The 57,671-nt window shown below is 39.0% G+C and carries 27 protein-coding genes (1 of these 27 running past the window's edge); 10 read left to right on the top strand and 17 right to left on the bottom strand.

Annotated features, from left to right (window positions below; genetic code table 11):
- The 3 genes from M595_RS07840 to M595_RS07830 form a co-directional block, all read right to left on the bottom strand.
- Positions 1-473, bottom strand: partial view of a folate/biopterin family MFS transporter gene (locus M595_RS07840; protein WP_040483765.1) — the 5' end (the start) only. Its footprint begins 940 nt before the window's first position; the window shows 473 of its 1,413 coding nt (coding positions 1-473); its start codon is at positions 471-473; its stop codon lies off the left edge, out of view.
- Positions 474-774: 301 nt separating this feature from the next.
- Positions 775-1,347 (bottom strand): transposase, encoded by a 573-nt coding sequence (locus M595_RS07835; RefSeq protein WP_023065657.1) that lies wholly within the window; start codon positions 1,345-1,347, stop codon positions 775-777.
- A 453-nt stretch (positions 1,348-1,800) separates the two neighbouring features.
- Positions 1,801-3,309 carry a UbiD family decarboxylase gene (locus M595_RS07830; protein WP_023065610.1) on the bottom strand — a complete coding sequence of 503 codons (1,509 nt, stop codon included), beginning with the start codon at positions 3,307-3,309 and terminating at the stop codon, positions 1,801-1,803.
- 294 nt (positions 3,310-3,603) lie between these two features.
- On the opposite strand from M595_RS07830, the gene M595_RS07825 reads away from it, so the two are divergent.
- The gene (locus tag M595_RS07825; RefSeq protein WP_023065626.1) at positions 3,604-4,893 is read left to right on the top strand and encodes an APC family permease; all 1,290 of its coding nucleotides are present in this window, start codon (positions 3,604-3,606) and stop codon (positions 4,891-4,893) included.
- 105 nt (positions 4,894-4,998) lie between these two features.
- The gene (locus M595_RS07820; protein ID WP_023065580.1) at positions 4,999-6,423 is read left to right on the top strand and encodes an NYN domain-containing protein; all 1,425 of its coding nucleotides are present in this window, start codon (positions 4,999-5,001) and stop codon (positions 6,421-6,423) included.
- A 29-nt stretch (positions 6,424-6,452) separates the two neighbouring features.
- Here M595_RS07820 and M595_RS07815 read toward each other — a convergent pair whose 3' ends face one another.
- Both M595_RS07815 and M595_RS07810 read right to left on the bottom strand, forming a co-directional pair.
- Positions 6,453-6,947, bottom strand: coding sequence for a peptidoglycan-binding domain-containing protein (locus M595_RS07815; protein WP_023065614.1), 495 nt, complete (start codon positions 6,945-6,947; stop codon positions 6,453-6,455).
- Between the two features lie 209 nt (positions 6,948-7,156).
- Positions 7,157-7,636, bottom strand: coding sequence for a peptidoglycan-binding domain-containing protein (locus M595_RS07810; protein WP_023065648.1), 480 nt, complete (start codon positions 7,634-7,636; stop codon positions 7,157-7,159).
- A gap of 226 nt (positions 7,637-7,862) precedes the next feature.
- Between M595_RS07810 and M595_RS07805 the strand changes: the two genes are divergently transcribed.
- Together M595_RS07805 and hppD are read left to right on the top strand one after the other, a co-directional pair.
- Positions 7,863-8,570: an SDR family oxidoreductase gene (locus M595_RS07805; protein WP_023065645.1), complete on the top strand. Its 708-nt coding sequence runs from the start codon at positions 7,863-7,865 to the stop codon at positions 8,568-8,570.
- 61 nt (positions 8,571-8,631) lie between these two features.
- Positions 8,632-9,756: a 4-hydroxyphenylpyruvate dioxygenase gene (gene hppD, locus M595_RS07800; protein ID WP_338041644.1), complete on the top strand. Its 1,125-nt coding sequence runs from the start codon at positions 8,632-8,634 to the stop codon at positions 9,754-9,756.
- A gap of 1 nt (position 9,757) precedes the next feature.
- On the opposite strand, the gene M595_RS07795 is transcribed toward hppD, so the two are convergent.
- The 7 genes from M595_RS07795 to sufB form a co-directional block, all read right to left on the bottom strand.
- The gene (locus tag M595_RS07795; protein WP_023065639.1) at positions 9,758-20,467 is read right to left on the bottom strand and encodes a CHAT domain-containing protein; all 10,710 of its coding nucleotides are present in this window, start codon (positions 20,465-20,467) and stop codon (positions 9,758-9,760) included.
- 364 nt (positions 20,468-20,831) lie between these two features.
- Complete coding sequence (locus M595_RS07790; RefSeq protein ID WP_023065624.1) at positions 20,832-25,802, bottom strand: PAS domain S-box protein; 4,971 nt, start codon at positions 25,800-25,802, stop codon at positions 20,832-20,834.
- 458 nt (positions 25,803-26,260) lie between these two features.
- The gene (locus M595_RS07785) at positions 26,261-29,551 is read right to left on the bottom strand and encodes an EAL domain-containing protein (RefSeq protein ID WP_023065586.1); all 3,291 of its coding nucleotides are present in this window, start codon (positions 29,549-29,551) and stop codon (positions 26,261-26,263) included.
- Between the two features lie 441 nt (positions 29,552-29,992).
- On the bottom strand, positions 29,993-31,255 hold the full coding sequence (locus M595_RS07780) for a SufS family cysteine desulfurase (protein ID WP_023065630.1): 1,263 nt from the start codon (positions 31,253-31,255) through the stop codon (positions 29,993-29,995).
- A gap of 153 nt (positions 31,256-31,408) precedes the next feature.
- Complete coding sequence (sufD, locus tag M595_RS07775) at positions 31,409-32,749, bottom strand: Fe-S cluster assembly protein SufD (protein WP_023065615.1); 1,341 nt, start codon at positions 32,747-32,749, stop codon at positions 31,409-31,411.
- Positions 32,749-33,531: a Fe-S cluster assembly ATPase SufC gene (sufC, locus tag M595_RS07770; RefSeq protein ID WP_023065599.1), complete on the bottom strand. Its 783-nt coding sequence runs from the start codon at positions 33,529-33,531 to the stop codon at positions 32,749-32,751. Before sufC ends, sufD begins: the two co-directional genes overlap by 1 nt.
- A 133-nt stretch (positions 33,532-33,664) precedes the next feature.
- The gene (sufB, locus tag M595_RS07765; protein ID WP_023065591.1) at positions 33,665-35,101 is read right to left on the bottom strand and encodes a Fe-S cluster assembly protein SufB; all 1,437 of its coding nucleotides are present in this window, start codon (positions 35,099-35,101) and stop codon (positions 33,665-33,667) included.
- 229 nt (positions 35,102-35,330) lie between these two features.
- Between sufB and sufR the strand changes: the two genes are divergently transcribed.
- Positions 35,331-35,978, top strand: coding sequence for an iron-sulfur cluster biosynthesis transcriptional regulator SufR (gene sufR, locus M595_RS07760; protein WP_040483764.1), 648 nt, complete (start codon positions 35,331-35,333; stop codon positions 35,976-35,978).
- Between the two features lie 72 nt (positions 35,979-36,050).
- The gene (locus M595_RS07755) at positions 36,051-36,428 is read left to right on the top strand and encodes an NDH complex assembly factor CRR9 (RefSeq protein ID WP_023065621.1); all 378 of its coding nucleotides are present in this window, start codon (positions 36,051-36,053) and stop codon (positions 36,426-36,428) included.
- Positions 36,429-36,609: 181 nt separating this feature from the next.
- On the opposite strand, the gene M595_RS07750 is transcribed toward M595_RS07755, so the two are convergent.
- Entirely contained in the window at positions 36,610-39,582 is a 2,973-nt protein-coding gene (locus tag M595_RS07750; RefSeq protein WP_023065644.1) for an EAL domain-containing protein, read from the bottom strand.
- 331 nt (positions 39,583-39,913) lie between these two features.
- Here M595_RS07750 and M595_RS07745 point away from each other — a divergent pair, with 331 nt between their 5' ends.
- The 4 genes from M595_RS07745 (at position 39,914) to M595_RS07730 (ending at position 50,839) form a co-directional block, all read left to right on the top strand.
- Positions 39,914-42,646 carry a tetratricopeptide repeat protein gene (locus tag M595_RS07745; protein WP_023065589.1) on the top strand — a complete coding sequence of 911 codons (2,733 nt, stop codon included), beginning with the start codon at positions 39,914-39,916 and terminating at the stop codon, positions 42,644-42,646.
- Positions 42,647-42,741: 95 nt separating this feature from the next.
- On the top strand, positions 42,742-49,113 hold the full coding sequence (locus tag M595_RS07740) for a tetratricopeptide repeat protein (RefSeq protein WP_023065652.1): 6,372 nt from the start codon (positions 42,742-42,744) through the stop codon (positions 49,111-49,113).
- A 30-nt stretch (positions 49,114-49,143) separates the two neighbouring features.
- The gene (locus M595_RS07735) at positions 49,144-49,779 is read left to right on the top strand and encodes a class I SAM-dependent methyltransferase (RefSeq protein ID WP_052001723.1); all 636 of its coding nucleotides are present in this window, start codon (positions 49,144-49,146) and stop codon (positions 49,777-49,779) included.
- A 70-nt stretch (positions 49,780-49,849) separates the two neighbouring features.
- Entirely contained in the window at positions 49,850-50,839 is a 990-nt protein-coding gene (locus tag M595_RS07730; protein ID WP_023065619.1) for a glycosyltransferase family 2 protein, read from the top strand.
- A gap of 50 nt (positions 50,840-50,889) precedes the next feature.
- Here the strand turns inward: M595_RS07730 and M595_RS07725 are convergent, their stop codons facing one another.
- The 4 genes from M595_RS07725 to M595_RS07710 form a co-directional block, all read right to left on the bottom strand.
- A complete protein-coding gene (locus M595_RS07725) occupies positions 50,890-52,395 on the bottom strand; it encodes a sulfotransferase (protein ID WP_023065625.1) in 1,506 nt (501 codons plus the stop codon).
- Positions 52,396-52,621: 226 nt separating this feature from the next.
- Positions 52,622-53,734 (bottom strand): protein arginine N-methyltransferase, encoded by a 1,113-nt coding sequence (locus M595_RS07720; RefSeq protein ID WP_023065607.1) that lies wholly within the window; start codon positions 53,732-53,734, stop codon positions 52,622-52,624.
- A gap of 65 nt (positions 53,735-53,799) precedes the next feature.
- Positions 53,800-56,229 carry a class I SAM-dependent methyltransferase gene (locus M595_RS30080; RefSeq protein WP_023065656.1) on the bottom strand — a complete coding sequence of 810 codons (2,430 nt, stop codon included), beginning with the start codon at positions 56,227-56,229 and terminating at the stop codon, positions 53,800-53,802.
- Between the two features lie 158 nt (positions 56,230-56,387).
- Positions 56,388-57,671 (bottom strand): alginate lyase family protein (locus M595_RS07710; RefSeq protein WP_023065600.1); only part of this gene is annotated, 1,284 nt, incomplete at its 5' end.

Here is a 57,671-nt window from a genome sequence, read left to right as displayed (position 1 = left end):
CCGACATCACTCAGGGATTCTTTTCGCGCCCGTTCAACCACTAATGAGTCTACAATCACATCGCTGATGGCGACAGACAACGAACTCAGGGTGATGACGAGAGTGGCGGTTAGGGGACTATCTACGACTGTGGCCATCCCAATCCAGGCGATCGCACCCAAAAAACCTGATAAAATCAGATAAGGTCGGCGACGATAGCCAAATAGGGGTAAACCGTCGGAAAGAAAGCCAAATAAAGGTTTGATTACCCAAGGTAAGACGACGATTCCCAACATTGCTGAGACTTCTGCGGGCGTCATTCCCAAGTCGTCTTTGAGAAAGAAGCTTACAGCAAGTCGCGCCAGTCCTAAGATGCCCTGAACGAAGTATACAAGTAAAATTGCAATCAGTTCTGGGGTGGGCTTCTTACCGAAAAATATATTCTTCTTGATATTGGCTTTGATATTGGCTAGCCTCGTCGAAGATATAAGCATTTGGTAAAAAAAGGTTAAGAAATATAAATACTTATAACACAGGTCTAGTGGGTATTGTTATCTGCCGATTGGGTTAATCTCCTCTCTCCAATGGCTGAATGAGAGCGTATTTTAGTCGTTTTCTCAGAAATGGGGAGCAAAATCAAGGCGTTTGCAGTCTAAGAATGCGGGATTCTACAAATAATCTGGAGTAATCCGGAGCTGCCGATCATTTTTGGTTGGCAGTTTTCCTGTGAAGCAACTCAGAGGGCGCAGGATGAAGCACCCCTACAATTTTTGAAAAACGTTAAATAGATAGCGATCAAAAGGGTAAATCTAATTCAATCGTTTGATAATGGGAATATTTTTGAGGGTTTTCTGGATCTTCCGACCAAGATAATGGATTTTCGAGGATATATTTTCGGATATTATACAATGATAATTCATCTCGAATAATATGTTCATAATAGTTGCGCTGCCAAATCGAAACGCCTGAAACTTGACGAATTTCACTAATTCGTTTTGTTACTCCGGCTTTAAACCCTGAAATTAATGTAGATAAAGATCGGGGTTTTCTGGTGCCGGGATTGTTTTCTAACTGTTCGCCAAAACCGTTTTTAATTTCTGTTTTAATAATCACCATCGCGTGAAAATGATTCGGCATAATAATCCATTCATCTAATTCAATTTCTGATCGGATTTCGGCAGATTTTAACCATTCTTCAGCGACAATAGAACCAATAGAATTGAGGTGCATTTTTCCGTTTTTTATTTCGCCGAACCAACATTGGCGATCGCGAGTACATAAGGTGATAAAATAAAAACCAGCTTGAGAATAATCATACCCCTGAAGACGAATAGAACGGCGATGATATTGGGAATGATATTGATTCATATTTGGTATTGGGGATAGTCCAACAGCGCCCAATCTAACATTTTTCCGAGAGATTAGGAATAATATTAAGCAGGAGGGCGCAAGCCTTGCGCCCCTACATCGCCCAGACAACGCCCAGACAACGCCCAGACAACGCCCAATCTAACATTTTTCCAAGAGATTAGGAATGACATTGATTCATATTTGCTATTGGATAATCCAACCGTAGGGGCGCAAGGTTTGCGCCCAGAGAATGCCCAGAGAATGCCAATAGAACGCCCATACAACGCCCAGACAACGCCCAGACAGCGCCCAATCTAACATTTTTCCAAGAGATTAGGAATAATATTAATTGATATTTGGTATTGGATAATCCAACCGTAGGGGCGCAAGGTTTGCGCCCAGATAACGCCCAGATAACGCCCAGACAACGCCCAACAGTATGGGATAATAGTTGAACGATAGGAAATTGAATTATTGAATGTCGTAACCGAATTTATTGGCGTCAACTTCGGTTAAATTCAAATCTCCTAACCCATATTCCGCCCAACGTCGAGAAACCATCGCCGCGACATCAACATCAGACTCCAATGCTTCGCCCCATTCATGGTCGGTTTCGGGAGGAATTTTGGTGGTTGCATCTATTCCCATCCGTCCACCTAAACCAATTTTTTCGCTAGCAAAATCTAAGGTATCAAAGGGCGTATTGGGAAGAATAAACACATCCCGAGAGGGGTCAACTTTAGACGAAATTGCCCAGACGACTTGACGCGGATCACGAATATTAATCGTTTTATCCACAACAATTACAAATTTGGTATAAGTAAACTGGGGTAATGCACTCCAAAATGCCAACGCTGCCCGCCTAGCTTGACCGGGATATGCTTTATCAATGGAGATAATTGCTGCTTTATAACTTAACGCTTCCATGGGTAAGAAAAAGTCAACAATTTCAGAAACTTGTTGTCGTAAAATTGGGGTATAAATGCGGTTTAAAGCAATCGCCATCATCGCTTCTTCTTTGGGGGGACGACCGCTAAATGTGGTTAAATAAATCGGGTCTTTGCGGTGGGTCATGCAGTGAAATCGAATTAACGGCGAATCTTCAACGCCCCCGTAATATCCCATGTGATCTCCAAACGGCCCGTCGGGTAACATTTCGCCGGGAGTCATGGTTCCTTCGAGTACAAATTCCGAGTCGGCGGGAACTTCTAAATCAACGGTTTTACACTTAGCAAGTTGTACACCTGAATCGCCATATAATCCGGCAAATAACCATTCAGATAAATCAACGGGAATGGGTGTAGCGGCCGCCATTATGATTAACGGATCAACGCCTAATGCGATCGCAATTTCTAGTTTTTTGCCGTTTTCTGCGGCTTTTCGCAGGTGTCTTGCCCCTCCCCGAACCGATAACCAATGCACAGTCATGGTGTTTTTTGACTGCAATTGTAAGCGATAAACGCCCACATTTGGAGTTCCAGTTTCACAGTCTTTTGTAATCACTAATCCCAAGGTAATAATCTTACCCGCATCTTTGGGATAGGGGCGAATCATCGGAATTTTGTTTAAATCTAGGTCTTCTCCTTCGAGGATGACTTGTTGACAAGGGGGAAAGAAATTTCGGCTGGGTTTGGCTTTAACGACATCAAATAATACTTTACCAAAATCTACGGCTTGCGAGATTTTTTTCGGGGGTTTGGGTTGTTGTAGCATTCCGAGTTTTTTTCCCAATTCTTCTAATTCTTGGGGGTTTGACCTGTTCATCGCTAAACAGACTCGTTGTTCGGTTCCGAGTAAGTTGATAGCGACAGGATGAGGCGACCCTTTGACGTTCTCAAACAATAAACCGGGGCCACCGGATTGTAACATTCGGTTGGAAATTTCTGCAATTTCTAAGTCGGGGTCAACTAAAGCATTAATGCGTCGTAATTGCCCCCGTTCTTCTAGCCGTTTGAGGAATCCCCGTAAATCTCTCGCCATTATTTTTCTAGAGTGATGGTCGTCTGTTTAATCTATTATAATGAATAAACGGATAAAATTGGTTACGAAAGAGGTTAAATTCTCCGTTAACTGTTTCTTTTTCCCTATAATTGTTACAGAATTTAGCTTATTAATTATAGTTTTTTATCTTAAAATAAATTTTTAAAATTATATAATCAAAATTATTAAATTATAATTAGACTCCTCTCGACTCCCTCAAAAATTGTCAGTGTTAACCTGCTGTTAATGAAATGAGATTATAATCAATTAATGATTTTTGGGAGAGGTTGCTAAATGTCAGGTCAAATGCCATCCCTACAACGAGAACTTGGGGTTTTTGGTGCCACTTTAATGGGGTTAGGTTCAATTATTGGAACGGGGGTATTTGTCAGTATTGGAATTGCAACGGGAATTGCCGGGCCGTCTGTTATTTTAGCAGTAGCAATTGGGGCAATGGTTGCTTTATGTAATGGGTTAAGCAGCGCCCAACTTGCGGCTAATCATTCCGTGAGTGGCGGAACTTATGAATATGGTTACAAATATCTCAATCCTATTTTTGGTTTTACCGCAGGTTGGATGTTTTTGCTGGCAAAAAGTGCCTCGGCGGCGACGGCGGCGTTAGGATTTGCAGGGTATTTTCTCAACGCTTTGGGTTTGGATAATAGGTTATTGATACCGACGGCTTTAATTGCAGTTTTGGCGATTACCATCATTGTTTTAAATGGTATTCGTCGTTCTAATCTAGCCAATTTAGGGATTGTTTCGTTGACATTATTTTCCTTATTGGTGTTTGTTTTTACGGGTTTACCAACGGCATTATCTCCAACGGCAGCTAATAATTTAATGCCTTTTTTTACGGCGGAAAATCCCATCGCCGCTTTATTACAAGCCACTGCATTAATGTTTGTTGCCTACACCGGATATGGACGTATTGCTACTTTAGGAGAAGAAGTGCGTGAACCCCGAGTGACTATTCCCAAAGCGATGATCACCACGATGATTGTCACGATGTTGTTGTATTTGACGGTGGCTGTCGTGGGAGTCGCCGCAGTTGGGGTTGAAGGCTTGAGTGATGCGACGCAAAAGGTGGCGCCGTTGGAAGTGGCGGCGAGTCAGTTTGGAATACCGGGAATTCCTCAAGTTGTCGCAGTTGGGGCGATAACGGCGATGTTGGGGGTGTTGCTGAATTTGATTTTGGGGTTATCGCGGGTGTTGTTGGCGATGGGGAGACGGGGGGATATGCCTCGTCAAGTAGCCCGACTCAACCCTTCTCAAACGACTCCGACGATTGCGGTGATTGTTGTTGCGGTGATTATTGGGGTGTTGGTGTTGATTGGGAATGTGAAAACAACATGGTCATTTAGTGCGTTTAATGTTTTGATTTACTATGCCATTACGAATTTTGCCGCGTTAAAAATTCCGCCGGAAGGACGTCTTTATCCGAAGCCGATAGCAGTGATTGGGCTAGTGTCGTGCTTTTTTCTGGCATTTTGGGTAGAGTGGCAAATTTGGTTAGTCGGGTTAGGATTAGTTGCGGTTGGCTGGTTGTGGCGCATTATTTTTCAGGGGTTTCAGCCTCAATAAGCCCGAAAGTGGGGTGAGTTTTTTGGACATGATCGCATTCCCGTCGCCCAACGTGCTACTCTTAAAGAATAGAGCATCAGATATCTTGATCGGACTTGCAGGGTCATGCCCCATCCAAATCACCAACTTGGGACTAATGATTCTACTGTAGTCGATACAGTTTGCCATTTCCTTTATCAAACTCTGGTTTCACTCCAGAAGCAGCATCCTCAATGGCTGAATCCTCGCTACCAAAATATTCCCTGGCATCAACCGCGCTATGAGTCTATCTTTTTCCAGAAGATTTCTCAAGGGTTGAGTCAGGTCAAGCCGCCTGAGAAATTACGGGCTAAAGTTCAAAATTTTCTCAAGGTTTTGCTGAGTTCGGAATTTATTCAGTCCTCGGAATATCAGGTTGTCATTGCCCAACTCGAACAACTGATTTATCCAAACCCTAAACTGACTCCTTATCCACATCCTGGGGAAATTAACCCTCAACAACTCTATTTCAATGGGCGCAGTTTTTCAACCAGTGGAATTAGTATTCTGTTGTTGGATGTGGAAAATCTCCAATTGGATATCGAAACCGAGAAATTTTTAGAAAGTGTTTGTACTTGTCCGTTGCAAATTAAAGTGGCTTTTGCCAATTGGCGTAGCATGGGAAAAAAAGATGTTGAGTTGCATCAGCGAGGGTATCAACTCATTCATGTTCCGCCTGGAAAAGATAGTGCTGATTTAAAAATGGCGACAGTTGGTTCTTCTATTTTCGTCTATTATCCCACAGCTCAAGAAGTTTTAGTTTGTTCGTCTGATCGGGCGTTAACTCATCTGTGCAATACGCTACAAGCTCATGGGTTAACAGTTTATCAAGTCAAGAAGAAAAAAGATAAAATTTTGGTGTTTGACAATCGAACCGGGGAAACTCAACAATTTGATTTAACATCCTCTAGCGATATTCCCTCGTTAGATAAATTTTTGGTGCAATTACAGGACTTAACCCGCTCTGAACAAAAGCGCATTCATTGCCAATGGATTAAACTCTCGCGTCTTTCTTCCCTCTATAAAGATACCTACAAAATGACAATTAGTCAAGTTGTTTCTGCCCATTTTCCCGAATCCAAAGCCAGAGACATCTTTATTAATAACCCGCAGATTTTTGCCATTCATCAGCCTTCCGAAAAGTCCCAAACCTATGTCACCTTATTTGAACTCGCATATCCGAAAGATGAGTTAACACCTGCGGACGAAAATTCAACCAATGGTTTAGTTACCATTCAATCAATTGAACAGTTAGAAATTGCTCTCGTTGAGATTGTTAAAGAACTCACAGCTAAAACCACCAGTCGTTGCATTTCGTTATCAATCTTAGGAAGTTATTTTAATAAAAAGTACGGTCAAGCCATTACCCAAGTGATTAAACAACTTCAGCCGGGAGGTAAGTTCCCCAAATTTATTGATATGTGTAGTTCTTTTGAGTTAGAACAAACAGAAAGAGGCTGGACTGTGTGTTTACTAACGCCAAATTTTCCCTCATCTTCAGAAGAAGAATAAAGGAAAAAATCGGTAAAAAATCTGTTGACTTAATCCATATATAAAAACTCTTGATTCAGAATTTCTTTCCAAGTATTAGACTCAACAATTCCATCTGCTACTAATCCATATTTACGTTGAAATTGCTGAACAGCTTCTAATGTTTTCAGCCCGAAAACCCCATCAACAACTAAATTAGCCTCAATATTATTCAGACGAGTTTGCAACTCAAAAACACTTTTTCCAGTATTTCCTACTTTTAAAATAGGGAAATCATCATCAGGATTATCTAACGGGGCGGTTGTAATTTCTAATAAAGTTCTCCAAGTTTGCGACCCTACAATTCCATCAATGATTAACTCATTATCTCTTTGAAACCGCTTCACTGCTATTTCAGTATCAGAACCAAAAATTCCATCCATTCTGAGATTTGAACCCACAATATTAAGGCGATTTTGTAGATAGGTGACATCATCTCCCGTTTGACCTAACCGTAAAATAGGTAAAGACTTAACGGTTGCAGAAGAAATACTGAATGTTTGCATGATTAATCTTTCCTGAAATTATTTGTATAGTTTTAATATAGTTAATCTTAAAAGGATTGGGTAGTCACTCATTTATGTAATTGTTTTTTGAGTTCACTCTGAACTCCTCTCTAAAAACAAAAATCTTCCTTCATCTCTACCAGATAAGATAGATAAAAGGAAGAAAAAAGCTATTTTAGAGGATTACTTTAAGCGAAATTAATTCATAACTAAAAGAATTCATGCAGTAAAGCATTCCATGTCAAAGGCCCAACAATTCCATCAGCAGCCAACCCAAAACGGCGTTGAAATTGTTTAACAGCTCCTTCTGTTTTTGAGGCAAAAATACCATTAACCAGCAAATTAATCTCAAAATCATTCAGACGATTTTGTAAGCGAATGACATCATTTCCGACACTTCCAAAATTGAGAATCGGTAAAGATTGTAGAGCCTCAAAAGGAACGCGAGTCGCTTTCAATAAAGTATTCCAAGTTTCCGCCCCAACAATACCATCTACTAGTAATCGATTTTCTGTTTGAAATTTTTTGACAGTTGCTTCAGTCCTCAAACCAAAAACTCCGTCAATCAAGATTTGATATCCCAAAATACTGAGGCGTTCTTGCAAGTTTTTAATCGTTTTTCCTTGACTCCCCCGACGCAAAATCGGTAGAGATTGAATCGTTTTCGGATAAAAAGCTGTGGTTTGCATCTTTAACCTTCCTATGGATTTATATTCATAGTTCTAATCTAATCATTGGCTTATCCATTGCACAGTCACTTTTTTGAGTGAATCTTTGCAAAATCAGAATATTGTCATTAATTTGAGGGACAGATGGGGTTTATTTTTCAGAAGTTGAAGAAATTTATCTTTTGTCTTTCCCCGACTCGGGCGGTTGTGACTATACTAAGAAAAGAGTTTTAAGAAATGTAACGAAATGCAAGACAAAGTAGCGGTAATCGTTGGGGGAACAGGTGGAATCGGTTCAGCCGTCGCCCGAAAGTTAGTCCAGTCCGGGGTCAAACTGGTGTTGGCCGCCAGAGACAGCCATAAATTGGAAACCTTAGCTTCAGAATTGGGAACACCAGACGTGTTGACGGTTTCGACTGATATCACTGACCCGCAGCAAGTTGAAGGATTGATGCAAAAAGCCGAAAGTCACTTCGGCCAGATTGATATTTTGGTCAATGCAGCCGGCGCCGGAATTCTCAAACAGTGGAATAAAATCGAACCCTCTGACCTTGATAGAATGTTGGACTTGAATCTCAAGGGGAGTTTTTATACGACTCAAGCTGCCGCTCATATCATGAAACAGCAAAAATCCGGTCATATTTGTAATGTAATTGGGATTTTAGGAAAACATTCGATGGCAATGGGAAGTGCTTATTGTGCTTCTAAATTTGGAGTGGTTGGCTTTAGTAAGTGTATGGCTGATGAAATGCGCCGATATGGAATTAAATTTACATTATTCTATCTTGGGGGGGTTGATACTCCTTTTTGGGATAGTGTTAGTTTAAAGGTTGATCGTTCAAAAATGCTCAGTTCTGAAACGGCAGCCGATGCAATTTTATTTGCACTCTCAGCCGAACCTCAGGCTGTTCCAATGGAGATTAATATTCAACCCGATAGTCATTTATTCTTTTAGTGATAAAGAATAGGGAATGAGGAATTGAACGTTAATTCCAAATACCAAATAGTGGGAGTTTATGATGCAGTTTGATCATCTACATTTTTATGTCACCAATGCTAAGGCATCACGGGATTGGTTTATTCAGAAATTAGGGTTTCAAGCTCAGGGATGCGTGACAAATTCTGATACTCATACAGAAATTATACAACAGGGATCGGTGTATTTTCTGTTATCTTCTCCGGTCACAGATGCGAGTCCGGTGGCTCAATATTTGCATCAACATCCATCTGGTATTGTCGATGTAGGGTTTCAAGTTGAAGATATAGACTCTGTGGCTCAACGAATGAAAGTTGAAGGGGTTAAAATGATGCAACCGATTCAACAATATTCTGTTGATAATAGTGTCCTCAAATGGTTTACTATTGTGGGCTGGGGTGGGTTACATCATACTTTAGTAGAACGACCAAATCATCCTCACTGGAAATTGCTTCCTTCTGTTCCTTTTCCTATTCCCTATTCTCAAGTTTATTCTCACATTGTCGGTATTGATCATGTAGTTTTAAATGTCAATTCAGGAGATTTACAAGCGGCTGTGAACTGGTATAAACAGGTTCTTGGATTTAAATCTCAACAGACATTTGATATTCAAACAAAGCGTTCTGGTTTGCATAGTCAAGTCTTAGTCGATGAACATAAAAATGTGCAGTTTCCCATTAATGAACCCACATCAGAAAAATCACAGATTCAGGAATTTATAGATGTTAATCGCGGTGCCGGAATTCAACATATTGCGTTGAAAACTAAAAATATTATTCAAGTCGTTGGTCAGTTGAGACAGCAGGGATTACCGTTTATTTCCGTGTCTCCTTTCTATTATAGTCAGTTACAAAAACAGTTAAATAAAAATGAGTTATCACCCGCCGATTGGAAAACTATTCAAGAGTATGAAATCCTGATTGATATGTCAGATTCAGACGCAATGTTATTACAAATTTTCACACAGCCTATTTTTGATGAACCCACATTCTTTTTTGAGTTTATAGAACGTAGAACCAGTTGGGTGAATGGAAATTTTGTTGAAGCCGAAGGATTTGGAGAAGGTAATTTTCAAGCCTTATTTGAAGCAATGGAACAGGAACAAATTAAAAGAAGTCAGTCTTCAAATCAACAGCCTAATTCTGAGTGTATGAAAGGCTTATAAACTACCAAGGGCTACCGATAATTGTAAATGCAGCCCAGTATTGAGGGTCAGAAAATATTTCAATTCCAGAGTTAGCAAATTTTGGAGGTAAAGTTATTTCTCGATCCGGTAAAATTAGACGTGAACCTTCGATCCGAACTTCTCCTCTTAATAAAGCAATTTGAGTTTGTCTTAAGGCTTCGGCTTTAATTGGCGCTTGGGTTAATTGTTGATAAAAATCAACCATGAGTGCAAATGTGGCTTGATCATTGACTTTCCATAAACTTGCGATCACAGATTCTACTCCTGCTTGCGCCGCAAAACCTGCAAAACCTAACTCTGCTTCACGATCTCCTAAAGCCGTTTGACAAGCGCTTAAGACTAATAATTTCACGGGAGGTTGATTCCATCCTAAATCTCGGACTTGATCAAGTCTTAGTTTATTATCCCAAAATTGAATGTAAGAATTATTCGGTTGTCCCGCCCTAAATTCTGCATGAGTTGCTAAGTGAACAATACCAAAAGGTGTCGCCTCTCGTTCTTGTTTTAAATTTTCAATTGTAAAGTTTTCATTTAAAAATGATTCTCCATTCCATAAATTATCCGTAATAATATTGACTTCTGCTGATACCGCAGGTAAGTCATTTAATCTAGAATCTGCGGGAAACTCAGTTGAACCCATCGCCAAAACACGAGCTTGTTTAACATCACTATAACGAGTTTCAGTTAATGTCAAACTCGGTGCAAGTCCCACACTATATTTTTCAATTAAAAATTGTTCACCATCATGTAAAGCGGCTAAAGGTAAAGAACGTAATCCTTCGTCCATAATAAAGACTAGATTATTAATTTCTTGTGCCTCTAACTCAGCTTGTAATGGAGCAATCAACCATTGATAAAATTGTTGAGCATAGGGTAAAAAACTACCTCTACGACTCGTTGGAAAAATTTCTCTAAAGAAAAAGTTTCGTTGTTTTAAAACTTGATCGCGAGTGATCCCCGCAATTCGTTTCCGAATCGGTTGACCTTCGGCAGTAATCATTACTAATTCGAGCTGATAACGACCATTTTGAGCGGGTTTTTCTGAGGGAGAATCAATCACATTGACCTGATTTTCTTGAGCTTCTATGTCATATTCAACCGGAACAAAGTTAACATAAATAACAGCAGGTTTAATCCCTGTAATTCCGGCAATTTGACTCAAAGCATCACAAGTTTCTAGTAAACCTTTTGCCGATTTACTCGCAGATATTCCCCAATATTCTTCAAAATCTTGAGTATATCCCTGTTCAACTGCTAAAACTCCTGCATCCACCGGACTACAAGGAAGACTAGCAGAAATGGGTAGAGGGTTAACAGGGTCTTGACGCGGTAAAATATCGCCAGGAAATTCGGGTTGAGTGGGTTCAATTGGGGTTGGTGTTGGGGTTGGTGTTGGGGTTGGTGTTGGGGTTGGTGTTGGGGTTGGTGTTGGGGTTGGTGTTGGGGTTGGTGTTACATCTATATCATCAGTTTGAATTGCGATATTTCCCACTGTAAAAGATTCAGGAAAAGAGTTGTCAGAATTAATCGTAAATTCACCTGTTGTAATAGCTGCGGCTGTACCATTATCATTCTCAGTTAGGTTGGTATTTCCCACTTCAAAGCTAGCAATTGGTTCATTTGCTAACCCCCCTTGATGTCGAATTGTAATCGAACCTCCTCCCTGTCCACCTGCTGTAGAAATACTGGCATTGATGTTATTTTGATCGATAAAAGATCGAGTTACTCGAACAAATCCACCTGTTGATTCAAGAAGTACATCTCCCCCTTGACCATTCGGCCCACCTTGAGCGTTAATCAACTCAACTTCAACATCACCAACCGGGTCAATAATTACGTTTCCACCATCATCAATACTACCACTACTATTGATTTCTCCGGTAATAATTGCAGTCGGAGCGACAACCGTAATATCACCTCCTGTTAAGCCAGAACTATTCAAATTTGCTGTAGAAATTGTTCCCTCTGTTGCAGTTAAATTAATGTTACCGCCTTGACCTTGATAATTATTAGAATTAAAATCAATTTCACTATTAATATTAGTTGCCGATAGGGTAATATTTCCTCCTGTTGTTTGAATATTTCCACTTCCTAACAGTTGAATTAAAGCCGGACTATTAATACTAAAATTCCCCCCATTGGTCTGAACGTTGGGATTATTTAAAGAAAAATTTTGATTCAAATTGAGAGTAATATTACCTCCTCCTGTGGTTAAATTAACCGAACGACCCAATAAATTATTAGCATTGATTGAACCATTATTTGTCGTGAAGTTAATATTACCGTTAGGATTAATAATATTACTGACATTAATATTTTGATTGGCGTTGAGAGTAATGGCTGCGTTATCCGTTCCTGTAATTGTAAATCCGGTTGTTTCAATAAAACTTGTTCCCGACTGCAAGATAACGGGGTCGCGGAATGATACATTTCCAGCAGCAGTAATTGTTCCGGTGTTATTGCTCCCAACTGTGATTAAGTTGAAGCCATTTTGTAAAAAGTTTAGTTCAGTATTTGTTAAATTTAAAACACTCAAGTTGTTATTGCTATTTCCTCCAATTTCAACAGGAAAACTTGAACTAAAAGGCTGTAACGTTAAGCTGGTATTCTCACCGGAGACATTATTATTAAAGTTAATTTCGTCACCTGTTAAAGTAATATTATTTAAGATGTTCACTGCATCACCGTAGTTTTGACCATTCTCTCCTGTTGTCGTTATATCAGCGTTGAGTTCAGTTATTCCTGCTGTATCGGTGGTTAAGCTACTGGCGTTTACCGTGGCGTTAAATTGAGTAATTCCACTGCTATTAACTGTAATTTCACCTAACCCATTCCCTGAACTTCCGACTGCATCTAAAATAATATTTCCGTTGGGTGCATTCAGGATTAAATTATTACCTGTTCCTGAGATTGGACTATTATTAAAATCAATATTGCCATTATTACTATTAATGATAACATCAGTATTAAGTTCAGTTCCACCCGTTGCTTGAGTAAAGTTAATACTCTCGTTTGTTGTGAGATTACCGTTAAGGGTTGTTATTCCTGTGGTTTGAATATCGAGTAAATTCAGACTCTCATTGTCTCCGAATGTACTCAAGATAATATTACCATTACCCGCACTCAGTTGTAAATTAAAATTACCATCAACTGTTCCATTTCCAAAATTAATAATTCCATTTCCAAAACTTGTATCAATCTGAACGTCATTGGTTAAAACCACATTTGTTGCATTTTCAAAGGTAATTCCATCAGTTCCACTGATTGTAATATTACCGCCTAAATTCGTTAATCCACTGGTGTTAATGGATAAAAGATTTAAAGGAATATTATTTCCGACTGTTCCCAATGTAATATTACCCGTTCCCGCATTGAGTTCCAAGTTATAATTACCATTAATGGTAGCATTATTAAAGTTTATGCTTCCATTTCCTAAAGTTGTATTGATAATTACATCATTAATTAAAACAATATTGGTCGCATTTTCAAAGGTAATCCCATCAACGCCACTGAGATTAATATTTCCGCCTAAATTCGTTTGACCGTCGGTGTTAATCAATAAAGAATTTAGAGGAATATTAGTTCCTACTCTGTTGAAAGTAATGTTACCACTTCCGGCGTTAAGAATGAGTTGGTTTTCAGGTTCGGTGGCTTCAATTGGAACACCTGAAAAGTTAATATTTCCATTTCCGCTATTGGTTTGCAGTGTTACTGAACTCTCCGCAATATTAACAGTTGATGCACCCGTAAAATCTAGATTATTAATCGTAAAAATATCGCCAAATAAATCAACGATATTGGCGTTACTAATCGTTAATTCTCCTAATTCATTACCTGTTTGACCAACATTATCAAGTGAAATATTCCCTGATGTATCTAGAGTTAAGTTATTTCCGGTGCCAGTGATTGGACTGTTTTCAAACAAAATATTTCCGGTGTTGCTATTAATTAGCACATCAGCATTAAGTTGTGTTCCACCTGTAGCTTGAGTGAAATCAATATTATTATTAATTGTGAGATTACCATTGAGAGTGGTTAAGCCAGATGTATTAATAGTTAAACTTTCAGGGGGAATACTATTACCAAAAGTACCTAAATTAACTTGACCATTTCCTGCATTAATAATTAATCCGCCACTTCCTTCAACAGAAGCATCCGAAAGGTTAATATTTCCATTATCGCTATCGGTTTCGAGAGTAACTGTATCACTATTGAGGTTAATTGTTGTTACACTGGGAAAGTTAATACCGCCATCTGTATAGATATTACCGAATAGATTAACAATGTTCGCATTGGTGATGGTAATTCCTCTTATTTCATTATTATTTTCGCCAACATTATCCATAAAAATTTCTCCGGTTGTATCCAGAGTTAAGCGATTTCCTATTCCGGTTATCGGACTATTTTCAAATGAGATATTCCCGTTATTGCTGGTAATAATAACATCAGCATTGAGTTGAGTTCCCCCTGTTGCTTGAGTGAAGTCAATATTATTGTTTGTTGTTAGATTATTATTTAAAGTCGTTAAACCAGTGGTTGTAAGAGTCAAAGAATTAAGCGGGGTATTATTTCCGACTGTTCCTAAGTTTATCTCACCGCTACCTGCATTAAGTTCTAGGTCAAAATTTCCATTAATGCTTGCTTGACTAAAGTTAATTATTCCATTTCCTGAACTTGTATCAATAGTAATATTATCACTTAATTGAACAGTTGCAGCGTTTTCAAAGTCAACACCATCGGAACCATTTGTGGTAATATTTCCACCTAAATTAGTTTCACCTTGACTATTAACGGTTAGAGAAGATAAAGCTTGATTCTCTCCGATAGTTCCGAGCGTGATATTACCTGTACCAGAGTTGAGTTGTAAGTTAAAATTTCCGTCAATTGTTGATGTAAAGTTTAGATTTCCATTCCCATTACTACTATCTAATGTCACATCACCCAACAAGTTCACCGCATCGTTATAAGTTTGGTTATTTGTTGTAGTTACATTTCCGTTAAGTTGAGTAGAACCGCCTGTATTTGTTGTCAAACTATTGGCGTTAACTGTTCCGCTAAAGTCAGTAATTCCGCTACTATTCGCGGTAATATTTCCAACGGGTTGAGTTTCCCCTATTGTCCCTAAAAAACTAATATTTCCGGTTCCAGTTGTTAGGCTAATATCTGAATTTCCGTTAACATTTCCGTTAATTGAAATATCGCCGCCACCTGTATTATCAGTATCCAGTGTTGTGTTTCCACTGAGGTTAATTTCATTACCTTGAATGGTAATATTTTGGTTATTCGTTGTAATCGCTTCGCTGAGATTAATTAAGTTAGCATTGAGAGTAATAGAAGCGTCATCAATTCCGGTGATTATCCCGCCAATATCAATAGAACCGTTGGGAGACTGTAAGGTTATCGGGTCATTAAATGTCACGCTATTTGCAACCGTAATTGTACCCGATGAGTCGATTCTTCCGATGGTAATTGAACTCAAACCATTTTCAAGTAATGCAAGTTCATTTGAGGTTAAATCTAGGGTTGTAGACGCTTCGCTGTCTGTTCCATCAATCACAATATTTTGATTAACGGTAAAGGGTTGTAGAATTAAATTTCCGCTTCCCGAAATGGTGCGATTATTGCCACTAATGTCAAAATTAATTTCATCTGCGGTGAGAGTTAAATTATTGTTTCCGGCGACCCCACCCACATTATTAAAGGTAATGGTTTCGGTTCCGGCGTTAATAGTTTGGTTGCTATTTAAAGTTAAATTTGCACCATCTAAACTCAACTCTTGCTGTTCACGTCCGATAAAGCTACTGAAAGTAATATTTCCGCCGAGACCGTTATTAACCGATGAATTAATATTTCCGACGGTGATGTTACTCACTCCCGTATTTGTACCCGCATTCAGATTAACAACTCCTCCACTTCCACTAATAGAATTTGAGTTAATTTCACCTGTTTCTAGAGTCGCTGTTCCACTTCCTGACTGAACATCTAGATTAATATTTCCGCCATTTTCAGTATTAGAAGATGTATTAATTGTTCCGGTTGTAATCGAATTTGGGGTTAAATTTTCTGTAGAGTTGTTCCCCGCTAAAATATTAAGATTACCGCCATTTGTGGTAATATTTCCTGTGGAGACTTGTCCAGTTTCTCCAATAGAAGTTAAGTTAATTGCTTCGCCTTCAGTTGAGAGTTGACCGACATTAATTTCACTATCTGCATTTAGGGTAATTGAAGCATCATCTGTTCCAATAATTCCCCCATTATTAATTGAACTAATGATACCTGTTCCCGCTTCAAGAGTAATTGGGTCAGAAAATTCTACATTGTTTTCAATTGTAATATTTCCACTAAAATCAAACCGTCCAATAAAGATAGAATCGAAATTATTTAACGCGGCTAAGTCAGTAGTTGTCAGATTGAGTGTTGCTGTTTCGGTATCGGTTGAACCTGCAATGGCAATATTATTAACAGTATTCGGTTGTAGAGTGATAGAGTTTCCGGTAACTGAATTTTCTCCTCCCAAGAAGTTGATTTCATCGCTCGTTAAAGTAATATTATCTGTGGTTAACGCATTGCTAAATGTCACATTAGCTGCACTATTAATTTGCAGTTGAGAGAGGAGAACTAAATTACCAATTGAATTATTAAAGTTAACATCTCCAACCCCTGCGGTGAGATTTAATGTTTCTGTATTGGGATTGCTTCCGTTAACGGTTCCAAGAATGGTAATATTAGCACCCGGTTGATTCAAATTAGTCGTATCAAGATTAACAGTATTTGCTCCAACAACAACGCTATCATTAATTGTAATGGGATTTCCAGCCGTAATAATATCAGCATTGAGTGTGGTGGTTTCGCCTAAACCGATTAAAGTTATCGAAGCATTATCAAGTCCGGTTAACGTTCCATCAACGGTAATATCACCCAGTGGGGTTTGTAGGGTTAAAGGGTCATTAAAAGTAACGGGATTAACAACCGTAATGGTTCCGCTACTGTTATCACGTCCAATAATAATCGAGTTAAACCCATTTTGAATTAAGTTAATTTCAGCTTGTTGAATTAAGTTAATTTCAGCTTGAGTTATATTCAGGGTTGTAGTATCGCTATTGTCAGAATTGGCGACATTAATTCCTCGTTCTTCGGTAAAGGGTTGTAGGGTTAAATTTCCTGTTCCTGAAATTGTGCGATTATTATCAACATCAAAGTTAATTTCATCTGCGGTGAGATTTAGGCTATTATTTCCCGTAGCAATACCAACATTATCAAGGGTAATGTTTCCGGTTCCAGCGTTAAAAGTTTGATTGTTATTTAACGTAATTGTTGAACCATTCGCAGTCTGAGTTATAGTACCATCATTTGCAGTAATACTGGTGAAAGAAATATCAGCATCCTGACCTGTTTGAATTGAAGGATTAATATTACCAATTGTAATTGTACTACTTCCAGGATTAGAACCTGCATTAATATTAATTGTTCCTGTCTGGCTATTCGTAGAAGTCGAGATTAAATTACCTGTTTCTAGGGTGGCTGTTCCACTCCCCGACTGAACATCTAGGGTAATATTTCCACCGTTTGTTGTTGTTGATGAAGTGTTAATATTCCCGGTTTGAACTAGAGTTGATTCAGTTGTAAACCCATCACCAACTGAGAGAGTAAAGTCTTGACCATTGGTTAAAATATTTCCTGTTATAATTGCACCATTATTGACATTTAACTCAATAATTTCTCCATCTGTTTGAAGGTTTCCAATATTAATTTCACGGTTTGCATTTAATGTAATTGAAGCATTATCTGTTCCGGTAATTCCACTATTATTAAGAGATAAAATTGAACCGTTACCCGCTTCTAAGATTACAGGGTCGGAAAACTCAATATCTCCTTGAATATTAATATTAGCATTAAGGTCTTCCCGTCCAATTGTAATCGAACTAAAGCCATTTTTAATTAAGCTGATGAGGTCATTTTCAGATAAATTGAGGCTAGTATTATCAGAGTCGTTATTTGTTCCGAGAGTAATTTCTTGATCTAAAGTAGAGGGTTCTAAGATGAAATTTCCACTTCCTGAAACTAATCGATTATTACCACTAATATCAAAGTTAATTTCATCTGCTGTTAGAGTGAGAGTGTTATTTCGACCAGCATTGACTCCAACATTATTAAATTCTATCGTACCCGTACCTGCATTAAAGGTTTGATTACTCTCAATAATTAGTGTTGCACCGTTAGAAGAAGCTGTTGAGTTTTGGCGACTACTAAAGGTAATATTACCTCCTTCTGTATCTATAGCAGCACTATCTGTATTAATAGGGTTGCCATCATCATCGACTTGAATCTGAATTCTGCTATTATTTCCTAAAGACTCTAGAGTAACATCTCCTCCTCCTGTAAGGATAGCAGCAACTCCTGGATCATCAAGATTAATTGAGTCAAGATTAATTGAGGCTTGATTTCCCAAAGCAGTTAGATTAACATTTCCCCCAATATTATTATCAGCATCCGTGCGAATTCCATCATTAACTTGAATAGAACCCCCTTGTTCTGCCGTCTCATTTCCCGCAGTAATATTAACCTCTCCTCCTGGTGTAAAGATAGCAGCAAATCCTTGACCATCAAGATTAATTAAGGCTTGATTTCCCAAAGCAGTTAGATTAACGTTTCCCCCAATATTATTATCAGTCTCTTCTTCAAGTCGTCTTGTGTTAATTCCCTCATTAACTCGAATAGAACCCCCTTGTTCTGCTGTATTATTTCCCGCAGTAATATTAACCTCTCCTCCTCCTGTAAAGATAGCAGCCAAATCTTGCTCATCAACATTAATTGAGGCTTGATTTCCCAAAGCATTTAGTTCAACATTTCCCCCAATATTATTCGTTCCTTCTTCAGCCGATGTGTTGATTTGACGATTAATTTGAATAGAACCGCCTTGAGTTGCTGTGTCATTTCCCGCAGTTAGAATAATATTTCCCCCCTGAGTAAATAACCCTCCAGTTCTAATTTCTACTCCTGAAATCGTGAGATCTCGTCCCGAAGTATTAATGAATTGAGTTTGATCCATTAAGAAGTTACCAGTGTTATTATTGTCGGCATCTGCTGTAAAAGTAATGGAACCTTCCCCTGCTGCAAAATTGAGAGAAATTCCATCTTCAACTGTTATATTTTCTGTGGCTTCTAAAATAACTGTTCCCGTTTGACTTTCAAGTACATTTTTACTAACTGTTATGTCTGTGTCTCCAAAGTCTCCTGTCAAAATATCAGGTAGTTCAGCATCACCTAGATTAGCAGTTTGGTCTTGATTAATTGTAATATTTCTTGGATCAAGTAACAGTGTCCCAAAACTTCCATTGACTGCTGAAGTATCAACAATACCATCAAAAATTAACGTTTCTTTCCCTGAAACTTCTATAAATCCCCCGTTTCCTAACTCACTCCCACCCCGAACATTAACATTCCCATAAAACCCCGTTACTTCATCCGCCCAAACGATAACCCGTCCGCCATCTCCTGTTAATAAACCATCCGCATTAATAATCGTATTGCGATTAACAAACGTCCTCAACGCATTGGGAACATCTCCCTGTCCTTTATACTCTCCGCCTATTAAAACCGTACCGCCCCCATTGGTTCCAGAGGCGTTAATATTAGCATCAACTACCCCAATTCTTTCCCCAAAAACCCCAACGGTTCCGCCTGTTTCCCCGGAAACATCCACCTCTCCAGACGCAATAGTTGTCCCAGAATTGACGGGAATTGTTGTCTCTGAAACGGTTAACTCTACACTTCCATCGGGGTTGACTTTTGCCGCCATGTCGTAGCCGCTAACGCCTCGGGTTAATAAATCGGGTAAACTGGTAATTGGAATCGACCCATTATTCGGTTGACTGCTACCCGGAATTAGGGGTTTAATTTCTAAACTTAAAAGTTGTCCGGGTTGACTAATTCTAACAAAATTTTCACCGGGAACGGAAGTAATAATTACTTGTCCTTCGGGGGCTGAAAGTTGTCCAGCGTTAACAACAGTTCCACCTAATAACGTTAAATTATTTCCCCGTTCAACCGCTAACGTTCCTAAATTAATCACACTCCCCGGAGTCGCCATTGTAAAGGCAAACCCCGTTGGATTTCCGATTAATATTTCATAGTTATTTAACCCTTCGGCGTTGAACCATTCAGTACCAAACTGTACACCGTTGGCTGTAGTTGCGGTAAAATCACCGGGAAGATTTAACTGAGAGTTCGGCCCGAATAAAATCCCCGATGGATTAATTAAAAACAGGTTTGAACTGCCTCCTGTCATCTCAATTAAACCGTTAATAAAAGAGGCATCACCCCCAATAACTCGACCTAAAATATTACGAATTTCAGGGTTAGATAAAAAGTTAGCAATTTGACTTTCATCAAGTCCAAACTTCTCAAAACTATGAAATAAATTCTCTCCATCTCCCGAACGTGTTCCCCCCTCAATATTGAAGTGATTTCCTTCGGGCGTAACCACCGTTCCCGTACCATCATTTGCGGGGGTAATGGCTTGGGCGAGGAGAATTTCAGAACCCGGAACAGTAGAAAATGGATAAAAAGTATCAGAATTTTCAGCAAAATTTTCTGTGGGTTGGGAGGGAACTGCAAAAGCGGGTAAACTGCTAAAAAGTGTAATAGGTAATACGGATAAAACTGGAGAAAAAAAGCGAATTAAAATCATGATTACACTCCCCCACAATGACAACAGACAATGGTTTTCAGTAACAAGCAATATCACCTTTCAACGCAGAAAATGAGAAGAAAGATTAACTGTTTTTGCTCTATATTTCTGAGTTTGCACCTGATCTCTTGTTCTGGCTCAAATCCTACCCTATGCCATGCCAAAATTGTCAATAATACACAAAACTTTAAATATCAGGTGTTGTTGATTATGGGTATGATTTTACCCCCTAACTTCCTAACTTTGGGTGGAACTAAACTCTCAAACTCCCCGCTCTGCTGGAATTTATGGGGTGAATTAGCGGATGCTTTGCTGTTGAACAGATTGGAATTTAGGCGGCTAAAGTTGATTCTGTTTTTTGAGTTTATTGTTTTTCTATGGGGAGTTTTTGAGTAGATTGAAGCAACTTTTCAATGTCAGCTTGGGCGAGGGGTTTGGAGAAAAAGTAACCTTGTCCAAATTCACATTTTAACTGTTTGAGTTGTTCTAATTGATCTGTGGTTTCAATTCCTTCGGCAATGACTTCCATTCCTAAACTCTGGGCGAGAGTAACAATCGCTTGGGTAATGGCTTTATTTTTAAATTCCGAATTAGCATGAACCACAAACGCCCGATCAATTTTGAGTGTATCAATCGGAAAACTATGTAAATAACTTAATGAAGAATAACCTGTGCCAAAATCATCTAAACTGAGTTTGATTTGACGATATTTGATCTGCTTCAATAGAGTTTTAACCGCAGATGGATTATCCATTAACATACTTTCAGTAATTTCTAGCTTGAGACAGTCATGTTTTAAACCTGTTTCTTGGAGAATATCATCAATTTTATCGACTAAATCGGGTTCTCGCAACTGACGCCCTGATAAATTCACACTGATTGTTAAATTCGGGAAATCAGGAAACTGTTCGTGCCAAGTTTTCATTTGTAAACAAGCCTGATATAACACCCATTGACCAATTTCTACAATCAGTCCAGTGATCTCAGTAATCGGAATAAACTTAGCAGGAGAAATCCAATTACCATCGGGATGTTGCCAGCGAATTAAGGCTTCAAATCCAGTGATTTTATGAGTTTTTAAACAAACTATCGGTTGATAATAAACCTGAAATTGTTTTTGTTCAATTGCTTGACGTAAATCAGTTTCAAGTTGGAGGCGTTCAAGCATTTTTAAGTGCATCTGACGATTAAAAATTGCTGATTTTCCTTGTCCTTGCGCTTTTGCTGAATACATCGCAATATCAGCATCCCGTAATATTTCTTCAGGGTGTTGATAGTCAGCCGTGACTAACGCAATCCCAATACTAGCATTGGTAAAAACTTGATGACTCCCTAACACAAACGGTAAGTTTAATTCCTGTTGAATACTTTGAGCAACTTTAATAACTTGATCAATTTGTTGAATTCCTCCTAACAAAATTGTAAATTCATCTCCCCCAAAACGGGCTAAAATATCAGTTTTTCGTAAGCAGCTTTTGAGGCGAGAGGTGAGAGCGATTAATAGTTGATCTCCAACGGCGTGTCCGAGGCTATCATTAATATATTTGAAATCATCTAAATCAAAAAACAAAACGGCAAATAAATATTCTTCTTGAATTTTAACTTGGTGAATTGCTTCCTGCAAACGCTCCATAAAAAAGGCTCGATTGGGTAAGTTGGTTAAAGAATCGTGATAGGCATTATGACGCAGTTTTTCTTCGGCTAACTTGCGTTCTGTAATATTAATACTGGTTCCTACAATTCTAAAAATGTGATCATTGCGATCGCAAATCGGGGTAAGCTGAGTCAGCCAATAAGAAATACTCTCTTGAAAGGGCATCATTTCTTCGTAGCTAATTGTCTTTTTAGCTGTGACGCAATCGATATAGTGTTGACGTACAACTTTAGCATAGGAAGGCGGTAAAATCTGTTCGGGTGTTTTTCCTTTCAGTTGTGTAGTTGTGAATTGGGTAAGCTGTTCGTGAATCGGATTTAAACCGACATAACGAAAGTCTCCATTTTCTAAAACATCAACCACAAAAATAGAAACAGCCGCCCCTTGATAAATACTTTGTAAAAACTGTTCATTTTCTCGTAATTGAGCTTCCGCTTGCTGACGTTCGGTGATATCTTCACAAATACACAGCAAATGTTCCGGTTCCATTTCATCATCATAAAGCGGTACTTTCACCGTATGTAAAATACGATTTCCTAAACTATTACTCTGAACAATTTCTTCGGAAATATCAAGCATCAATCCCCAGTTAAACGCTTCTTGATCTTGTTGAATCATCCGTGTAGCTTGCTCAGGCGGAAACAACTCATGTACCGTTTTTCCGATTACTTGTTCGCTGGTTAACCCAAATAATTTTTCACTGGTTTTATTCCAAAATGTGAACTGCCCAAATTGTTCAGATTTCCCTTCTTTCACAAAGACTGCAACAGGTAAGTGATCAATTAAAGTTTGGAGAAAATTACGAGTTTGCTGAACTTGTTGCATCGCTTGATAACGTTCAGTGACATTTCGCAGAGAAGCTAAAGTTGCAGGTTTACCCTCCCAAATAATGTTCACCACTTGCATTTCTGCCATGCTCAAGTTTCCTTTAATATCTACAATATTAACTTCCGTTGCTTCACCCAGTTTCCCATATAACGAACCAAACCAGTAGCCCAATAGCTCTGAATGAGAACGGTTAAACAAAGACTCCGCCGCCGGATTAATAAAACGAATAATTCCATCAGAATCAACCACAATTAACGCATCAGATATTGCCGTAACAATTGTACTCAGACGGTTTTGACTCTCTAACAGATCTATCTCAGCTTGCTTGCGGTTGCTAATATCACGCAAAATAATAGTAAAAAATATTCCCTCTGCTAACTCCAATTTAGAAACAGAAGCCTCTGCCGGAAACTCAGTTCCATTTTGACGACGACCGATAATTTCTAATGGTTTATTCAAAGACTGATCAAGATTTTCTGAATAATACGTTTGAAGATACTGTTGAGGAATTAAAAGGTCTAAAGGCTGACCAATCACTGTTTCTGAGGAATATCCAAAAATTTGTTCCGCACCTTGATTAAACAGTTGAATTCTATCTTGTTGATCAATCGAAATAATCCCATCTTGAGCAATATCTAAAATTCCCCGCAAACGAGCCTCTGAAGCTTGTAAAGCTACTTCTGTTTGTCGGCGTTCGGTAATATTATTTTGAACCCCAATAAAATGAGTTAGCTCTCCAACATCATTAAATACAGGCGAGATATAAAGTTCAATCCAAATCAGAGTTCCATCAAGACGGTAATTTTGTAAAATGACATTACATTCGCGAGCCTGTTCAATCGCTTTTCTTAATTCATCAATCCCCGGTTGATTACGGTTATTTTGCTGAAAAAACCGAGGGTTACGACCAATAATTTCTGAAGTAGCAAAGCCTGTGATCCTTTCAACAGCAGAATTCGCATAAATAATCGGATTATCAGGTTGGTTTGGATCGGTAATAATAATCCCATTACTAGCAGAATTAATCGCCCGTTCTAATAGCTGTAAACGTTCAGTAGACTGAACCTGTTCTACCGCTGTTGCTAGAATATTGGCGATCGCTTGTAGAAAGTTAACATCATCTTGACTAAAGAATTGTTTGCTGCGGGTATGCGCTCCCAAAACTCCAAAAATTCGATCTTTGAGGCGAATCATCACACTCATTCCGCTAATCACGTGATGATCGCGCAGTAAAGCAGGCCCGTTAAACCGAGTTTCTGTGCGTAAATCTTCAACAATTATAGGTTCACGACTGAGCAAAGTATAACCCGCTTGAGAGTTTATTTCCGTCCCCACTGTTGCGGTTCCCACCAGTCCCTCTAACCAACCGACTCCCGCCCGTAATCGCAAGGTTTGACCGTCGGGTAATAGCTCTAGGACTTTGGTATACTCGACTTCGAGAACTTCCGCCATCAGAGTCACCGCTTCGGTAAATAACTCATTGAGTGAGGTTTGAGTTAAAGCAGATTGACCCAATTGAGCCACACTCGCCTGTTGATGAACTCGACTACGAAGTAAGGCTTCAACTTGTTTACGGTGAGTAATATTGCGAGCGACTGCATAGACTAAATTCGTTTCTAGACTGGGAGTTGCTTTCCATGATAACCAGATATAGGAATCATCTTGACAGCGATAGCGGTTTTCAAATTGAATGGATTTTCCGGTTAATAATTCTTGCCATTTGATCAGGGTTTCTGCTCGATCTTCTGGATGTACCCATGTGACCAGAGGTTGAGCTAAAAGTTGAGCTTGCGTGTAGCCCAGTGTGGTTTCAAAACAGGGGTTAATTCGCTTGAAGCAGCTATCGAATCCGGCTATACACAATAAATCTGGGGAGAGTAAAAATAAGCAATCCCGTTCTTGTTCGACTTTTTGATATTGATGAAGGGCAGCTTCTCTTAGGTGAATTTCCTCAGATAAATCTTGATTGATTTGATTGAGTTGTTTGTTTTTTTCTCTAGAGGTTTGAGCCAGAAACGTACTGATTCCTGCTAATAAAGAAATCGTCATTCCACCTCCTAATAACAGATCAGAAAGAGGCGTGTTTTGAGTGGTGAGTCGGGTTAGATTTGAGGCGATCTGCAATTCCTGAACTTGTTGATCTAGCTCTTGATCAATGTCTTGAATCCATTCCGTTTGGTTGGGATTAACAAATGTCCAAATCACCGTCTGATCATTGTGATCAGTTGCAGTAAAAGGGAAGTTGATATATTCATCAATCGTTTGTATTTTTATCTCATTCAAACAATCATTTACACTTAAAATACCAAGAGTTGTTTCTTGCAGTTCATCTTGCTCAAAATCAGGAATAATAACCAGTAATAACTGCTCTTTAAAAAGAGTATCAATTAGAGGTTTAACAATCAACTGATCAGATTGTTGTATGCTTATTTGAGCAATTTTTCCCCCTTCAGCTACCGCTAATTCTAAGTCTTTTGGAGGAATTTCACTGTTGGCCTTCGAGATAATCAGATTATTATTTTTATTTGTATCTTTCTCCGTCCAAATTATGGCTTGATAGCCTGTAGTATTTGTTAAAAACAAACGGGCTTGAGCTTCTCGCTCTAGACGGGAGGGAGGATTAAAATGCCATTGTTTGCTGATTTGATTGAGGAGAAGAACTCGATCTTTAATTTTATCTTGGAGTTCTATTTTTAGATGTATTTTCGTGAGTTGAGTATTGTATTCAAATTCTGCTTTTTTCTCTTGCTTTAAATTTTGCCAGAAGATCAACGTTGCACCGAGAATCAAACTAGCTGCTAAAGCAGAAGACAATATTTTTTTTACCGATTTTAGAAAATTCAAATCTGACATATTAATTAACCCCTGACCTGAATTTAGGAGACTATAGTTTTTGATCTTACCCAATCTGAATATTAACTTAATTATAGATTAGAATAGACTTGTTAATTGAAATTAACGAATAAATAAAATTGATTTATACAGACTGAAGCAATAGAGAAGTATAGAGTTTAAACGGTTGTATCCAACTGTCTCAATCAAATTTAATTTGCTTAAAGGTTAAAGATTACCCCTAAGATCTACTTCTAATATTGTAACATATAAATAGAGTTTGTCGAATAAATTAAACTTTTAGGAAGTAGAAAGAACTCCTGTGTCACCCGGATAAGAGATGAGAGAAAATCGGTACTCTGACTCCAATTGAAACGATCAACGAATCAACAAAACTTATTTAAAGCCCAGAGAGAGATCAAGATCAATAAGTTGATACTTTGTAATCAAAATTTACAAAATTCAATAAAAACCATTCATCAATGAGCAGAATTTGCCTCAGTCAATGAACGTTGAATAATACTGAGAAGATGAGTAATATTTTGAGCATCTAAAGCTTTAGAAAACAAATGTCCCTGTCCATATTCACAGCCCAAACCCTTGAGCTTTTCCAACTGAAAAACAGTTTCAATCCCTTCAGCAATCGTATTCATTTCTAAGGCATTAGCAAGCCGCAAAATCGCTTTAATAATCGCGGTATTTTCAGAATTGGGCTTAAGCCTTTTTACAAAAGAACGATCAATTTTCAAAGTATTAATCGGGAAACGATGTAAATAACTCAAAGACGAATAACCCGTCCCAAAATCATCCAAACTCAACTGAATATTCCGAGCTTTAATTTGACGAAGAATCTTCAGAGCCTGATCATAATTGTCGATCAACAAACTTTCAGTAATCTCCAACTTGAGACAATGACTCGGTAAACCGGTTTGGGTTAAAACCCGATCAATCTGCTCTAATAAATCCGGTTCTCGTAACTGTTTACTCGACAGATTAACACTCACAGTCAGATTCTTTAACCGAGGAAACTGTTGGCGCCAAACCTGCAATTGTTCACAGGCTGATGCGAGTACCCACTGACCAATCTTACCAATTAACCCCATTTCTTCAGCCACCGGAATAAACAAAGCCGGAGAAATAAAACCCTTATAGGGATTCAACCAACGAATCAGCGCTTCAAAACCGATCACCTCCCCGGTTGTAATCGAGACAATCGGTTGATAATAAACTTGAAACTCGTTGAGTTCCAATGCTCGTCTGAGTTGAGTTTCAAGCTGCAACCGTTCTACCGCCTGTCGGTGCATTCTAGTATCAAACACCGCATAAGCCCCTTTTCCCATCTCCTTCGCCCGATACATCGCTAAGTCTGCATTTCGCAGCAATTCTTCAGGATGCTGTTCGTGACGAGAACAACTAAAAGCAATCCCAATACTGACATTGGTAAACACCTCATTCCCACTCAAATTAAACGGAAGCATCAATTGTTGATGAATATGACGAGCGACTTTGATCGCATCCGTAACACCCTCTATCTGTTCCAGTAAAATCGTAAACTCATCGCCTCCGAGTCGAGCCAGAGTATCTCTTGAACGTAGACACCCTTCTAACCGACGAGCGATCGCAATCAATAATTGATCTCCAATCTGATGTCCTAAACTATCATTAACACGCTTAAAATTATCCAAATCCAAAAACAAAACCGCAAACAATTCCCCAGAAGCCTGTTGAACCTGCTTGATAGAATGAGCCAAACGATTCAAAAACAAAGCCCGGTTGGGAAGATCAGTCAAAGTATCATAAAAAGCATGATGACGAAGTTGGTCTTCGGCTTGCTTGCGTTTAGTAATATCTTCACCAATACAAAGCAGATATTCAGTATCAGGATAGTGATTGAGTAAAGGTACCTTCACCGTATGCAAAATCCGTTGGCCGAGGGTTTGAGTCTCCACCCGTTCTTCTGGAATATCCAACACCGTACCCGCTTCTAATACCGCTTGATCTTGTTGGTGAAAAGATTCAGCTTGTTCAGATGGAAACACATCATAAACCGTTTTTCCCAAAACCTCAACCGCACTCAAGCCAAATAACTGTTCACAGGCTTTATTCCACAACCGAAACCGCCCCAACTGATCCCGATGAGTTTCTTTGACAAATACCGCCACAGGTAAATGGTCAATCATCGTCTGGAGGAAATTACGAGTTTGACGAACTTCTTCTTGAGCTTCATAGCGTTCAGTGATATCGTTCTGGATACCAATAAAATGAGTCAGATGTCCGCGATCATTAAAAACAGGAGCGACTTGCAGATCATTCCAGAATAGACGGCCATCTTGACGATAATTTTGGATCACCACTCGACATTCTCGACCTTGTAAAAGAGCGGTTCTCAAGCGTTCAACTTCCGAGGAGTCTGTTTTTGGCCCCTGCAACAAACGACAGTTGCGCCCCAAAACATCTTTTGAACTGTAGCCTGTGATCTGTTCAAAACCCGCGTTGACATAAATAATCGGATTATCTATTTCCGTCGCATCAGTAATGATAATTCCGTTGCTACTGGCATTAATCGCCCGTTCCATTAAATACAGACTTTCTGTAGATTGCTGGCGGGCGATCGCAGTGGCGATAATATTGGCGATCGCTTGAATAAAATGGATATCATCACCACTAAATCTGCGTTGAGTCCGACTGTAAATACTTAAAACGCCGTAGGGTTCGTCTTCTTCACCGATAATGACGCTTATTCCACTGACGATGCGATGGTTGTGAAGCAGAGGTTCACCTTTAAAGCGGGTTTCAACTCGTAGATCTTCAACCACCACAGGCTGCTTTTGAGCCAGAGTGTAGCCCGCGTGAGAGTGAGAAGCGGTACTAATATGAGCATAACCCACCAGTCCAGACGACCAACCGACTCCCGCTTTTAACAGTAACGCAGACCCATTGGGTAACAGTTCTAAGATTTTGACAAAGTGAACGTTTAAAGTCTGAGCAATTAAAGTGGCAATTTCAGTCAATAATTGATCAACGTTGGTTTGACTAAGTGCATATTGACCCAGTTCAGCAACGGTTGCTTGTTGGGCGATCTGCGATTGTAATTGAGCCACAGAACGCTTATATTCAGTGATATCCCGAGCAACCGCATACAACAATCCTTCTTGTAAAAACGGCGCTGAAGTCCAAGATAACCAGCGATAATCACCATCGCGACAACGATAGCGGTTTTCAAAGTTAAATGAGGGTTTACCTTGAGCGAGCTTTGCAAGTTCGGCTTTTGTAGCGCCTTGATCGTCTGGGTGTACAAATTCCCACAGAGGAACCGATAAGAGTTCGGCTTCAGTATAGCCCAGTGTGGTGACAAAAGCGGGATTGACCCGTTGAAAATACCCCTCAAAACTGGTGATACAGAGTAAGTCGAGGGAAAGGCTAAAAAACCGATCGCGTTCTTGTATGAAAGGTTGACACTGAGGCGGGGTGGTCGAAAGTTCGGGATCGATCTCGGAGTGAGTCTCTAATTCCGCGTTAACTTTTCGCTGAGAGATGAATCGAGTGGCGATCGCTCCGAGTAATATTCCGAGTCCCAATGTTAAGCTTGTTAAGCTCAATTGTACCCTCTGGGTGATTGGCTCTTGAATGAGGATGAATTGCCATAGGATTAATGTTGTTCCCAAAATTCCCGAACCGACAACCATCGCCAGCCCGGCTTGACCCAAAATAGTTTCAGTTTTTAGAGAGTTTCTAGGGAAATATTTTTTCACCTGACGTAAAATTTGCATTGTTATGAGGTTAATGATTAACCGACTAAATTCCTAATTTTGATCAGTAGATGCTCTTTTATAGGTTTGGCTTGATCGAGGTATTGATGAGTTAATCGTTCTCAGCGCTTTGATCTCATCGCTTTAGTTGATGTCTCCTCTCCCTAAAGGAAAGAGGATTCTAAATAGACAAAGCCGACGATTGGTTTCAGGCTCTCAACCCAAGCCCATTTTCAGCAACCGCAACTCTTGGGGTGGCTCCAATGGCACGAAATTGAGTTAAAGTTTTATTTTAGATGAAAACCGATAAAAACTTAGTCTGGTATCGTACCAATGTTTTAGGATCAATGCTATCTCACCTGTGATACAGGCAATCACATCGAGCTTGAATGAGAAATCCCCCATCTCGTGACAGGGGAATTGATAAGATTGAATGAATAACTGTGATAAGTTTTGATCAACTCAGGAAAACATCTGGTTGAAAAAGGCGATTGTTTCTTTGAGCTGAGTGACAAACACATCAACTTCTTCCCGAGTATTGTAAAAATAAAAACTCACCCGAGCAGAACCATTTACATTCAGATATTGATGTAAGGGTTGAGTACAATGATGTCCAGAACGAATAGCTATTCCTACATCATTGAGTAAGGTTGATAAATCATTGGCATGAATTTCTCCGGCGGTAAAACTCGCTAAAGCCGCTCGTCCGGAACCATCCGCTTGAGGTTTTGGCCCGTAGATTGTAAGTTCGGGAATATCTTTCAACTTCTCAAATAAATAAGCGGTCATTTCTTGTTCATAAGCATGAATTTTATCCATGCCTATTCCCATCAAATAATCCACTGCTGCTCCTAATGCAATTGCTTCTCCAATCGCCGGGGTTCCCGCTTCAAATTTATGGGGAAGTTCTCCATAGGTAAATCGATCTAAATACACCTCATCAATCATTTCTCCCCCGCCTAAAAAGGGTGACATGGCGTTCAATATTTCTAACTTTCCATACAAAAAGCCAATTCCCGTCGGAGCGCACATTTTATGACCCGAACCCACTAACCAATCACAGTCCATTGCTTGCACATCTACAGGCATATGGGGCAAACTTTGGCAAGCATCAATTAAGACTTTTGCGCCGTTTTCGTGGGCAATCTTGCAAATATCTTCAACGGGATTGATACAACCCAAAACGTTAGAAACATGAACCACAGAAACCAGCTTTGTCTGGGTCGAAATCAAGCTCTTAAACTGCTCTAAATCAAAGGTTTGTGTTTCCGTCAGTTCAACAAACTTTAACACGGCACCCGTGCGTTGAGCGAGCATCTGCCAAGGCACTAAGTTACTATGATGTTCCATCACAGAGAGGATGATTTCATCTCCGGCTTTAATATTATTTAATCCCCAAGAATAAGCAACTAAATTAACGGCTTCGCTCGCATTACGAGTATAAATAATTTCCTGATAGGAAGCAGCATTGACAAATTTTACCACTTTTTGACGAGCGGCTTCATATTCATCGGTAGCTTTGGCACTCAATGTATGCACACCTCGATGCACATTGGAGTTATAACCTTCGTAATAGTTTCGTAGGGCATCAATCACCACTTGAGGCTTTTGAGAGGTGGCAGCGTTATCGAGATAAACTAACGGATGACCGTTAACTTCTTGATGTAAGATCGGAAAATCGGAACGAACTTTATCACCTAATGTTTTTTCTTGAATTAAAGTCATTTTTTCTATCCTTTTTCTGCTGTATGTTCAAAATTAAGGAACTCAATATTACAGAATAATTCTCTGTCGGGGCGCATGGCATACGCCCTTATCCGTTTTTTAGAAATCACGATTGGATGTGTGCCGTTAGCACAACGACAAACCTGTAACGTGTTAGCTTAATTCGGTGCGACAAGCGACACAACGACTGAGTATTTGTCGTAAAGAGTCTAAGGGTAACTTCTGCAAAATTTCTGACGCAAAAGCATCAATTAATAAATGACGACTCATGCGATCATCCAAGCCACGACTTCGCAAATAGAAGATTTCATCATCTTCTAACTGACTCACTGTTGCCCCATGAGAACATTTAACATCATCGGCAACAATTTCTAATTGCGGTTTAGTATTAATTCTAGCTTGGGATGAGAGTAACAAATTTTGACTGAGTTGGTTCGCATTGGTTAATTGGGCGGCTTGCGACACCACCACTCGGCCATTAAAGACACCTCGGGCGCGATCATCTAGAATACATTTATGGACTTGATTATAGATCCCGTGCTGGTGGTTAAAAAAGGTCGCACTGTGAGTATCGGCTAACTGTTCTTCTCTAATTAAAGTTAACCCATTGAGTGTGGTTTCGGTTCCTTCTCCAGTTTGATTAAGATCGAGATTATGACGGGATAATTTCGCCCCTAAACTGATAGTATTGAGGGTATAACGGCTAGTACGGGCTTGAGAAATTGCAGTTCGACCAATATGAAAGGCTTGGGGGGCATCCCGTTGAACTCGGGTATGTTTAATTTCGGCGTTTTCTTCGACCCAAATTTCGGTAACGGTATTCACGAAATAGGGATGATGAGTGGAGAAACCCGAACAATCTTCTAAACTGGCATAGTGTTCGATTAAGGTGCAAGAACTCCCCGCTTCTGCGACAACTAATGCCCGAGGTTGACTCATTCTCGGAGTATCATCAGCCGTCGAAATAAAGAGTAAATGCAGGGGGGTTTCTACCGCTTTATTTTTCCCCACCCAAATGATCGCAACATCCGTTAGTGAGGCTGTATTGAGGGCGGTAAAAATCTCGGAATTGCCTTGTTGTTTGTCGAGATAATGATCATAGCGATCGCTGAAAGATGCAGGTAGATTTCCTAAGTTTCCGGCAAAGATGCCGTCGGTTTGGGAGACGGTTGATAAATGCGGTGCATACTCACCATCAACAAATACTAAGCGGCTATTTTCGGCTTCGGGTAAAGTCAGGGGTGAAATATCTTCTTTTGTTAGCTGAACTGGTTTTGCTGCCTGAAAATTCACCTGCAACAAACCTGACAAATCTGTAAACCGCCAATCTTCTTCTTTTTGAGTTGGAATGGCTTTGTCTTGTAGTTCTGTTGCGGCGCGATCGCGAAGATCTTGCAGATGCGAATTTTGAGGAACAATTGTTTGGGTTTTCGCCAAGTTTAACAATTGCTGCAAATAAGAAACTTCGGGTTTATCTTGAACTTGTGTAACCATTAAACTCCCACTTTTGCAGCTTCAATCACTTCATCGTAGCCTTTTTCTTCGAGTTCTAAGGCTAATTCTTTGCTTCCGGTTTTGATAATTTGTCCGGCTTGCATGACATGAACAAAATCCGGCACAATATAGTCTAATAATCGTTGATAGTGGGTAATCACTAACATAGAATTATCAGCGTTTGCTAACTGGTTCACGCCACCTGCAACAATTCTGAGGGCATCAATATCCAAACCCGAATCAGTTTCATCCAAAATGGCGAGTTTGGGTTCGAGTAATGCCATTTGTAGGATTTCATTCCGCTTTTTCTCGCCGCCTGAAAAGCCTTCATTGACACTGCGTTCGAGAAATTCGGGCTTCATTTTAACAACGTCTAATTTATCGCGAATTAGGTCATCAAAATCAAAGGCATCTATTTCTTCTTTTCCTTGACTTTTCAAACGGGCATTATAAGCCGCTCGCAGAAAATCTAAGTTAGTTAAACCGGGGATTTCTAGAGGATATTGAAACGCTAAAAATATCCCCGCTATTGCCCGTTCATTGGGTTCTAGTTCTAACAAATTCTGCCCTAAAAATGTCACTTCTCCGCCTGTGACTTCATAAGCCGGATGACCTGCTAATACTTTGGAAAAGGTACTTTTTCCCGAGCCATTTTGACCCATCACCGCATGAATTTCTCCGGCTTTAATCTCTAAGTTTAAGCCTTTAAGAATCTGTGTTCCGTCAACATTGGCGGTTAAATCTCGGACAGACAAAATCACTTCGCTATTTTCTCGAATCATTTTGGTTTCTAGTCACAGAAAAATGAACAATGGATACAAGTTTATTGAGTAGAGACGCTGCATTCAACATCTCTACAATCGGTTCTGGCTACTCGACATCTGTTTCTTCGGTTTGAGGTTAATTGACGAAGAACTAACCCACACTTCCTTCTAATTTCAGACTGAGTAATTTATCGGCTTCAACGGCAAATTCCATCGGGAGTTCGTTGAAGACATCTTTACAGAATCCGCTAATAATTAGAGAGACGGCATCTTCTGGAGAAATTCCCCGTTGAGTGAGGTAGAACAGTTGATCTTCTCCAATTTTTGAAGTCGAGGCTTCATGTTCAACTTTAGCGGTGTTGTTATCGACTTGAATGTAGGGGAATGTATTGGCTTGACCTCTATCCCCGATTAACATTGAATCACATTGAGAATAGTTGCGAGCGCCTTTTGCTTTTGGCCCCATTTTCACTAAACCGCGATAACTATTGGATGAATTTCCCGCAGAAATTCCTTTAGAAATAATCGTGCTACGGGTATTTTTGCCAATATGAACCATTTTGGTTCCGGTATCGGCTTGTTGTTTGTTATTCGTGAGGGCGACAGAGTAAAATTCTCCGACGGAATTATCTCCAATTAAGACGCAACTGGGATATTTCCAAGTAATAGCCGAACCCGTTTCAACTTGTGTCCAAGAAATCTTGGAATTCACTCCTTTACAGAGTCCGCGTTTGGTGACAAAGTTGTAGATTCCGCCTTTGCCGTTTTCGTCTCCAGCAAACCAGTTTTGGACGGTGGAATATTTGATTTCGGCGTTATCGAGGGTGACTAATTCAACGACAGCCGCGTGGAGTTGGTTGGTGTCAAACATCGGGGCGGTACAGCCTTCGAGGTAGGTGACGGAACTGCCTTCTTCAGCGACAATTAACGTGCGTTCAAATTGGCCTGAGTCGCCGTTATTAATTCGGAAGTAGGTTGACAAGTCCATCGGACATTTGACGCCTTTGGGGATGTAGACAAAAGAACCATCACTAAAGACGGCGGAGTTGAGGGCGGCGAAGAAGTTATCGCCAACGGGAACCACGCTTCCTAAGTATTTTTCGATCAGTTCAGGATGTTCTTTGACGGCCTCTGTAATGGAACAGAAAATGACTCCATCTTCGGCGAGTTTTTCTTTGAAGGTTGTTCCAATGGAAACGCTATCAAATACCGCATCAACGGCGACATTGGCTAAACGTTTTTGTTCAGAGAGGGAAATCCCCAGTTTCTCGAAAGTTTCGAGTAGTGTCGGGTCTACTTCGTCGAGGCTGCCTTTCTTTTCATTTACTTTCGGCGCAGAATAGTAAACAATATTTTGGTAATTGATTGCGGGATAGTCAACGTGGGGCCAAGTCGGTTCGCTCATTTTCAGCCATTGCCGATAGGCTTTGAGTCGAAAGTTTAACAGAAATTCTGGCTCGTTTTTCTTGGCGGAGATCAGGCGCACGACGTCTTCATTCAGTCCGGCGGGGATCGAGTCCGACTCGATATCGGTGACAAAGCCGTACTTATAGGGTTCGTTGACTAGGGTTTTAACTGAAGCAGTCATAGGTTTAATAGGGTTAGGGTTCTTCTGGGATAGTTGATAGTCAGTTGTTGACCGATGGTAGACCAGTGACGGAACTGGGTTGTTAACGACAAGTGTTTTTTGCTTTCAGCCTTCCGTCCCTAATCTCCGAACTTAAACAACAGGTTTGTTACTTAAGTCTATTTTAAGCTACATTAACAATAAGTGCATTGTCAAAGTCTAATTTTGTAAATTTTTATAAAAAATACCGATGACCATTACTCAGCAGCATTCCACCAAGCGTGATATCGTGCAACAACTCATCAAGCGGGGTCAAGCCACAGCACTAGAGTTGGCAGGGTTCCTTGATATCAGTCCCCAAGCGATTCGACGTCATCTCAAAGATCTAGAAGCTGAAGGTGCTATTCAATACGAGTCTGTCCAGGCGGGGATGGGAAGACCGCAGCATATTTATCAGCTTACCAGTCAGGGGCGCGATCGCTTTCCTAAACGATATGATGAGTTTGCGATTTCGTTCCTCGATACGTTAGCGGAAACGGTTGGACATGAACAAGTCAGTCAAATTTTACAAAAACAGTGGCAACGTAAAGCCTTAGAATATCGTCAACAAGTAGGAACAGGTTCAGTTCAAGAACGAGTTGCTCGGTTAGTGGAACTTCGCAAAGCAGAAGGCTACATGGCGGAATGGTATGCGATGGAGTCTTCGAGTCCGGAAACTGAACAGTATGTGTTAACGGAGCATAACTGCGCTATTTCTAATGTGGCGGAATCGTTTCCGAGTGTTTGCGGCCACGAATTAGAGATGTTTAGTGCAGTTCTGTTTGATTGTACTGTGGAACGAACACACTGGATTGTTAATGGCGAACATCGGTGTGGATATTTAATTATTAACCAGTAGTAAAAAGACGGCTAAGAGTCCTTCGTTCTACTCAGGATGACGTAGATTTAATGTTAAATTTTTAATTAAGCTATGCAACCCACAATGGAATTTTTGACCTCGGAAGAAGCCATTCAAGTCGATGCGGCTTTATTGTCCTCTAAAGAAAAATTCTCGACTCGATTAGCGATTTATGCGTTGAGGTGTTTAAAACAAATTGCGGCTGAAAAAGAAATTTCAGTCGAAGCCGTTACCGCTCAACAAGTCTCTGACTGGATTAAAAAAGACGAAAATATTCAACAACAACTTGAACTCGATAGTAATTTTGAACTGTTTTTTACTCGTTTAGTCTTGTCGTCGTTGAAGCCTTTAAAACAAATCGCTCAGTCAGAACAGCAACCGATAGAAAACCTGACACTAAAACAGGTTGTCAGTTGGTTTGAACAAGAAAGTAAAATTAGACAAGAATAAAGAATTGATGTTATAGTGCTTCGCACAAGGCAAGAGCTCATATGGCAAGAGGCAAAAGGGAGGAAAAAGCCTAGTCCAGTAAGGCTTTTCACAATTCTTTATTTCCGGGGATTTGTAAACATACCAGCGCGACCTGCTATAAAGATTTAAAGAGTTAAAGAGTTAAAGATTTAAACCGTAATTATTCCATCCAAAACTGTTGAGATCCGAGTAACTGCTCGGCTTTAATGGCACTGACGGGTTTAGAAAATAAATAACCCTGTCCGTATTCACATTCTAACGCTTGAAGACGTTCTAAATGTTCAGCTTTTTCTATCCCTTCGGCGATTACATCCATGCCTAAAGTGTGTGCTAAAGTGATAATCGCCTGAACAACGGCAGCATTTTCAGGGTTAAAATTCATCCGCGTAATAAAAGATCGATCAATTTTTAGGGTATTGATGGGGAAGTTATGTAAATAGCTTAATGAGGAATATCCTGTGCCAAAATCATCTAGACTGAGTTGAATATTTTGCGCTCTGATTTGGATTAATTTTTCTTTAACATCTTCAGGCTTTTCCATTAATATAGTTTCTGTTATTTCTAATTTTAGATTTTGAGGATTGATCTGAGTTTCAGTCAGAACTTGATTAATCTTTTCGACAAAATTATAGTCTTGAATTTGGCGACTTGAGAGGTTGACACTCATCATTAAATGCTGCATTTTGGGAGAGATTTGAGTCCAAGCTTTAAGTTGATTACAAGCTGTTTTTAGCACCCAGTAACCCAGTGGGATAATTAATCCCGTTTCTTCTGTAACTGGTATAAATTGATAGGGCGAAATCCAACCTTTAGTCGGATGTTGCCAACGAATTAAAGCCTCAAAGCCGACAATTTGATGGGTTTGCAAACAGACAACGGGTTGATAGTAGACTAAAAAATCTTGCTGCTCCCAAGCATAACGCAAATCGGTTTCTAACTGAAGTCGGTTTTGACTTTTTTGGCGCATTTGCGAGTTGAAAATAGCATAACAATTTTTTCCTTGTTGTTTGGCTGAATACATAGCAATATCTGCATCCCGTAATACTTCTTCTGGATAGGTATAATCGGGGCTGATCAGTGCGATTCCTAGACTGGCATTACTAAACAATTGATGACTACTTAGATCAAATGGAAAGGTTAATTTCTGCTGGATATTCTGCACAACTGTAATCGCTTGACTAACTTGTTCAATATCTTTGAGAAGAAAAGTAAATTCATCTCCGCCTAAACGCGCCAGGATATCTCCTGAACGTAGACAAGTTTCCAAACGAGCAGCGATGGCAATGAGTAGTTGATCACCGATAATATGTCCTAAACTTTCATTGACAAACTTGAAGCTATCGAGATCTAAAAAGATCACAGCAAATGAAGTCTGATTTGAGGTTTGGGTTTGATCAATTGCTTGTTCCAACTGATCCATAAATAAAGCCCGGTTGGGTAAGTTAGTCAGCGCATCATAAAAAGCACTGTGTCGCAGTTGTTCTTCTGCTTGCTTGCGTTCAGTGATATCTCGCAGGGAAACTAGAGTCGCTTTTTCTCCTTCCCAATCAATCTCAAACGATCGCATTTCTACAAAGACTTGCTTTCCTGTTGGTTGTAAAATTGTTAACTCAGTTTTATCTTCTTCGAGTAAAAAATTACCAATCTGATAACCGATCAGTACAGACTCTGATCGATCACACAAAATTTCAGCCGCCGGGTTGACAAACTGAATCACACCATTGCTGTTAACAACCATCAACGCATCAGAAATCGCTGACACGATCTTTTTGAGACGTTCTTCAGACTTGTTGAGATTGGCTTCTGAGTGTTTGCGATCGCTAATATCTTTTTGAATCCCAATAAAGTTTGTGAGTTTTCCTTGATTATTAAAAACCGGGGAAATAAACAATTCGTTCCAAAATAAACTCCCATCTTTGCGATAGTTCCGCAATACAACATTGCATTCTTTTTTTGCTTTAATCGCTGCTCGAATGATATTAATTTCGGGTTGATTTCGGTCTTTTTCCTGTAAGAAGCGACAGTTTCTACCTATGATTTCAGATGCGGAATAACCCGTGCTACGCTCGACGGCTGTATTGAAATAAATAATCGGGTTATCGGGTTGATTGGGATCAGTGATAATGATGCCATTATTGGCTGAATTGATAGCTCGTTCTAGTAGGTGAAGATGTTCTTCAGATTGGTGTCGTTCTACAGCCATTGCTAGAATATTAGCGATCGCTTGCAGGAAATTGATATCATCTGTGCTAAATTGACGTTGTTTTTTACTATGAACAGCGAGGACTCCAAAGGGTTTTTCTCTCGAACAGATCACCACACTAATCCCACTGATAATCTCATTTTCATGCAGCAAATATGACCCCTGAAAACGGGTTTCAGCTTGTAAATTTTCGAGAATCACAGGTTCATTTTTAAGTAAGGTATAACCAACATGGGTGTTCTGTCCCATCTCAACAGTTGTGGTTTCAATTAGACCCGCTTCCCAACCCAAAGCTGCTATGATTAAGAAGTGGTGATTGTCTGGTAGAAGTTGTAAAATTTTGCTATATTCAACATCTAAAATCTCGGCAATCATCGTGACCGATTGCTGAAATAATTGCTCAAGAAAATTAGTTTTGTCTACATCGATAGTTTTTTCTAAAGCGAGTTGACCGAGTTGAGCAACCGCCGCTTGTTGGCGAACTCGCCATCGCAATTGAGTTTCGGTTTGTTTTTGCGTGGTTATATCCCGAGCGACAGCATAAACTAAATTGTTTTCGAGGTCGGCTTTTGCAGTCCAAGATAAGTATTTATAGGAATTATCCTGACAGCGATAACGATTTTCAAAATTTATGATAGACTCTTGATTGAGAAGCTGTTCAAATATTAGAAGTGTTACGTTTTGATCGTCTGGATGAACAAATTCAATCCAAGGTTGAGCGAGTAGTTGTCCGGCTGTATAGCCTAATATGCTTTCAAAAGCGGGGTTAACTTGCTTAAAATAGCCATTATAATCCGCTATCCCTACTAAATCTGGTGAGAGCATAAACAAGCTTTTTGGGATTTCATTAATCGATTTTTCTTTGGGGATTTTAGAGGATTTAATTTGATAACGAGCTAATTTTTTTTGAATAAATTTCCAGAATTTCATGCTTTTTGCTTGACTTTTTTATTCTATACTATGGAGGTAAGAGATGATTTTAATCATAAATTTTCATTTTATTAATTTAAACTAAACTTAATTTTTTTTTGAAGTTTTAGTTGTTTTATTGCTTATATAGTATATTATTTTTAGTGAATTGAAAAACTTGATTTATATAAAATTTATATTTTTTTATGATTCTTTACGATTCAAAGGCAGTGAATTCAGAATTGATGAATTGATTGAAAATGGTACAATTTATTTGATCCGGAAAAAACCCTCCTAAGTTGATATTTATTAAGTCTCCAAGAACCTGTTTATTATTCGTCTAGGGTTAAAAATGAAGATTGAACTACAACTTCAACTTGCTCTTTCCCATTTAGAACAGGGAAAAATTGAGAGTTCTATAGAAATTTGTCAACAAGTTCTCCGTCAATCTCCCCGTTGTGCAGTTGCCTATCGAATTTTAGGCAATATCCGGGAAGTTCAAGAACAGTTAACTGAAGCTGCTTTAGCCTATGCAAAAGCTATTGAACTCCAACCCGACGATGCGGTAGCTTATGCTCATCTTGCCCAACTTTATCGCAATGCTGGATGGATTGACGATGCAGTGCTACTTTATCAAACAGCGATTCAACTCCAAACAAACTGGATAGATCTATATTACCATCTCGGAGAAGCTTTATATCAACAAGGAAATTTTACCTCATCCATTACGATCTATAAAAAAGTAATTACAAAAAACCCTAAATTTGTTAAAGCTTATCTGGGTTTAGCCCTGGTTTTTAATAGTCAATCTCAAGTTTATCGGGCTATTGAACTCCTTAAAAAAGCGATTAATATTGATTCAAGCTATATAGAAGCTTACAATAGTTTAGGCTGTCTACTAATTGAGAAAAAACAATTTTTAGAAGCTGTTGAAATTTTCCAAAAAGCAATTACTCAAAAACCAGAATGGGCAATACTTTATAATAATCTAGGTCAGGCTTGGCTTGCACTCGAAAAAAAAGGTCAAGCGATTAAAGCTTATCATCGCGCCCTAGAACTTCAACCCAGTTTAACGATAGCTTACCTCAATTTAGCAAAACTTTACCAACAGCATAATCATTATAAAATAGCCGTTGATTATTTTCAAAAAGCTATCGAACAAACTCCCGAAAATATTCTCGCCTATAGTGACTGCGGTTATTCTCTCCAAAAACAAGGTCAATTTGATCAGGCGATGGTTTACTATCAAAAAGCAATTGCTTTAGATCCTAAATTTGTAGAAGCCTATTGTCGTCGGTTGGAGTCTATGCCGATTTTAGAAACCGAAACAGATGAATGGCAACTCGCCAAAAATGCTTGTGTTCGTTTCCTCCGCAGTTTACAAAAAATTAACTTTAATTCCGGGAACTTTAGCGCATCCAATCCGTCTAAGAAGTCTCTAGACCTCTATGATAATTTAATTCAGTTTAACGTGCATTTAGGAAATGCTTTAACGCAATATGGTAAATTTGATCAAGCCGCAAGACATTATCAGAATGCCTTACAAATTCAGCCGCAGCGAGTTGAAATCTACTGGCGGTTAGCTTATTGTTTGATTCAACAAAAACAGTGGAATCTAGCGATCGCAATTTGTCATTTAGCCCAAGCAAGATGTGATAAAACTCATCAGTTTGTTGCCGAACTTGATATACTTTTAGGCTATATTGCTGAAAAACAAAACCATTGGGAAACAGCGATTAATTATTATACCAAAGTGTTGCATACAAGTCAAACTTATACCGCCAATCTAATCACTAAACTCCCGGATTCCTGTGAGGAAATTCCACCGCACCAACAACCGCCTCGACAGGTTTGTTTGTCTACAAAAAAATGGCTAGAAAAACAGTTGGCTGTTAGCAGTCTTTTCAAAGAACAGAGAACAGTTTCTTCCCCCTCTCCTCATCTCCCCATCCCCTCCGCTTCGCCAAAAGACTGTGGAGGTTTGGAATGTCAACCCTGTTTAAAGCAGATTTTTCAACAGTTAGAATTAATTCATTTAGGACAAGGAATTTATAGAAATTCACCCGAAAAAAAGGTTCCAATTCCTGATTTTGAAACCTTTGTTGCTGTTATACCCAATGGACGGGCTTGGATTGTTCCTCAAGAAAATTATTGGATGGTGTGTAAAGCTATCGCTATTCTTACACCCGATAACCAATTATTAGCGGATGTTTCTCGGGAATATCCGGGTGAACTTCCGGGATGTCAAAGGTATAATCCTCAGAATCATCAAATTTTTCAACAGGAAAAGTTACCACCCATAAAATTAGTAAAAGGATCGGTTGCAGTATTATCTGGACTCTCAGGGCATATTTATTTTCATTGGATGGTTGATGTTTTACCTCGGATTGAACTCTTGCGTCAAAGCCAGATAAAATCAGAGGAGATTGACTGGTTTTTGGTGAATAGTTATCAACTTTCCTTTCAGCGAGAAACGTTAAATCTATTGGGAATACCCCCTGAAAAAATCTTAGAAAGTGATCGCAATTGTTATATTCAAGCCGAACAGTTAATTGTACCTTCATTTGCCGGATATTTGGGGTGGTTACATCCCTGGGCAATTGACTTTCTACGAGACACATTTTTGCCGTTAACCGTTCAGAAAAAAGCCAAAAATCCGGAACGAATTTACATCAGTCGGGCGAAGGCGAGACACCGACAAGTGATGAATGAAACTGAAGTGATGGAGGTGTTACAGCCGTTGGGGTTTGTAGAAGTTTTTTTGGAGTCGATGTCATTTTCTGAGCAAGTTCATTTGTTTGCCCAGGCGAAAGTGATTGTTGCGGCTCATGGCAGCGGTTTGACAAATATGATTTTTTGTAGTAAAGAAGTTAAAGTGATAGAATTTATATCACCCCATTACGAACGATATTATTATCGGGTCATTAGTCAATATCTGGGGTTGGAACATTACTCGTTAACAGGAGTTGGATTTGTTTGTTATCCCATTCGGAGTCTGATGTATCCGAACCCGCTAATTGAAGATATTTGGGTGAATATCAGCACTCTCAAGCGGTTAATTCAGCAAATTGGACTCAAGGATTAACCCAAAAGAGGGGCGAGGGTACATCTACACAGAGTAAAAAAATATTTTTTTATTTGTGACATCAAAAATACTACAATAAACTGTGGGGAATTCCCATGAATGTGTCTAAACAAAATCAACCGATGCGAGCCGAAGATATCCTGCGTAAAAGCGTTGCTTTCCTACAGCAACAGGCTGAAGCCTACTTGAAGCAAAGTCAATTTGAGGATGCCCGCAAAGCAGCCGAGCAACTGTTGAAAATTCAGCCAAAACACGCCCCAGGGTATAAGTTAATTGGGGATGTGTTGTTGCGTCAAGGTCAGTTAGAAGAAGCGCAACGTTATTATACTCAGGCGTTACAGTTGCAGCCGAATTGGGCAGAAGTTCACGCAAATATTGGGAGCATCCACGCTCAAGCTCAACAGTGGCAACAGGCTCTAGAATGTTATCAAAAAGCAATCACAATCAAGCCCGATTTTGCCGGAGCTTACCGTAATGTAGCACGAGTTTGGACACAACTCAATCAACCGCAAAAGGTGAATCAATGTTTGTATAAAGCGTATACTCTAGAACCGCAACACGTAACGGCAACTGAACATTTAAAACTAGCAGATACCTTAAAACAGCAGGGGCAAATCGAAGAATCGATCACCTGTTACCGGAATGCAATTTCGAGTGATCCCAATCTATCCGGTGCTTATCAAAGTTTAGCAGATGCGTTGAAAAAACAGGGGAATATGCGCGAGGCAACGCCCTATTATCGTAAGGCAATTGAACTAAATTCCTCACCAAATCTACAACAAAATGTACAACCCAATCAACAACAACCTACAGTATTTAACACGCCAGCCGATACCTTAACCCCCGCCCAGAAACCCCAAGAAATTTCCCCCGAAGATACCTTAGCCGCAGCAGTAAGTTCAACTCAAAATGGTACTGCAAATTCCGTTCAGCCTCCTTTAAAATCCAAATCGCCTCAACCCGAAGAATTAATCGCAAAAGCCACAGCATTTTGTGCAATTCATAAATGGGAAGCCGCAATTAATACTTGTCAACAAGTGTTAAAAATTCAGCCCAATTTAGCCGTTGCTTATAAAATTCAAGGCAATGCTTTACATCTGTTGGGGGAGATTTCAGCGGCGATTCGTTCCTATGAAAAAGCCTTAGTCATTCAACCCAATTATCCCGAAGTTCATGCTAATTTAGGGAGTTTATACGCCCAACAGGAACGCTTAGAAAAAGCCATTTCTTACTATCAACAAGCGATTACTCAAAAACCTGATTTTGCTGGGGCTTATCGCAACGTTGCCAAAATATTTACGGACATAGGAGATCATCAAAAAGCCTCTCACTGTTTAGAAAAAGCCTACGAGTTAGAACCCGAAAAAGCCTCCGCAGAAGATCATCTGAAACTGGGAAATACTCGTCTACAGCAAGGGCAATTGCAAGCGGCAATGACTTGTTATCGTCATGCTTTGCAATTAAACTCCAACTTAGCAGGGGCTTATCACGGAATTGGTGAAATTCAACGCATACAAGGAGATGCTGTTAACGCCCTACAATCTTACCGCAAGGCGATAGAAGTTGCACCCAAACAACCTAAATTTTATCAGAGTTTAGCTCAACTATTAGCTCAACAGGAACAGTCTCAAGAAGCGCTTGAAATCTATAAAAAACTGTTAGAGTTAAACCCCAATAATGCTTTAGCTTATCATCAAGTTGGGGAGATTTTTAAGCAACAATGGCAGTTAAAAGAAGCAGTAGCAGCCTACCAGAAAGCGATTCAACTCAATCCCAATTTTGCCGCCTCTTACTACAGTTTAGGAAAAGTATTAGCCCAACAAGAACAATGGCAAGAAGCGGCTTCTGTGTTGCGTCAGGCAATGGAATTAGACGAAAATGCAGATGCAGAAGCCTATAAATATTTAGCCGATGCCCTCGTACAAGCGGGAGAAACAGAAGAAGCGATTAACTGTTATCAAAAAGCAACTGAACTCGATGCTAATTTCGGAGAAGCCTATCAGAAACTCGCTAATTTATTACGGGATAAAGAACAATTTGAAGAAGCGATTTCGGCTTATCATCGGGCAATCGAATTAAAAGCAGATGTGTGGTGGGTTCATAACGGATTAGCCGATGTTTTATTCAAGTTAGAACGGTGGGAAGAAGCGATAGAATTTTATCAGAAAGCGATAGAATTAAACCCGGATTTTTCTTGGTCACACAACAGTTTAGCCGATGCACTCGTTAAGTTGGAACGTTGGCAAGAAGCCGTTATTTCCTATCGTAAAGCCACTCAATTAAACGCCGAATTTCCCTGGTCACACTACAATTTAGGCGAAGTATTGGTTAAGTTAGAAAACTGGGAAGAAGCCGTTGTTGCCTATAGAAACGCCCAAAAATTGCAGTCAGACTTACCCGCAATAGAAGAAAAATTAGCCGATGCGTTGCGGGAACGGGCGATGATAGACTTAAACGAAGCGTTGGGTTATTATCGCCAAGTTATTCAGCAAAATCCCGATCACGTTGCCATCTATCACAAGGCGTTAGAAATTAAACCCGATGATGCTCAATTATACTGTCAGTTAGCCGATACTTTAGTCCGATTTAATCAGTTAGATGGGGCAATTGTATTCTATCAGATGGCACAACAATTAGAACCGGAGGATACATCAATTGCTCAACAGCTAGAGGAGGTTTTGAAAAAAAAAAATCAGATAAATCCTCTATCTCCTAATGCTCCCCAATTGTTGACAGCAATTACTTCTCAAGATTATGAAGCATTAGAACTTCTAGATGATGCAATTTTAAAATATCGTCAAGAAGTTGAAAAGAATCCTAACGGTTTTGATTTATATAAGAAGTTAGGACAATTGCTTCAGAAAAAAGGGAGTATTAATGAGGCAATAGAAGCCTATTTTACTGCTGTTCAATTGTCTCCAGATTCCGCCGATCTACATCATCATTTGGGCGCAGCTTTAGCCGTCGTTCAACGATGGAATCAGGCAATTGTAGAATATACAAAAGCCCTAGACTTGTACGATCAATCCCCCAGAATCTATAATCATTTGGGAGAAGCCCAGGCGAAATTAAGACTCTGGAAAGAAGCGATCGCCTCTTATCAAAAAGCCATAGAATTAGACCCAAATTATGCCAATTATCATTATAATTTGGCAGAAGCACTCGAACAAACGGGAAAACTTAAGCAGGCAATTCGTTCATATCAGAAAGCAGTTGAACTGAATCCAAAATTTACAAAAGCAATTAAAAGACTCGAAGAAACTCGCATAAAACAAGCTGCTGCGGATGCGGCTTATCTCCATCGTAAAAATGAGTTAACAGCACCCGAAACCGATTATGAAGGCTGTTTAGATGCGGTTTCTAGTGAGTTTGTCTATGGATGGGTACGCCAAAAATCTAACCCCGATAAAGTCATATTTGTGGATGTTTTCGTCGGTAATAATTTAATCGGAATTTATCCGGCTAATAAGTTTCGTCAGGATTTAGCAGATGCTTTTCAAACTCATGGATGTCACAAATTTGAACTGAAAATCCCGCCTTCGCTGAATAGTGATGGTTTGGTAGAAGTCAGCGTTAAAATTAGTGAAACGGGTCAACATCTGAAAAAATCTCCGGTTAAAGTTTTAGTTGGAACCGATGGAAAGAAACATCAAAGTTCTCAAAAAAGTAAAGTTTCGGTGGCGAACCAACTGGTTTATCGACCCCCTTTAAATTTGCCAGCTTCTACAAAACCTTTGGTGGGAATTGTTATTTTAAATCTCAACGGGGCTAAACTACTTGAGAATTTATTTGAGTCATTCTTGCTGTACAATTCCTATCAAGATATTGAACTGATTGTTATCGATCATGGTTCAACCGATGAGAGTGTATCGGTGTGTCAGCAATGGTCAAAACAGTTACCGATTAAACTGATCCCCAGAGGAGAAAATTATTCGTTCTCCGAGTCTAATAATTTAGGAGTTAATCAAACAACAGCACCCCTACTCCTATTTATGAATAATGATATTACCCTGTGTCAAGATATTATTCCCGGATTGGTAGATTTGATGCGGGATGAAACCATAGGAATAGTCGGGGTGAAGCTATTAGATATTGTATCAGAGCAATCGCTTGCTCAACCTCCCACTCAACATTTGGGGGTTCAGTTTAATTTCTATACTCAATTTGAACCCTTCTATCCTTTTGAAGTGCGATATGCACCGCAGATGTTAAGTTTTCAGTCGGTTCCTTGGCGAGTTCCGGTGGTAACGGGTGCGTTAATGATGTGTCGCCGCCAAGATTTTCTCGAAGCCAAAGGCTTTTGTGAGGAATATTTCTACGGTTATGAAGATGTAGATTTATGTTTAGATTTTGGACAAAAATTAGGTCGTGAAATTATTTGTGCGAATCATTTAACCGCATTTCATCATCGAGGTTTTTCTCGATTTAGTGGGAAGCCTTCCGAGTCCTTTCAAAAACGACTGGTTAACAATAAAGATATATTAGAAAAACGTTTTGGCTACTATGTTCGTCGCCGTCATCTCCAAGATTTCTTTGAAAAAGGAATGTACTGGACTTCCCATCCTTTGCGAATTGGGTTTGTAGTTACTGATGCAGATTTAGAAGCCGCAGCAGGCGATTATTTTACCGCAGTAGAGTTAGGTGAACAACTCGTTCAAGAATATGGATGGGAAGTCTTCTATTTATCCGAAGGGCCACAGTGGTACAATTTACATCAATTAGATGTGATTGTGGTGATGCGCCATGAGTATGATTTACGCTTAATTGAAAATGCTAAACCCACACTCGTTAAGGTGGCTTGGGCGCGAAATTGGTTTGAAGTTTGGGCTTCTAGTGAGTCAGCACAACATTATGATTGTTTCTGGTGTTCCTCTCAAAAAGCTGCCGATTATGTTTCCCAAAAGTTATCTAAACCTGTAACTTTACTGCGGATTGCCACGAACTTAGAACGATTTTATCAGCAGGCAGAATACAATCCTGATTTGAAGTCAGACTACTGTTTTACGGGCAGTTTTTGGAACTCTCCCCGAGAGATTATCAACTACTTAAACCCGGAAAATCTGCCGTTTGAGTTTGCGCTCTACGGGCATAATTGGGAGCAGTTTAGTAAGTTTGAAAAATTTAATCGGGGGGCAATATCTTACACGAAGTTACCCCAGGTTTATGCTTCTACAAAAATTGTCATTGATGATGCGAATGCGGTGACAAAAGAGTGGGGTTCCACAAATTCTCGGGTATTTGATGCGATCGCAGCGGGGGCGTTAGTCGTAACAAATGGTAAATTAGGAAATCAAGAAGCGTTTGATGGGTTGTTACCCACTTATGATTCTGCTGAGTCTTTAGAACAGGTTTTATGGACCTATTTAACAGACGAATCTTTGCGGCGTCAGCGAGTCGAACAGTTGCAGCAAATTATTCGAGAAAAACATACTTATAACCATCGCGCCCAAACGGTTTTTACCAACTTGCGAGAGAAAATGACGCTCAAGTATCGCATTGGAATTAAAATCGGGGTACCGGAGTGGAAACAGGCGAATGAGTGGGGCGATTATCACTTTGCTAAAGCCTTGAAACGAGCTTTTGAACGTCAGGGACATTCAGTGCGAATTGATATTTTATCAGAGTGGGAAAATTCTCAAAGTTATGGGGATGATGTCGCCCTTGTTATTCGGGGATTGAGTCAATATCAACCCAAACCTGATCAGATTAATTTGATGTGGAATATTAGTCATCCCGATAAAGTATCTTTAGAAGAATATGAGCAGTATGACCATGTTTTTGTAGCCTCCTATTCCTATGCAGAAGAATTGCATAAAAAGGTCAAAGTTCCGGTTCAAACTTTATTACAATGTACCGATCCTGAATTATTCTATCCCGATGAAACGGGCGATGAAGAAGTCGGAGAGATTTTGTTTGTTGGAAATTCTCGCAAAGTCTATCGCCAAATCGTCAAAGATGCGGTAGAAAGCGGGTTAAAAGTTGATGTTTACGGCACCAACTGGGAACCTTTACTTCCCCCCGGATATCTCAAAGGAGAGTACATCCCCAATGAAATTTTGCGGCGCTATTACACCCGCTGTGGGGTACTCTTAAATGATCATTGGGATACGATGCGAGAAAAAGGATTTATTTCCAATCGTTTGTTTGATGCGGGCGCTTGTGGTGCTATGATTATCTCTGATGAAGTTCCGGGGTTGGAGATAGTGTTTGGAGACAAAATTACAGTTTATCGGGAGGCGAAAGAGTTAGTCAGCAAAGTCAAAGAATGTTTGCAAAATAGTCATCATCAGACTTCTAATCAGTTAGAATTAGCAAAATATGTTAGAGAAAATCACTCGTTTGAACAGCGTGTTGATGAGATGTTAAAGGTTATTGAAGAGTTGAATGTTCAAAATATGCTTGAAAAAAAGACTAACTTGAAAACTCTAACAGATGAGAACTCTCTAGTTTCGCAACATCAACAATAAGTTAATAATGTTCACATAAATTCTCTCAATATGAAATCTATTGAAACAATTTGTAGAGTGCAGGTTGGATGCGGCCCCCATAATATTTTACCTGATTGGTGGAATGTAGACATACGACCCTTCCCGGGCATTGATCAAGTGATGGATGTCACCCAACCCTGGCCCTTTGAAGGATTGAAGTATATTTACGGAGAACATTTTCTAGAACATCTTTCTTTAGAGGGTGCCGTTGCTTTTTTAAATCATTCATGGAATAGTCTCAAGCCCGATGGAGTAATTCGACTCTCTACTCCCTCTCTAGAGTGGGTTTTATCTACGCATTTTAATCTTTCTGAGTCTAATCGAGATCAGCGAATTTCTTCAACTTTTGCAATGAATAGAGCTTTTCATGGATGGGGTCATCAGTTCCTCTACTCTAAAGAAATGCTTGCTTCGTTGTTAGAAAATTTGGGATGGCAAAAGATTGAGTTTTGTGAATATGGAAAAAGTAAGCATCCACAATTATCCAATCTTGAACGTCATGGAAAATACACTATAGCTCAAGGATACCCAAATGTTTGGATCGTAGAAGCTACACGAGGCAATACTCGTTCTGAGTCTCGTATTTTATCTTATAAAAAGTTACTAGATAAGTCTTATCTAAGTTATGTGAGATCGGGTCACTAAATAATGCTTTTCTAAAATATTTTTCGGTTTAATTACTATCATCTTTCATCAATATTAAACAAAATTAGCCATGTTAGAATCAGAAAAATCAGCACAGGATATTCAAGCTATTAAATTAGAGTTGGAGGATTATGCTAAGTCTACACAGCACTATAAAAAATATTTACAAGAAATTCAGATCAAATTAAAATATTTATCAATTTTTACATCTCATAAACTTGATCAAGTAGAAATCCCGACGACTAATAAGATAGTTCATTGTATACTCTTGACATTTTATTTTAGTGAAATTTTGGAACGCTGTTTAGAAAGTTTATTTTTAGAAAGAGATAGAATGGATATAAGTGTTATAGAAAATCGTAGTATGAATTCTGATGCTATTAGAAAAGTTGTAGATAAATATAGAGATAAAGGTTTAATTAAAAATCATTTTATTTTTAATGAAAACATAGGAGCTAATGCTTTTGAAATTACTTTTGATAGTAATCTACTAGACCTTAACTATCCATTTATAACGGTCACAGATGGAGACTTGATTCCTGATAAAAGTTGGCTGGATGAACAGATTACTATTCTCAATCAATGTCCGGAAGTTTTTTCTGTGAGTACACCACTATATTACGATAATGCTCCTCCAAAGCAAAGGGAAAAAGCCCAAACAATACCTATACAATCTAAAAACAGTTTCTATCAAGAATGTATTGCTGGATGGGTGTTAAAAACATTTAGAAACTCAGATTGGAAAGATTTTATTGATTTTAGAAAAAAACACAACATTTTCTTTCACGATCGCTCTGCTTATGACTATGGAAAACTCTACAAACATAAAAAGTCAGTGCTTACCCTCAACTCAAAATCATATCACTTAACCTGGGACTATGCTGATTCTGAATACCTTACAGTTAAAAAATCTCTCGGAGAAACAACTAACAATCCGTGGTATCACGATAGATACTCGGGATTTTTATTGATTAGAGAAAATCAGGAGGAGTTATACTGTTCTGCTCCTCCAGAAGTCGTCCATCAAAAACTATCTGCTCAGTTCAACAGGACTCCATAATTTACAGTCAAAACTATCAACCATTTTAAAACAAATTATAGAATAGAATTCTAACACTGTTCTAGAGAATTTTTGATATTTTGAAGCTGAGACTTGATTTGCTTTAGATATTTTCGTGCTGATTCGGTTTGATTCATTACATTAGAACGAGTTGGTGTTAATGAGGCTTCAGTTTCAATTTGAGGCTTGATAGTTTTTGGCAAAGGAGATGGTTTTTCTTCTCCACTGAGACTATAACCAAATTCTTGTAAAGCTTCTTTGCAAACTTCAGTACATAAATCTTGTAGAGATGGTTCTAAGTCATGTCGCCAACGTCCAATTGATTCTTGAGGGTTAGCAGAAGTGCGATGTCTTTTCAACTGAGGTGTATCTTCAGACGCTTTTTCCAAAATTTTAGAAATAGTTGAACTGCTATTGTCTAGATTCAAATACTCAAAAATAGAACTTAAAGTTTCTTGAGGAGCTAAAATTAAATCTTCATAGCGTACTAGATGTGCTTGTTCTTTTCTTTGTTTCCATAACTGAAGTATGTTATGAGCAGCAGATCTAACTCCTTTTTGAATATATTCGCGATCGCTCTTAAACCGTTGACGACCAAAATCAACATATCCTCTCTTTGTATTGAAAGCTGTTATTGAGCAAGCCATATCACGAAAGTCACGAACTAAGATTATTTCTCGTGCTTGGGGATAAAGTTCAAGCAATACTGTTCTATTTAATTTCAGGAGAAATTTTTCTACAAAGTAACAATTAGAGCTACTATCTGATGTTTGGGTCAACGCTTTGCCTTGTTGAGTAGCTATATCTTCATAGAAGTTATCTATATTTTGACGACAAAAATCTGCTAAATTTTCTATGTATTCCCTTCCTAGCCACGAAGAATCTAAACAATGACTAATATTGTAGTTGTGATAGGGATTTTGCCCTGTGCAACGAAACTCATTATAAAAGTAGTCAGGAGGAAAATCAACTGGGTTATGCGGTTGTGAAAGAATAGCTAACATTTGCATCCAATACTGAGATACTCGAATTTCATACGGGTGAATTTGACTGGTAACAATTTTTGGGTGATGTGAAAGTAACCGCATAATCCAAGTGCTTCCTGATCGCCCAGAAGAGGTCATTAATAAAGGTTGCACCCTAGATTTATAGTTTGAGTGTAGTCGCTGACGACGATATTTGATTACTCCCACTGCAACAGAACTTTGATTTTCAAATATAGCTTGTATACTTAACTCACCCTCTAGTGGTAGTCCAATAACCCCTACTTCTATTTGAAAACCAGAGTTTGCAGCCTCAGAGACTTGTGGATACTGTTTAGCTACATCCGGACGACTTCGACCAACAATGGCTTTACGCAGAGGTCTGCCACTATCGAGTAACTCGACTTCTATGACTTTGGACTGTTTACCCAGTATCCAACCTGCAACGTAAATTGTATAGGTATTAGTTTTGCTTCTTTGTTTAGGTTGGTCTATGGCAAAACCCCATAATGCCTCTGTATCAACTTCGGCACGATGGATCTCTAAAATTTCAACTCTACCGTTTTCACTCATTTATTTTGATTAATTTATTAATAGGAGAACAGAAATTAATACCGACCGTTTTAATTTTCACTGTAATACAACTAAGTTTAGAATCACTCTAAAATACTGGTTACTTCTATAGCCTAATTCTATATAATATCATTCATAAGGTTTTTTGGCTCGCAATTTAAAGTCAGCTTTAAAAATATCTAATTTTATGATTAAATTCATGGCGGCATCATTACCCAAACATTAATCAAATTGGCGATCTCTTAAATTTACTAAAATATTTATAGATTAGTCCTTTACACGGATTCAAGTATTTGGAGTGGACAAAGAGTAAATTATATTGCATTAACCGTTCAAAATCTCTAGTAACAGGAATAAAATTATTGAAAATAAGTTCATTAATTATCCGATCTGCCAGTGCCGAATTATTCCAGTATTGATATTCTTCAACTTCTATTAATATTAATGAGGTTTGAGCCAGACACTTTTTAGCACCTTCAAGAACTTGTAATGCTGCTCCCTCAACGTCAATCCATAGTGCTAAGTTTTGATTTTCATCTAATTCAATGTTGTTTTTCAGACAAAAATCATCAAGTTTTGTACAATTAACTCTGGTCGTTTGATATTGACAATCTTTTGTTTCTCTAATCATTACTGAAGCATTTCCTATGTTTTTAGGTAGTTTATTTCCATCAATCTCCGTAGGAATATGAAAATCAGTAGTCCCATTATAATTAGTCACCGCTAGATATCTATAATCAATAGATAGTTGCTCTAACTCTTCCTTATCTTTAAAAGTTTCATAATTGTTGATATTCCCTTCAAAAGCATAACACTTGACTGTATGAACTGCTTTTTTGACTGCGATACTCGCACTCCCATCACGAGAACCAATGTCAAAAAAATAATTAGGTCTTAAGAGTTTTGCAGCATCCAGGAAAAACTCTACCAGAATCTGATTCGATAAAACTCTATCCTGTTTTTTTGAAATATCAAAAGAAACCGAAAGTTGACTCAGTGAAATATTTACGATTTGAGATAACATCCATTTTATTTCCTCTATTTCTATTTTCAAAATACTATTTTGTTGAGAGATTTCCTGAATCTGCTTTTCATAGCTTTCTATAGAATTAATGTCAGTATTAAATTGATTATTTTTGAGTTGACTTTTGATCAGATTTGCTTTCTGATAAGCTTCCTCTGCTTTCTGTGTCTGACCTTTTCTTTTGAAAGCATCTCCTAACTTATAATAAGCCCAGTGAAAGCTAGGATTGAGTCGAATTGAGGTTTGGTAAGCTTCAATCGCTTCATCCAATTTACCTTGACGTAAGTATTCATTTCCTATTCTTATATAACTCATTGTATTTTAAGATTATCACAGCTTATCAAGTTGATTTTATGAACTCTCATCTTGGAAATGCAAGTTTAGGATAGACCAAGATCGTGCCTAATTCTTGCAAAAATATTTTCATATGACTCTCTTTTGAATAATGTGTTTTGTAGTTCCACAAAATCAGCGTATTGCAGTTGACTGATAATTTTCAAGTTATTCCATTTCGGCTGAAAATCTGCTCTCGGATGATTCCATACTACTGTTTGTCCGTGATCGGGGAAAGTAGCGAAACTGTACTGGGGAAAAAAGTCATGAATGGCAGCAACTACCTTAAACACATCACCCATCCAACTATTATCTTTCTCTCCGGAAAATTTCTGAACCTCTCGGCAACGCTTTACTGATGGTTGTGCTTGAGCATAACTTCCAGGACAAGTATCATCAATCAACCAAATAGTTTTTGAATGTCCCCAAGCGAGGGAAGCACAAAAGTCTCGAAAAGTCTGTTCAAAAGTATGGAGACCATCCAAGTAAATTAAATCAAATGACTTCAACTCTTTGGCATAACTTCTGAAAAACTCATCGCTGGAAACTTCTAAGAAAACCACTTTGTCAGTAGCATATTGACCCGTATTAAATCCAAACTTTGGATCGACGGCAACTTTATTATCGATCTTGATGGCGTTGAAAGTTATACCCTTAGAAACCCCTATTTCTAGATACCTACATGACTGGTTTATACTCGCCAGCTTATTGAGGCGATCGCTACGGCTTCTAATTGGCATACTTTCAGAAGCTTGAGAAGTTGAGTTTTCTACAGTGAGACCCCGAATCTGTAAATACTTTTCCACAACACCTGCACGATGAACAGAATTTTGATTGGGCAAGAAATTGTATACTGCATCTACATAGGTCATAAAATCACGCTTTTCATCAGAGAAGAACTTATTTTCATCCCAATTTTTCAGTAAGGCAAAATCATGTTTTCTCAGGGATTCAACAATTGGGGATGGGTGTTTACAGATTGGAATACTTCTGATTCCTTGTTTTTCCCAATTACCTAAAGGTAGAATATCAGCAACATTTCCGGCAACTATATAATTTCGAGTCTTACTGCTGATATGTGGATAAAAAGGTTTATTACTTGGTCTTCGAGGGATACACGCAATTTCAGCATCTAAATCATTAATTAATTCGGTAATATATATAGAACTTCCTTCGCTAAATATAATTTTTTTTGCACTGATTATGTAAGCGAGTTGTTCTAGCAAGTCATAATTTTCGGGTTTCAAGGAAATATAACCCTCATCCACCAATAAAGTTTCAAAATACTTCTCACCCGCTAGATTTCCATTAAAAGGAATATGATTTCTGCCTAGAAAAAGCTTCTCTGGCTTGTCTTTTCTTCGGCTTTCTGTTAGAGCCAAAATCCTCTCCTGTTGCTTTTCCAGATAAAAAGGATACCATTTCTTGAGTCCTAACGATAGCTCACTACCCGGTTCGGGGATGATGAGATTTTCAAAAATACAATCATTAGTCACCCAAATACACTTGGCTAGAGGTATTTCTAGAATTTCTAAAGTTTGAATAAACCATTGAGGAGGAGTGTAGTTAGTACGGTTAAGATTTGGTCGCAGTGATACAGCGAAAACAATGCCATCATGGATGCTAGTCTTAAATGCCCAAAGACGATGAATACTTTCCGTTAAACTGTGCCCAAAGTGTGGATGAAAAGGGCCTCCATATATATATGTACCCCGATGAGTTCTTAAACTGTTAATCTGACTCTCATCAAGGCTATTATTGTCAATATTGTTATGCTGACCAACTTGCATTAGCTGATCCATGTATACTATTTCTTGATCTAGACTCCCGCCACGTCGATGACGGAATATTTCAGGCATATGCTCAGGAAAAACAACTCCTCCAAACCACTTACCCCCTTGAATTTTAATGGGTTTGACAACAGCATTCTGTATCTTGAATAATCGATTCTGTTCATCTGATTGCTCCAACAATTGCTCAGGCTCTCGTCGGAACTGGGCTTCAGTTTCCTTCAACTTTTTCTGTACTTCTAAAGCCGGTTCTGACTGCTGTTGTGCTAACTGAGCCTTAACCTGCTGCAACTCTTTCTGCTGCTGTAATTTTTCCTGCGACTCCTCTAACATCTCCATCATCTGCTCTGTCTGAGACTTATATTGCTCCAATACTTCCATTGTCTGACTTAATTGCGACTGCGACTGCTCTAATAACTGCTCAGTCTCCCGCAACTTGGACTTAGTTTCCTGCAATTCCTGCTTAACTTGCGACTCTGACTGCTTTTGTTCTCCCTTTTCTTTAAGCTGATGTAACTCCCAGTGGGTTTGCTCTAACTCCCCCAAGACCTCATCTAACTGAGATTGCGAGCGCGTCAACTCTTCTCTGACATCATGTAACTCCGACTTGGTTTGAGCTAACTCGCTTTGAGTCTGTTGCCATTTGACCTTAACTTCCTCTAGTTCTTGTTCTATTGCTGTTGTCATCTTTTTCATCTACTTCTTTCTAGTTATCAATACTAAACTCAATTAAATATCAGTCTATTAAGCTTAATCGCTCCGGCCGAACTGATTATACACCTATTCCTGTCGATTTCTCATAAATTTGTTCCCAAAAAGTACATGAACACTTTCGGCGTTGATGATCATTCTTCAGCAAAGAAAAGCGTAAACACACTAACTGGTGCGTGTAACGGATGAAAATTGCTAACGGGAATCAACTCTTTTCGATTAGCAGAAAGAATTTTTGTATACAAAGCTTTATCTTCGGGATAATACTTCTTTGCTAATGCAAAAAGATACACAGTGTGATAGCTAGGGCGTTCCCCAAAGTAGGGTTCATACGCAATAGGACACTGACCGTCATATGGTTTTGGTGATGGCTCCATTTCTGATATCTTCCGACAATCTGCTCTTCCTGCGGGAAAATCAATATAATATTGTCCATAGAAGCGAAGTGCATTACGAATTGACCTGTTATGAAGATTTATAAAATTTTTGCTTCCACCATACTCTAATCCATTTAACTGAGCCATATGAGCAGTGATCATCAGTGCTTCTAGATTAAATTTACTATACGCAAAACCCGCTCTCTGCCTCACTTCTTCATTCCACCATCTTTGACGATCATAAATATTTCCTCTGGCTGGAGGATGGGGAAGACTACGATGACGATCATAAATTTCTCCTGTTCTCGCTTGAGTGGGAAGATGAACAAAGTCACGACCTACGCGAAATAGATTTTCAGGATTATCTTGTTCATAGATGGCATCTCTAACCAGATTTTGATAACTCCACCGATTGCCATTCATCATGTAGGCTAACAGACGTCTATCTTCACCATATAAAGCAGCAATAAGCATCCCTGAATTGTGCCAACTTAAATGATTATTTGCACCTTCTCTTTCAAGATTTTTAATCCAATATTTATGACCTTTTTTGATTTCATATCCCAGTTCTAAAAACCACTGTTTGACGGTTTCTTTTTCTTCTTCAGACATATAGGGAGAAACCAGTTGAAACGCCTGAGCATACCGAGCGAAATACCGACTGATATCTAATCCGGCTGATGAAAGATTACTTCGACTGGCTTCAGTTAACTGAGTTCCTCCTTTTTTTTCAGCCCAAGCTAATATAAAATCAATCGCCTTTTGACAATATTCCTGTTTATCTTCAAATGCACAAACGATTGCTGGATATAAAGTTTGAGCCAGTCCATTGTATACCCTAGAACGATATTCACTCCTATTTTTACCCGTATAAACGGGAAAATCTGATAACGAAACGTTCTCATAAAAATCCTCAGCTTTTGCTTGAATATCTCGGTAAGCCCGATGAGTTAAGGGATACTTTTCTGGAGATTCAAGGCGCTTTTTAGCTGCATCAATTAATTCTTGATTTAAAAATACATTCGGAAGATCATCAAGAAG

Source organism: Lyngbya aestuarii BL J (assembly GCF_000478195.2).
GTDB classification, from domain to species: domain Bacteria; phylum Cyanobacteriota; class Cyanobacteriia; order Cyanobacteriales; family Microcoleaceae; genus Capilliphycus; species Capilliphycus aestuarii.
Note: the sequence above shows the minus strand (reverse complement) of the source record. Positions and strands in the feature narration are given on the sequence as shown.

What these genes read in the sequence shown, in the direction of transcription:
- M595_RS07805 (WP_023065645.1), top strand. Translation starts at nt 7,863, where the DNA reads ATGCAAGACAAAGTAGCGGTAATCGTTGGGGGAACAGGTGGAATCGGT.
- M595_RS07835 (WP_023065657.1), bottom strand. Translation starts at nt 1,347, where the DNA reads ATGAATCAATATCATTCCCAATATCATCGCCGTTCTATTCGTCTTCAG.
- M595_RS07720 (WP_023065607.1), bottom strand. Translation starts at nt 53,734, where the DNA reads ATGAGTTATATAAGAATAGGAAATGAATACTTACGTCAAGGTAAATTG.
- M595_RS07790 (WP_023065624.1), bottom strand. Translation starts at nt 25,802, where the DNA reads ATGTCAGATTTGAATTTTCTAAAATCGGTAAAAAAAATATTGTCTTCT.
- M595_RS07750 (WP_023065644.1), bottom strand. Translation starts at nt 39,582, where the DNA reads ATGAAATTCTGGAAATTTATTCAAAAAAAATTAGCTCGTTATCAAATT.
- M595_RS07755 (WP_023065621.1), top strand. Translation starts at nt 36,051, where the DNA reads ATGCAACCCACAATGGAATTTTTGACCTCGGAAGAAGCCATTCAAGTC.
- M595_RS07810 (WP_023065648.1), bottom strand. Translation starts at nt 7,636, where the DNA reads ATGCAAACCACAGCTTTTTATCCGAAAACGATTCAATCTCTACCGATT.
- M595_RS07730 (WP_023065619.1), top strand. Translation starts at nt 49,850, where the DNA reads ATGTTAGAATCAGAAAAATCAGCACAGGATATTCAAGCTATTAAATTA.
- M595_RS07735 (WP_052001723.1), top strand. Translation starts at nt 49,144, where the DNA reads ATGAAATCTATTGAAACAATTTGTAGAGTGCAGGTTGGATGCGGCCCC.
- M595_RS07815 (WP_023065614.1), bottom strand. Translation starts at nt 6,947, where the DNA reads ATGCAAACATTCAGTATTTCTTCTGCAACCGTTAAGTCTTTACCTATT.
- sufB (WP_023065591.1), bottom strand. Translation starts at nt 35,101, where the DNA reads ATGACTGCTTCAGTTAAAACCCTAGTCAACGAACCCTATAAGTACGGC.
- sufC (WP_023065599.1), bottom strand. Translation starts at nt 33,531, where the DNA reads ATGATTCGAGAAAATAGCGAAGTGATTTTGTCTGTCCGAGATTTAACC.
- sufD (WP_023065615.1), bottom strand. Translation starts at nt 32,749, where the DNA reads ATGGTTACACAAGTTCAAGATAAACCCGAAGTTTCTTATTTGCAGCAA.
- M595_RS07825 (WP_023065626.1), top strand. Translation starts at nt 3,604, where the DNA reads ATGTCAGGTCAAATGCCATCCCTACAACGAGAACTTGGGGTTTTTGGT.
- M595_RS07740 (WP_023065652.1), top strand. Translation starts at nt 42,742, where the DNA reads ATGAATGTGTCTAAACAAAATCAACCGATGCGAGCCGAAGATATCCTG.
- hppD (WP_338041644.1), top strand. Translation starts at nt 8,632, where the DNA reads ATGATGCAGTTTGATCATCTACATTTTTATGTCACCAATGCTAAGGCA.
- M595_RS07820 (WP_023065580.1), top strand. Translation starts at nt 4,999, where the DNA reads ATGCCCCATCCAAATCACCAACTTGGGACTAATGATTCTACTGTAGTC.
- M595_RS07830 (WP_023065610.1), bottom strand. Translation starts at nt 3,309, where the DNA reads ATGGCGAGAGATTTACGGGGATTCCTCAAACGGCTAGAAGAACGGGGG.
- sufR (WP_040483764.1), top strand. Translation starts at nt 35,331, where the DNA reads ATGACCATTACTCAGCAGCATTCCACCAAGCGTGATATCGTGCAACAA.
- M595_RS07780 (WP_023065630.1), bottom strand. Translation starts at nt 31,255, where the DNA reads ATGACTTTAATTCAAGAAAAAACATTAGGTGATAAAGTTCGTTCCGAT.
- M595_RS07745 (WP_023065589.1), top strand. Translation starts at nt 39,914, where the DNA reads ATGAAGATTGAACTACAACTTCAACTTGCTCTTTCCCATTTAGAACAG.
- M595_RS30080 (WP_023065656.1), bottom strand. Translation starts at nt 56,229, where the DNA reads ATGACAACAGCAATAGAACAAGAACTAGAGGAAGTTAAGGTCAAATGG.
- M595_RS07795 (WP_023065639.1), bottom strand. Translation starts at nt 20,467, where the DNA reads ATGATTTTAATTCGCTTTTTTTCTCCAGTTTTATCCGTATTACCTATT.
- M595_RS07785 (WP_023065586.1), bottom strand. Translation starts at nt 29,551, where the DNA reads ATGCAAATTTTACGTCAGGTGAAAAAATATTTCCCTAGAAACTCTCTA.
- M595_RS07725 (WP_023065625.1), bottom strand. Translation starts at nt 52,395, where the DNA reads ATGAGTGAAAACGGTAGAGTTGAAATTTTAGAGATCCATCGTGCCGAA.